Raw genomic sequence first — 56,068 nt, 5'->3', positions numbered from 1 at the left:
CGCCTCGGCCGTGCGCCCCACCGAGAACAGCGAGGAGATCACGGCGGTGACGACGCGGGCCCGTTCCTGACCGGCGGGCCGCCACCCCCGGCGGGGCCAGCGCCGACAGCTCCGGCCACGGCCCCGCCATCAGGTCGCACGCCACGAACACGCCCGGCCCGCCGCGGGCCTGTTCGACCGCCCACTCCGACACGTCGGCCCCGACCACCGAGAACCCCAGCCGCGCCAGCCCGTGCGCATGCCGCCCCACCCCGCACCCGAGATCGAGCACCCGCCCGCCCGCGGGTAGCACCGAGGCCAGGTACGACACCTCGGCGGCGGTCCGGGCGGGCGAGTACTCGGCGGCGGCGAACACCCAGTAGTCGCGTGTGAAGAACGGGTGCTCACGCAAAGTTGAGTTCCCGGCGCGCGAAGAAGTCGCAGACGTCGCACACGTCGGTGGCGTTCTGCATGGCTTCCTGCAGCAGGTAGACGCCGCCGCAGTAGCGGCACTTGGCCTCGACCATCGGGAACATGTACCGCTGCATGTTCTCGAACGCCGAGAACAGGTAGTAGTCCACGCCCGGCCACAGGTCGAACAGGTGGTCGGTGACCGCGTAGGACATCGAGCGCTCGTCGGGGCCGGTGGTGAAGCGGCCCGGTGTGCCCTGCCGGTTCAGCTCGGGTGCGACCAGCTCCAGGTACAGGGTCAGTTCCTTCTTCGTGATGCGGTACAACGGGAACACGTACCGCATGCCGCCGATCTCGCGCGTCGGGATGCCGCCCATGCGGAAGCCGGTCGTGTACCAGGTGACCATGGAGGCGACCAGGTCGTCGGCGTTGAAGCCGAAGGCGACGGTCGTGGCGCCACGGGCCTGGGCGTCCTCCTCCAGCATCCGGCGCAGCACCTGGTGGCCGATCACCATCGTCAGGTGCGCGCCGTCGCCGGCGACGACCTCGTTCATGGCCTCCACGAAGGGTTTGCGCAGGCGGAACACCCGCTCGACGTCCTCCGCGGTCACGATCACCTGCTCGATGCCGAGCCGTTCGCCGGACTCGCGGGCGGCGGCGAAGGTCGCCGGTTCCTCCCAGTCGGGCAGGCCGGTGATCGTCACGGCGGTCATGTCGACGTCGGGCAGGCGGTCGCGGGTGCGTTCGAGCAACGTCAGGTACGCCACGCTGTCCCGTCCGCCGGACAGGCCGATCACGACGCGTTCGCCGGCCGTCAGCACGTAGCTCTGGACGAACGCCTCCTCGACGTACTGGATGAACGAGTCGGCGTCCAGTTGCTCGCACCGGTGTTCCAGCGAACCGTTGGTGTCGAACATGACCTTCTTGGTGTAGACCGGGTTCGGCGTGCCGTAGACCACGGTCTTGGGGCGGCGTGCCACGTCCAGGTCGTAGAAGCGGACCTGCCGCACCTGCACCACGTCGTCGGCGCCGATCACGACGGTGTCCTCGGCGACGATCTCGCCGTTGACCGACGTCAGCACGGCGTTGACCGGAATGCCGTGCCTGCGCAACACATCCAGCAGCGGCTGGCCGGGAGAAGCCGAGAGCTCCTCGGTTGTGCCCAGCTTCGTCAGGAAGTACACCGATGCCATCTCGATCTCCTCGTTCGCCCTGGCACAGGTCGTAGAGTATGGGCGTGCCGAAACCACCTGCGTCAACGTCGTTGCGCGTCGAGTTTTCGCGCTCCATAAGGGAATTCGATGCTGCCGATTGGGATGCGGTGGTGCGGCGGGCCGGTGCGCCGGTGTTCTACGAGCACGCCTACCTCGACGCGTACGAGCAGGCGCCGCTGACGAACATCGACGCTTTCGCCTACCTGGTGGTGAAAAGGGGCGACGAGACGGTCGCCGTCACGCCCGCGTACCTCCAGACGGCGGCGGATCCGCTGGGCTGCCTGTACGCGGCCTATCCGGAGGCACGCGACCAGCCGGCGTTGCTCAGCCACACCTGGCACTGCTACGACGCGCACGTGCCGTCCACGCTCGGCGTCGACGTCGTGCCGACGGTCATCAGCGGCCTGCTGCGCGTCGCGTCGCTCTACCGCGCGCAGTGGTGCGGGTTCGTGAACGTGCGGCGCGGCAGCGAGCTCGGGCAGGAGCTGCGCGCGAACGGCCTGCCGGCGCGGCACCTGGTCGACCGGTGGACGGCCGACCTCACCGGCGTCACCGACTACGAGCACTACCTGGCGCGGCTGGGCGAACGGGCGCGGGCGAACCTGCGGCGCACCGGGCGAAGATCGGGTGAGGCCGGTGTCACGACGGAGGTGCTCCCGGTGTCGGCGGCGGCGCTGGACGAGATCACCGCGTTGTGCGGGCTGACGGCGACCCGCTTCGACAACAACGGTTTCTACCCCGAGGGGACGTTCGCGAAGTTCGTCACCGCGCTCGGCGGCCGGGTGCACGTGATCGAGGTCAGGCAGCGCGGCCGGCTCGTCGCGGCCGGTGTCTGCCTCACCGACGAGACCCGCTTCCACACCTGGACGTGCGGTGTCGACTACGCGGTGGACGGCAACTACAGCCCGTACGCCGTGCTGTTCGCCGAGTCCGTGCGGCTCGCGATCGAGCTGGGCAAGCCGGTGCTGGAGGGTGGCCGCGGCAACACGGTCTTCAAGCAGCGCCACGGTCTGACGCCGCGCCACCTCGACGCCGTGCTGCTGCGCGCATGAGCCTGCTGACCACCCCCGCCTGGCTCGCCGCGATGGGCGGGAAGCTGCCCGCGCCCGTGCCGCTGCGGGCCGACGGCGTCGAGGCGCACGCGTTCGTGCAGCACGAGCCGCGGCCGACCGAGTTCTTCGACCTGTGGCACGTCCTCACGACCACCGCGCCCGCGTTGCCGATCTGCCGCGAGCCGATCGACTCGCCGCCGTGGGTGCCGGCCCTGATGGTGATGGTGCCGGGCTACGAATGCCTGCCGACCGGCCCGCGCGCCGGTGAGCCGGAAGCGTTGCACGCACTGGTCAGCGCCGCGCTGGCGTACGACGTCCCGACCGCCGCGTTCCTCTACACCCGGCCAGGGCCGCTGGAAGCCGTGCTGCACGAGCGTGGGTTCACGTGTGTGCCGCTGTCGATGACGTGGGACCTGCACCTGCCCGGCACGGGGATGGCCGACTACCTCGCCGCGTTCCCTCGCAAGCGCCGCAAGGAGCTCCGCCGCGAGATGCGGTCCGTTGTGGACGTTCACGCCGAGGAGCCCGACCTCGACGAGCTCACGGCCCTGAAGTGCCAGCTCGTCACGAAGTACCGCGGCGGCGCCGACTTCACCGCGGAACGCCGCAAGCTCGCCGCCCTGGCCGCGATGGACTCGCTCACGCTCGTCGCCCGCCCGCAGGACGGCAACGCCGTCGGTTTCGCGATGTTCGCCCGCCACGACGGCGACTGGACGTGCACCGCGGTCGGTTTCGACTACGCCGACGAACGGTCGCGGCTGGCCTACTTCGGCACCGCCTTCTACGCGGCCGCCGAGCACGCCTACGCCGAGCAGGCCCGGACCATCAGCTACGGCCAGGGCGCCTGGGCGGCCAAGCGCGGCCGCGGCTGCACCGGCACGCCGCTCAACGGCTGGGTCCGCACCCGTGACGCGCGGCTAGCCGAGGTCCTGCGGCGCAGCGCCGCCACGACGCGGCGCGAAGTGCTGTGAGGTGGCGAGCACGAGCCGTTCCCACGGGTCGATCCGCACCCCGACCGTGGCCGCCAGCGCCGCCGCGTGCTCCACGTCGAGCTCCGGGGTCAGGAAGTCGTGCTCCAGCACCGCTTCCACGGGATGCCCCGGCTCCTCGTGCCACAGCGCGGCCTCGATCCGCGACCGCAGCCCCACCAGCACGTCGTCGAACCCGCGCGTCTCCGCGACCCCACCGCGCGCCAGCGTCTTGAGCACCGGCCGCGGGTCACCGGTACCGGCGAACCCGCCGGGCCCGAACACCGCGCTCTCGCGCTCCGAATCCGCCGGTGTGTCCGAGCTGTGCATCAGCGCGAGGACGACGTTGATCGTGCCGAGGTCGCCGCGGATCGTGCCCGGCGCCGCCTTCGCGGGATCGCTGGAGCCCTTCAACGCCCGCAGCTCCTCGTGCGATCCGCTGACCTCCAGCGCGAGGAACGGGCCGTGGTCGAACAGCCGGTCGACGAGCCGGTAGAGGTAGCCCTTCCAGTGCTTGTCGATGTTCTCGGCGTGGAAGGCGTCCAGACCGGCCGGTCGGCGGCAGATGAGCTGCCAGCGCACCGGCGTGAACCCGGCGCCCTCCAGCCGGTCGAGGATCGGGACGCCGAGCTGCCGCGCCACCGCGTCGGGTCCGAGCAGCACGAACACCACAGCGTCCCGACCTCCTAGCGCCGCTTCTTGATCTTCGGCTTGACCGCCAGCTTGTGACCGTGCTTCTTGGCCATCTCGAACGCCTCCTACTTCTTCGGGATCTTGGGCTTGCGCGAGTTCACGGACATGCAGCTACACCTCCTCGGACGAACTCCTCGGCGGACGACGGCAGTTCGTCGCCGGGAGTCAGCAGGAACCGGCCGACCGGCGTGTCGACCCACGTGAGGTCGTCGCGCCCACCGACCCGCACGCGGTCGGAGCGCCCGTCCACCGGCAACCCGAAGCAGAGCAGTCCCGCGTCGAGCGCCCACCGGGCACCGACCCGTTCGAAGACCCTGCGCCCGGCCGCCGGCAGCCCGCGCTCCACCATCCGCCGCTGCGTGCGGCGGGCCAGGCCGGCGGCGGACAACGTGCTCCGCACCGCCCGTCCCGCGCGACGCCGACGTGCTCTCGACACGGCGTCACGCGGAACCTCCAGCGACGGACCGATCTCCGCACGTGCCAGCAGGGACGCCAGCTCCGCGTACTCGGGCCACAGGTCGAGCCGGTTCAGCATCCGCTCCACGTCGCGGGGCTGCGCCGACTCGACGAGCAACGCCCCGTCGACCAGGTCACGGGCGCGGAACGGCTGCTCGAAGCGCTCGAACAGCAGCATCATCAGGTTCTTCACCGGCGCCAGGTCCGGCGTCAGCGCGAGCACCGGCGGCACCGCACCGAGGTCGCCGAGGCTCACGTAGCTGCTCAGCTCCACGCCGTACGGGAGCTGGTACCGGTCCGGGTGCGGCAGGCGAAAGCTCAGCATCACCTGCAGCGAATTGTTCACCCTCGTGAACGTGCCGGAGTCGAGCGCCCAGCCACGTTCGACCAATGACGCGGCGACTTCCCACAGCAGCTCGGGTTTGACAACGTGGTAATCCAGGTCGTTCATATATCTGACCCAGCCGTCGGGGTAGAGCCGGCCGACTTCCAGGCCTTTCAGCGGAATGATCTCCGGTGAGTCGAGCGAGGCGGCGAGCACCCGGTAGAACGCCACCCGCTCCCGCTGCGCGGCCAGCTCGAACGCCAGCCCCTCGTTGAGCTCACCCCACGCCGAGCAGAGCGTGGCGAGCAACGAGGGCTGCTTCTTGCGCGCGAGCCACACCGCCTCCGCCGGGTCGGCGGGTTCTTCGCCGCAGCACACCGCCAAGGCGCGGACCAGCGCATCGGCGTTCAGCTCCACGGCGAAGTCCCCTTGCCGCTCAGTAGTTGGGCAGGCAGTCGGTGCAGGTGGTGCGGAACTTGGCCACCTGGACGGCCTGCCGGCGGGCGATCATCGCCTGCACCAGCGACGGCGTGAGCACGACCGGCGCGACCGGCTTGCGAACGCGTACCTGTGCCATCTTCAGTCCTCCAACTCGATTCGACGGAATCGAGCGTAAGAATCAATTTTTCACACCGTCAATCCCAAGGTTTCCCGTACTGCCCATGCAAAATCCGTATACCTCTTGTCAGACCTTGATCGCTTCTGGCAGGGTGGCGCCGGGCGCACGGACACGAAAGGGACTGGACGGTCTCGTGAACCTGTCTCGACGCACTCTCCTGGCGTCTGCCGCGGCCACCCCTCTGCTCGCCACCCCTCTGCAAGCCTCTGCGGGCACCGGCGAGGCTTCCGCGAACCCGGCCCGCCTGCGCGCGGCCCTCGACTACGGCCTGGCCAAACTGCGGGCGGTGGCACCGGGCGTCACCTCGTTCCCGGAGATCACCCGCTTCGAGAAGTGGACCTACGTCACCGACGGCGGCTGGGTCGGCGGCTTCTGGCCCGGCCTGCTCTGGCTCGCCCACCTCGACTCGGGCGACCTGCGGTTCCGCACCCTCGCCGAGTCCGCGAACGACCGCCTCGCCCCACGCCGCCTGGACCCCCGCGACCACGACCTGGGCTTCCTCTTCTCCCCCTCCTGGGTCACCGCACACCGCCTCACCGGCAACCCGGTCTGGCGCGACGGCGCCATCGACGCCGCCACCACCCTGACCCAGCGCTGGAACCCGACCGGCAGGTATCTCCGCGCCTGGGGCCGCCTGGGCACCCCGGGCAACGCGGGCCGCGTCATCATCGACACGATGATGAACCTGGACCTCCTCGCGTTCGCCTCGGAACAAACCGGCGACCGCAGGTTCATCGACATCGCCATCGCCCACGCCCGCACCACCCAGACCCACTTCGTGCGCGCCGACGGCTCCACCCCGCACGTCTTCGACTTCAACCCGGACATCGGCGCCCCGGTGGGCCCCAACACCGTCCAGGGCTACAGCCCCACCTCGTGCTGGTCACGCGGCCAGTCCTGGGGCGTCTACGGTTTCACGACGATGTACCGCCGCACGGGCTTGCGCGAGTTCCGCGACACCGCCCGCAAGATGGCCGACTACGCCCTGTCCGCCCTCACCCCGGACCACGTCCCGGTGTGGGACTACCGCTCCCCCTTGGGCGCCAACGACGTCAAGGACTCCTCGGCAGGCGCGATCCTCGCCTGCGGCCTCCTCGACCTCGCCAAGGTCACCGGCCGGCCCCACTACCACCAGAAGGCCCTCGCGATCCTCGACGGTCTGGTGAGTACCTGCCTGACCACCGAGTCGACCCGGGCAGAGGCGATCCTGGCGCGCGGCACCCGCAACCGCCCGTCCGAGGACGGCATCGAGATCTCCCTGCCGTACGGCGACTACTACCTCTTCGAGGCCATCCTGCGAGTCCTCAAGCCCGCTCAAATCGCCAAGGCCATCGACCTCTGACGTCCTTCCTGGACCCCCACCGCGCACCCGCCGAGCCGAAGGCGAGGCAGGCCTTCGCTCGTGATCGAGCCGAAGGCGAGACGTCAAAGCCTTTCCTCGGGCGGTTCCGCGGTGGGTGGCTTCCCCGTCTAGCGCTCCGACCGTTTGCCGGGCCTGAGGGGTCAGGTCAAGTCGACACGCTTTTCGTCGACTTGACCTGACCCCTCAGGTCTGGCTCGCTCTTGGATCGCTAGGCGGGGCACCGGCAGCCGCCCAACACAAACAGGCGTGCCATCAACCCACTAACCGCGCTGGCCGGCTTCTTTGGGAGTGTCGGGGTCTGGGGCGGAGCCCCAGGAACAGCCGAACAGGAACAGCCCTCACCTCTCCACCACCCGAGCCGTAGGCCCTCCCTCCCAAGTGGCCTCCAACCGCGACAACCCCCCACCCGGTTCCCGAAAATTCACCACCAACGGCCCCCCAGGCTGCTCAACCGACACAGCCCACCCATCGGCGGGTGTGGCCGACATCGCCTGCACCCCGGACGCCCGGTAGCGCACCACCACGTCCCCACCGCGCAGGTGGAACGCGTGCACGTAGGACCCGTCGGCCTGCCACTCCCCGGCGGGGAGTTGAGCCGCGGACACCCGCCCATCCGTAGTACTCGTCGGAACGGTCGGCACCGGAGCGGACGAGCGCAGGGGAGGCCTGGTGGTCGTGGACGTGGCTGCAGGAACACCGGTGGTGACCGGTACGGGGACGCTCAAGGACTGCACGGTCGGCAACGGCAGCACGCCGGGCCCGCCGGTGGCCTCGACGGCGGCGACCGGTGCGGGTTCCATCGCGGACCGGATGCCGAGCCAGGACAGGCCGACGGCCGCGGTGGTCACGACCGCCCAGGCGGCCAGGTACGCGATCGACCGTCTCACCGCGACGTCCCTCCGTTAACGCCATGGCATCGGTACTCCTCGTCGAGGACGACGACGCCGTGCGCGCGGCGATCATGCGCGCTCTCACCGACCAGGGCCACATCGTGCACGGTGTGGCGCTCGCGATCGAGGCGTTGCGCGAAGTTTCCGCGCACACCTACGACGTCGTGGTCCTCGACCTCGGTCTGCCCGACCTGGACGGTGGTGACGCGCTGCGGATGATCCGCGGCGTCACCGACACGCCCGTCGTGGTCGCCACGGCCCGCGACGACGAGCGGGAGATCGTCCGGCTGCTCAACGCGGGTGCCGACGACTACCTGGTCAAGCCGTTCTCCAGCGAGCACCTCGGTGCGCGCGTGCAGGCGGTGCTGCGCAGGGCGAAGGACCACCGGCAGCTGCGGGTCGGTGGGCTGGAGATCGACGTGGACCGCCGCAGGGCCGTTGTGGACGGTCAGGAGCTCTCGTTGACGCACAAGGAGTTCGAGCTGCTGGCGTTCCTCGCGGGCCGGCAGGGCGAGGTCGTGCCGCGCGCGGAGATCCTGCGGCACCTGTGGCCGTCGCACCGCGACGACCAGACGCTGGACGTGCACCTCAGCTGGCTCAGGAGGAAGCTCGGCGAACGGGCCGCCCAGCCGCGTTACCTGCACACCGTGCGCGGCGTCGGCGTGCGTCTGGTCGCGCCGAGGTGAGGCGGTCACTGGTGCTCGTCGCTCTCGCGGCGACGAGCATGGTGGCGCTGGCGTTCCTCATCCCGCTCGCGGTCGTGGTCAAGGGTGCCGCCCACGACCGCGCGCTCAGCGAGGCGCAGAGGCAGGCCAACGCGCTCACGCCCGCGCTGGTGATCACGAAGAAGCCGCAGGAGCTGCGACAGGCGATCGCCAGCACCCGCTACGGCGGTCAGCAGCGGCTGGCCGTGCACTTCAGCGGGCCGGTCACGATCGGCACCTCGCACATCACCGCGAAGGACTTCGCGCAGGCGCAGAAGCAGGCGAGGGCCAGTGTCGCCGAACGGCCGGACGGCGTCGCGTACCTGCAGCCGATCGCCCTGGGCGTCAACGAGATCGCGATCGTCGAGGCGTTCGTGCCGAGGGAGCAGCTCACGCACGGCGTCATGACCACCTGGCTGGCGCTCGCGGGTGTCGCGGTCGGCCTGGTCGCCGGGTCGGTGCTCGTCGCGGACCGGCTGGGCGCGCGGGCGGTCAGGGCCACCAGGGCGCTCGCCGACGGCGCCAAGCGCATGGGGCGGGGCGACCTGTCGGTGCGCGTGCCGGTGAAGGGCCCGCCCGAGCTCAGGGAGGTCGGGCGGGCCTTCAACGCGATGGCCGAACGCGTCCGGCACCTGCTCGCCGCCGAACGCGAGGTGGTCGCCGACCTCTCCCACCGCCTCAGGACACCCCTCACGGCCCTCCTGCTGGACGCGGACACCCTCGGACAGGGGAACGGGGCGGATCGCATCCGTGCGGCCGTGAAAGGGCTTGAGAGAGAGGTCGACGAGATCATCAGGGCGGCCCGCTCCGGTCTTCAGCCGGAGAGCACCGCCGTGGACGCGGCGAGCGTCGTGCGCGACCGGCTGGTGTTCTGGTCCGCGCTCGCCGACGACCAGGACCGGCCGTGGACGGTCAGGGGCGCCGACCACCCCGCGCTCGTGCCGCTCGCCCGCACCGACCTCACGGCGGCGCTGGACGCGTTGCTGGGCAACGTCTTCCGCCACACGCCGGAGGGCACCCGGTTCGGCGTCACACTGGTGCACCAGGCCGACCTCGTGGCCCTCGTGGTCGAGGACGCGGGCCCCGGCATCCAGGACACCGAACGCGCGGTGCGGCGCGGTGCCAGCGGTGGTGGTTCCACCGGGCTGGGGCTCGACATCGCCCGCAGGGTCGCGGAGAGCACGGGTGGTTCTCTCCACGTCGACCGCGGGCCGCTGGGCGGGGCGCGCGTGCAATTGAGGCTCCGGAGGGTCTGAAGGACGAACACCGCCGGCGGCGCGGACCGCAGGACGGGTCCGACGCCGCCGGCGGGCACCGGCCGGCCGCGCCGCACCGCTGCCGCACCACCGGGTTCCGAGCAGGAGGGAGGAACCGGTGAGCGGTGCGCGCCTGCCTTCCCACACCGGTGTTGCGAGGTGGATCAGCCGGGGCTCTCGGCGCCAGGTGTGGGGACCGGCGTATTCAGGTGGTCGGTGGACCGCTTTCCGCGATCTCCACCGAAGTTAGCCGACGGCCGCACGGCACCCATCCACCGTTCAGACGATTAATCGGTTTTAAATGGATTTAAGTTCGCCCGGTCGGAGGTCCGCCCGGAAAGCCTTGTCGCAGTAGTGTTCCCGGCACGTCATTCCCGGATGAAAGGCACCACGTGCCCGGCACGGCGACGGACACCGGCTCGTTCACCTCACCCCAGCCCCCGCATCGGCCGCAGCGCGCCGGCCCGTCCTCGACCGGCAGCCCACCCGGCACCACCGCGGACCAGTTCGCCGCACAACGATGCTGAGCCCAGTTGATCACCATGCGTCACAGCACTCCCCCGTTGTTCTACGGTGTGTGAACACGAGGGGGTTGCGCCGTGACTTGAGCGTGACTTTTGCCGGGCAGGTCAACCAGGTCATTGCTTCCTCCGTATACCCATGTAGATTCCCGCACACCGCGACGGCCGTATGGGTGACTGTCGTCGGCTCGCGCGCCGCACGCGAAATGGAGGCAGCATGCAGGCGAACGCCCAGACCGCCCAGGTCGACGACCTGACACTCATCGCGCTGCCCACCGCGGTGAACTGCGCGGATCTGTTCGTCCGGTTCACGTTGAGCGAGTGGCGGCTGCGCAACATGGTCGGCGAGTGCTCCGCCGTCGCGTGCGCCCTGGTGGAGGCGGCCGTCGAGTCCGCCGACCCGAAGACCTCACGGCTGATCACGCTGCGGCTGCGACTGACCGGCGAGTACCTCGTGGTGGAGCTGGAGGCGGCCAGGTTCACGATGCCGCCCGCCTCCCCCGACCTGCGCACCGGTGAGCTGCAGCTCGACGGCGGCGTGAAGCTCGTCTGGTGCGAGATCCCGCTGCCGACCGGCGTCAACGCGGGTGCCGTGCCGCTGCCCCGCCGCGAACGCCGCCGCTCGCCCGCCGCCGAGGCGCTGGGCGACGAGCCGGACGTCGATCCCGAGCTCATCCAGCGCATCCTGTTCGGACTGGGCGGCTCCACGGGCGGCGGCGCCCACAGGTAGTCCTTTTGCACATGAGAAGGGCGCGTCCACCGGTGGACGCGCCCTTCTCATGTCTCTGGCGCTTATTTCCCGGTATTCCTCTGCTGAATCCGAAAAGATCGCGAGCAGAGCGCTGCCGAATCGTCACTGATAGAGCACTGGATGTGAAAGCCCGTGGAAGAAGTGCGCTGAGCCCATGGGCAGGACGCGGGTCAGATGTTCTGGTTCGCGAAGCCCTTGGTCGCGATCTTCGACAGCATCGACTGCCACACCGAGGAGCTGGTGTGCGGGTCGCCGGTGATGGCGAGCGCGGACTTGAGGCCGTTGAACGCACTGGTCGTGGCGGGACCCCAGATGCCGTCGATCGCCAGCCCCGCGCCGCGGAAGTTGTTGCACACGGCCTGGACGAACTTCGTGTCGGACTCGGAGTCCTTGACCGCGCGGACCGGCATGCCGCCGAAGTCGGAGTGGATGTGGTCGGCGTGGTCGGCGTTGTACCAGCCGTCGAGCACGTAGCGGAACCGGCGGCGGCACACGGCCTCCGTCGCGAGGTAGCGCTTGCGGACCGAGGCGGTGCCCGAGGCGTGGGCCTGGTCGAGCGGCGAGATGGTGTTGCCACCGGACCAGCGGACGTGGTCGAGGTCCATCGCGGTGCCGGCGCCGTGCTGGCCGGGCTTGTCGACGTAGAAGCCGGCCGACACGATGTAGCTGATCGAGCCGTAGCTCGACGACAGCGAGCGCAGGTCGCGGATCCACGCCACGAGCGCGTTGTAGAACGCGTCGGTGCACTGCCAGTTGCGCAGGGTGGTGTTGCCGCGGTTGGAGCGCCAGTAGTACACGGGCGTGCCGTCGATCTTCTGGAACGTCATCAGCGCGGCGGCGCTGACGTCGGAGGCGGCGAACTCCTCCTCGCGGTGCTGGTCGCCGATCTTCGGGTCGGCGGCCGCCAGGCCGGGCGCGATGGTGGACAGGCCGGCGAGACCGGCGACCGCCGCCGCGCCCGTGACGAAGCCGCGCCTGGTGACGTTGTTCTCGAACACCCCAGATCTCCCTCTGTGCTCAGGCCGGCGCCGCCAGGAGGAAGGGCCTGTCCGTGCTACCGGCCTGAGCGAGTCTAGGGATGGCGTTCGACCCGGGGAACGCGCCCTGAGCTGTGCTTTTCCTCCGCCTTTACCGCTGTGACGGGGCGGTGGCGACCGGTCTCAGCCGACCGCGCCGAGCACGCGGATCAGGTTGCGCTCGGTGTCGTTGCGGCCCACGAACCGCAGGCCGTCCTGGTCGTCACCGGTCAGCTCCTACACCAGCTCGGTGTTCACCCCATCGGGTTACCCGCGCTGCGACAGCGCTGACTACGAACCGCTGCCGCGCGGCTGCCGGTCCACGGCCTGGACGGTCTCCAGGATGATCGGCTGCGTCCTGCGGCCGGTGAGCAGGTTCCAGCCCCAGTTGGCGAGCACGGCCGCCCGGTTGCGCCAGCCGACCAGGAACGCGATGTGCACGCCGGCCCACGCGGCCTTGCCGATGAGGCCCTTGAGCCGCAGCTTCTTGATGTCCGCGACGGCGTCACCGGGCGAGATCGTGGCCATCGTGCCGAGGTCGAGGTACTTGAACGGCTTCGCCGCCGTGCCCGCCAACCGGGCCTTGATCACGCGGGCGACGTGGTGGCCCTCCTGCAGCGCGGGCTCGGCGATGCCCGGCAGGTCGTTCAGGTTGGCCATGTCGCCGATCGCGAAGATGTTCGGCGTCACCGAGCAGTCCGCGGGGTTCACGACGACCCGGCCCTTGCGGTCCAGTTCGGCTCCCGTGGCCTCGGCGAGCTTGCGCGACAGCGGCGAGGCCTGCACGCCGGCGGCCCAGATGATCGTGCGCGCCTCGACCCGGTCACCGTCCTTGGTGGTCAGGCCGTGCTCGTCGATCGCCGCCACCATGGCGCCGGTCATGACCGTGACGCCGAGCTGTTCGAGCTTCGCCCGCGCGTGCTTGCGCAGCGGCTCGGAGAACGGCGGCAGCACGTGCGGCACGGCGTCCAGCAGCGTGATGCGCAGGTCGCGCGGGTCGATCCCGCGGAACTGGCCCTTCAACGCCCGCCGCGCGAGGTCCGCGAGCTGCCCGGCCAGCTCCACACCGGTCGGCCCGGCACCGATCACCGCGAACGACAACCACTCCTTCGGGTCACCGGTGACCGCGTGCTCGAACGCCCGCAGCAGCCGCGACCGCAGCGTGACGGCCTGCTCCAGCGTCTTCATCGGCGGCGCGTGCTCGGCCCACTCGTCGTGGCCGAAGTAGCTGTCCCGCGCACCGGCCGCCACGACCAGCGTGTCGTAGGGGACGCGGTGGGCGGTGCCGTCGGCGAGGTCGACGTCCACCAGCTGCTTCTCGGTGTCGAAGCCGGTCACCTCGCCCAGCAGCACGTGGGCGTTGTCCTGCTTGCGCAGGATCGCACGGAACGCGGGCGCGATGTCGCCCGCGGGCAGCAACGCCGTCGCCACCTGGTAGAGCAACGGCTGGAAGAGGTGGTGGTTGGCGCGGTCGATCAGCGTGACGTCGACGTCCGCGCGACGGAGTCCGCGCACGACGCTCAGTCCGCCGAACCCGCCGCCGACGACGACTACCCGTTGCTTGGCCATGCACCCCGCATACCCCGCGACGGCCCCAGGCATGCAGCGACCCGACGCGGGTACTCCGACGGCATGACCACCACCGGCGACCAGTCGCTCTGGCTCTCCGCCCTGCCCGGGCAGTCCCGTCCCCAGCTCACCGGCACCCACACGTTCGACGTCGCGGTCGCCGGCGGCGGCATCACCGGCCTGACCACCGCCCTGCTGCTCAAGCGCCGCGGCCTGCGGGTCGTGGTCCTGGAGGCGGACCGCATCGCGTCCGGTGCGTCCGGCAACAACACCGCCAAGGTCACCGCGTTGCAGTCCACTGTGTACTCCACGCTGGTCTGCACGCACGACGTCGCGACCGCCACCGACTACGCCTCCGCCTCCCGGGCCGCGGTCGACCAGGTCGCCGACCTCGTGCAGCACGAGGAGATCGCCTGCGACCTGCGCCGCGGTGCCGCCGCCACCTACGCCTACACCGAGGACGAGGTGCAGACGGTCGAGGAGGAGTTCCAGCACGCGCGCAAGGCCGGGTTGCCGGTCCGCCTGGACACGGACCTCGACCTGCCGTTCGAGGTGCACGCCGCCGTGCGGCTGGACGACCAGCTGACCCTGCACCCGGTCAAGTACCTGCACGGGCTGGCCGCCGCGATCGACGGTGACGGCAGCAAGGTCTACGAGCACAGCCGCGTGCTGGACGTGACCGGCCACAAACTGACCACCGCCGACGGCGAGGTGCACTTCGACCGGCTCGTGCTCGCCACGCACTACCCGCTGCTCGACCGCGGCCTGTTCTTCCCGCGCCTCAAGACCCCGCGCTCCTACGCCATCGCCGCCCGGCTGGACGGACCGCCGCCGAGCGCGCTCGCGATCAGCGCGGGCAGCCCGTCGTGGTCGATCAGCGCGCACGGCGACCAGCTGATCGTCTGCGGCCAGGGCCACGAGACGGGCAAGCCGGCGCAGGAGCCGTACCGGCGCCTGGAGGAGTTCGCCCGCAGGCACTGGCCCGTCACCGAGGTCACCCACCGGTGGTCGGCGCAGGACCCGACCGCCTACGACCACCTGCCGATGATCGGCAGCTACACGCCGGGCGCGAGCACGATCTTCACCGCCACCGGCTACATGAAGTGGGGCCTGACCTCCGGCACGTTCGCCGCGTCCGTGCTCGCGGACCTCGTGACCGGCAAGCCCAACGAGCTGGCCGAGCGGTTCAGCCCGCACCGGTTGTCGCTCAAGTCGCTGCCGGAGCTGGTGAAGAAGAACGCCGAGGTGGCGGTGGAGATGGTCGGCGACCGGGTCGTGCCCGCCGACGCCACGAACAGCGACCGGCTGCCGCCCGACCACGCGCACGTCATCCGCGACGGGCTGGGCAAGACCGGTGTCTACCGCGACCCGGAGGGTCAGCTGCACGCGGTGTCGATGCGCTGCACGCACCTGGGGTGTTTCGTGCGGTTCAACTCCGCCGAGCGCAGCTGGGACTGCCCGTGCCACGGCTCGCGGTTCGACGTGGACGGCAACGTGCTGGAGGGACCGGCCACCAAGCCGCTGCCCCGGCGCGACCCGAAGTAGGCCCTCGGGCACGGCGGACGGGCCGGCCGCGACACGCGCTGCCGGCCCGTCCGCCGTGTGCTCAGCTCTTGGCGACCAGCGTCAGCACGTCGTAGCGCGCGACCGACTCGCCCTTCTGGTTCGCCACGTCGGCGTCCCAGCGCACCTCGCCGTAGTCCTGGTCCTCGCGCGGCGTGATCTGCTTGACCGTCAACGTCACCGTGAGCTCGTCGCCGGGGAACGTCGGCGTGACGAACCGCAGGTTCTCCAGCCCGTAGTTGGCGAGCACCGGCCCCGGCTCCGGCGACACGAACAGCCCGGCCGCGAACGAGACGACCAGGTAGCCGTGCGCGACCCGGCCGCCGAAGAACGGGTTGGCCGCCGCGGCCTCCTCGTCCATGTGCGCGTAGAACGTGTCGCCGGTGAACTCCGCGAAGTGCTCGATGTCCGCCATCGTCACCGTCCGCGGCCCGGCCACGACCGTGTCACCCAGCCGCAGCTCCGCCAGCGTCTTGCGGAACGGGTGCACCTCGGTCTCGGTCCGCGGCGCACCGGCGACCCACCGGTTCGTCACGGCGGCCAACGCCTTCGGCGAGCCCTGCACGGCGGTGCGCTGCATGTGGTGCAGCACGCCGCGCATGCCGCCCATCTCCTCGCCACCACCGGCACGGCCGGGACCACCGTGCACCAGCATCGGCAGCGGCGACCCGTGCCCGGTCGACTCGCCCGCGTCGTCGCGGTCCAGCACCAGCAGCCGCCCGTGCCACGGCGCCACCCCGATCACGACGTCGCGCACGAAGTCGCTGTCCGCCGAGACGATCGACCCGACCAGCGAGCCGGACCCCCTGGCGGCCAGCGTGACCGCGTCCTCGACGGAGTCGTACGGCATCAGGGTGGACACCGGCCCGAACGCCTCGACCTCGTGCGGCTGCACCGCGTCCGCGGCCGCGCGCAGCAACATCGGCGACATGAACGCACCACGCTCGGCGTCAGCGTCCACAAGGGACAGCGGGCCGTCGCCGTAGACCACGGAAGCGTTCTCCCGCAGTGCCTTCAGCGACCGCCACACCTCCTCGCGCTGCTCCAGCCCGGCGAGCGCGCCCATCTTCACCGACTTGTCGGCCGGGTTGCCGATGACCACCTCGGCGAGCTTCGCGGCCGTCGCCTCGCCCACCGCGTCGATCAGCGACGCCGGCACCAGCGCCCGCCGGATCGCCGTGCACTTCTGCCCGGCCTTGGTCGTCATCTCCGTGACCAGCTGACCGACGAACAGGTCGAACTCCGGCGTCCCCGGAACGGCGTCGGGCCCGAGGATCGAGCAGTTCAGCGAGTCGGCCTCGGCGTTGAACCGCACCGACGACCGGACCACGGCCTGGTGCGTGCGCAGGTGCTGGGCGGTCGAGGCGGACCCGGTGAACCCGACCAGGTCCTGCTCGGTCAGGTGGTCCAGCAGGTCGCCGGCCGACCCGCAGACCAGCTGCAGCGACCCCTCCGGCAGCAGCCCGGACGCGAGCATCAGCTCGACCAGCTTCTCGGTGACGTATGCGGTCTGCGAGGCCGGCTTGATGAGCGTCGGCATCCCGGCGATGAACGCGGGCGCGAACTTCTCGAGCGGCCCCCACATCGGGAAGTTGTAGGCGTTGATCTGCACCGCGACCCCGCGCAACGGCGTGCAGATGTGCTGGCCCACGAACGTGCCGCCACGCCCCAGCGGCTCCACCGGCCCGTCGACGTAGACCTTGTCGTTGGGCAGCTCGCGCTTGGCCTTCGACGCGTACCCGAGCAGCACGCCGAAACCGCCGTCGACGTCGATCCACGAGTCCGACCTCGTCGCACCGCTGCGGGCGGACAACGCGTACAGCTCGGCCTTGTGCTCCTTGAGGTGCAGCCCGAGCGCCTTCAGCAGCTGCGCCCGCTGGTGGAAGGTCAGCTCGCGCAACGCCGGCCCGCCCACGCGGCGGCCGTGGTCGAGCGCGGCCCTCATGTCGATGCCCGCCGACGAGATCCGGGCGATCTCCTCCCCCGTCACGGCGTCGTGCAACGGCGCGCCCTCGGCGTCCGGCGTGTGCCACTTCCCCGACACGTAACTGCGCAGCAAGCTCATCGAGCCAACCCTTCTCCGCGGAGGGCGATGGATCTTCATCGACCCGTCTACCGGGGAAAACTCCCGGTTCTGGGGAGTTTTCACCACGGCTGGCACCGTATCAGCCGACGCCCCTCCGCTGTCGTGCCTCGACCACGGCCCGGTCAGCCCTGCCGCACGGCGAGGCCGAGACGGTGAGAACGCGGTCGGGGTCAACGGTCAGCTCGACCAGGCCCGGCAACGCGCAGGCGATGAGCACGGTTTCGGCTCAACGCAGCCGATGACGTACGAACGAACAGTCATGCGACTGACGCGACGAAGCACAGCACGTCCCTAGGGTCGGCAACGCGATCATCTGCACGAGTGCGTTGGGACGGTAGTGACATGAACGGCGCCGAGTCCGACCGGGCATTGGCGCGGCTGCAGGCCGCCCTCACGGCCCGGTCGGTGGTCATGGGCTGGTCGGAAGGGCTTGAGGTGATCGAGCTCGTCCGCGCGGCGAAGCACGCCGGGTGGCTCGAACGGTTGCGCGACACGATCACGGCCGGTGGCCTCTCCCGTGCGTCGGGGGTGGCGTTGGAACAGGTGACGAACGTGCTGGCGGTGTTCGAAACCGCCGGTGTCGTCCGGTCGGAGGAGGACGTCTTCTGCCTGACCGACGGGTTCGACGCGCTGCTGGCCGGAGCCGGTGGCGTCGAGCTGACGGCCGCGCTCGACCTGGTCGAGACCGCCCGCGCCCAGCACGCGCGGGCGGTGCTGCGGGACGAACGGCGCCAGGGCCTGACCGGCGAGCAGGCGCTCACCGTGGCCCGCTACTGGGGAACGAGGGCCACCTCCGGGTCGTGGGAGTTGTTCGACCTGCTCTACCGGCACCTGCCGGAGTACCGCGAACGGCTCGAAGCCGGCGGTCCCCTGCTCGACGTGGGCAGCGGCGTCGGCGGCGCGCTGCTGACGACGCTGGGACTGTTCGACCGGCTGCGGGCGGTCGGCGTCGAGGTCGTCGCGGAGGTCGCGGACGAGCTGCGGGAGCGTGCGGACGAGGCCGGTGTCGCGGACCGCGTGGAGATCCGCACCTCGGACGCCCGCGCGCTGACCGACGAGTCGGCCTTCGCCGTCTGCCACTGGGCGCAGGCGTTCTTCACCGACGACGCCCGCGCGGACACGCTCGCCGCGATCCTGCGCGCGTTGCGCCCGGACGGTCTGCTCGTGCTGCGGGAGCTGTTCCCGCCGCAGCAGGAGGCCACGGTCCGCGGCGCGCTGGACCGCCTGTTCTACCGCCAGCAGCGGGTGGCGTACGGCCTGTCCGCCGAGGACCTCGCCGCCGAGGGCGAGAAGGCGGGTTTCACCGGTGCCCAGGTCGTCGACAGCCCGCTGGGCCGGCTGGTGCTGCTGCGCAAGCCCCTCGACTGAGGCCGCACGCGGAGGCGCCATCGCGCGGCGGACGTCGTCCCCGCGAGGCCACCGTCCACAGTGAGCTCACGGGCCGAAGAGGGCGGCGCAGTGGTCCGCGAACGCTTGCGCGCGACGGGTCAGCGGCCCGCCCTCGGCCCAGCCCAGCACCACCGGCGTGGTCGGCACGGCGTCGCGCAGCGGCAGGCTGACGACCTCCAGCCCCTCGTAGGACTGCGACACGGCCGGTTGCTGGACGGTCATCGAGTAGCCGATGCCGCGCGCCACCAGCGACCGGGCGAGCTCGAAGCTGCGGGCCCGGTGCGTGACGACCATCTCCAGGCCCGCTGCCGCGAACACCGAGCGGAAGTAGTGCTCGCTCGGCGGGACGTCCAGCAGCACGAACGGGTCACCGGCCAGCTCGCGCAGGTGGACCGCGCGGCGGCGGCGCAAGCGGTGCCCGTGCGGCAGCAGGACCTTCGGCTGCTGGTCGTACAACGTGCGGAACGCGAGCCCCGGCCGCAGGTCCTGGTCGTAGAGGAACGCCACCTCGCACCGGCCGGTGAGCAGGTGCTCCCCGATCTCCGGCAGGCTGCCCTCGACGAACCGCACGGACACCTCGGGGTAGGCCCGCGCGAACGTCGCCATCGCCGCCGGCAGGTGGAACGGCGCGATCGGCGCGTAGCACCCGACGACCAGCGTGCCGCTGACGTGCCGGCTCAGCCCGCGGGCCTCGGCGCCGAGGTCGCCCATCGCGCCGACCACCCGGCGTGCGTCGGCGATGACCCGGCGGCCGGCCGCGGTCAGCGCGGCGCCCCTGCGCGGTGACCGGACCACCAGCTGGAGGTCCAGGACGCGTTCGAGCTCGGTGAGCGCCAACGAGACCGCGGCCTGCGAGACGTGGCAGCGCTCGGCCGCGGCCGTGAGCGAGCCGGTCTCCGCGACCGCGATCAGGTACTCGAGCTGCCGCAGCGTCACGTTGGGCAGATTCATCAGCCCAACTTATAACTCACCTGAGAAACTTCAGCTGGTCTGCGGCGCCGCGAGTCGGCATCGTCCACACCGTGACCCGACCACACCGCCACCCGTTCGTCCCTTACGCACCACCGCGGCTGCCGATCGCGGAGGGCCTCGACCGCGGCCGGGCCTTCCACCGGTTGCTCGACGGGCGCCGTTCGGTGCGCTGGTTCTCGCCCGATCCGGTGCCGGCGGAGGCGATCGAGCTCGCCGTGCAGGCCGCGAACACCGCGCCGAGCGGTGCCCACCAGCAGCCGTGGCGGTTCGTCGCGACGTCGGACCCCGGCCTCAAGCGCCGCGTCCGCGAGGCCGCCGAGAAGGAGGAACGCGCCTTCTACCGGGAACGCGACGTCCCCGCGTGGCACGCCGCACTGGCCCGGCTGGAGACCGACGAGCACAAGGAGTTCCTGGAGGTCGCGCCCTGGCTGGTGGTCGCGTTCGCGCAGAAGCAGCAGAACGGCCAGAAAACCTACTACACCAACGAAAGCGTCGGCATCGCGTGCGGGTTCTTCATCGCGGCGCTGCACTCGATGGGCCTTGCGACGCTGACCCACACGCCGAACCCGATGACGTTCCTGGCCGACCTGCTGGGCCGGCCGTCCGAGCGGCCGTACGTGCTGTTCCCCGTCGGCTACCCCGCCGACGACTGCGAGGTGCCCGACCTGAGCCGCAAACCGCTGACCGAGGCGCTGACGTTCGTCGGCGGGCTTGCCTGATCCTGCGCCGGCGAGGACGATCGGGCAGGTGGACGAGCTGCGCGCGCTGATCGGCAGGCACGCCCGGCCCGACCTGGCCACGCCGATCGAGGACGTCCTGATGTCCCGGATCACGTCGAACCGGGAAGGGCCGGCGATGACCGGCACGATCCTCGCGTTCGTGGCACAGGGCCGCAAACGCGTCGCGCTCGGCGACCGGGTCCACGACTACGGGGCCGGCCAGTACCTGGTGGCCTCGGTCGACCTGCCGATCACCGGCGACTGGGTCGGCGTGAGCCCGGCGAACCCCGCGCTCGGCATCGGCGTCGTCCTGCGGCCCCGGGCCGTGACCGAACTGCTGCTGCGCCACGACCTGCCCGGCACCGGCGGCACCCCGCGGGGCCTGGCCGTCAGCGACACGACACCCGAGCTCCTCGACGCCGTCACGAGGCTCGCCCGGCTCGTGGAACAGCCACGTGACGCCGCGGTGCTCGCGCCGTTGGTCAAGCAGGAGATCCTCTGGCGGGTCATGACCGGCGAGCAGGGCGCCGCCGTGCGGCAGCTGGGCCGCGGCGACTCCAGCCTGAGCCACGTCGCCAGGGCGGTGAGCTGGATCCGCGCGCACCACGCCGAGTCGTTCAAGGTGGCGGACGTCGCGAAGCTCGCGGGCATGAGCGAGTCGGCGTTCTACCGCAACTTCCAGGCCGTCACCGCGATGAGCCCGATCCAGTTCCAGAAGCAGATCCGGTTGCAGGAGGCCAGGTTGCTGCTCGCGACCGGCCGGGACGTCACGCGGATCAGCCACCAGGTCGGCTACGACAGCCCGTCGCAGTTCAGCCGCGAGTACCGCCGCCGGTTCGGCGTGGCACCCAGCCGGGACACCGTGCTCAGTCCCGAACCTGCTTTCTGACGTCGAGGTACACCGCGCGCACCGCGAGCGTGCGCTCGACCCGTTCGAGCACGGAGGCGAAGAACTGCCGCCGGTGCTCGTTGTCGCTCATCGACGTCACCGACAGGTACATGCTGCCGAACGCCGCGAACAGCGTGGCGTTGCGCAGCATCGCCGCGGGCAGCCCGAGGACCGGCGACATCACGGGCGGTGCCCCGATCCACTGCTCGGCCACCGCCGGCGTCACGACGATCAGCCCGAGCAGCACGAAGAACGCGAACAGCGCGAGCCCGATCACCGCAGCCTGCACGAGCTGCCGCGTGGCCAGCATGACCAGCAGGTTCCGCAGCTGCCGGCCGGTGAGCCGCTTGGGCTGCAACGGTTCCGCGACCTCGACGCCGGCCAGCGGCGTGCCCTTGCAGGCCAGCGCCAGCACCTCGGGCCGCAGGTCCTGTTCCACCCGCCCGATCTCGTCGCGCAACCGGGCGGCCGCGGCCAGCACCGTGATCGCCGCGAACAGCAGCACGACCAGGCTCACCCGCTGCCACGACAGCTGGTTCATCGCCTGCCACAGCTCACCGGTGAAGAACAGGAACAGCGTCACGAACAGCATCGGCGGCAACGCCCGCCCCAGCAGGTACACGCTGTTGCGCAGGTCGTGCAGCGTGAACCGGATCGCCGCGCGGACCAGGCCCGCCAGCCCGTACGTCGTGAACACCATCGTCGCCACGAACGCCACGCCGAAGAAGACGGCGAACCCGACCAGCCCGAACAGCTCCTCGCCCGGCGCGGTGATCGTGTCGTCGATGACCAGCTGCAGCAACGGCACCGCCAGCGGCATCGCCGCGTACACGCCGACCAGCAGGAAGGTCGTGCGCCGCGAGAACGTCGGCAGCCGCCGCACGAACACCGAGAGCAGCGCCCACGCGGCGACCATCACGACGACGATGACGCCGAGCAGCACCCACCGCCCGGCCCCGGCCGCCCGCAGCGGCACCAGCCACGCGAGGCTGCCGACCGTGATGAACGCCAGCACCGGCAGCATCCGCGGCAGCACGTGCGTCAGGAACCCGTAGCCCTCGATCATGGTCGGCGCGCCCTGCCGGACGAACCACTGCTCGGTCCGCCGGACCGCCGTCGAGGAACGCATGCGGGAGATCTTCCCCCAACGGCCGGACGAGGACGCCGTCCGCGTCCGGGAACCCGCACCGCCGCAACAAGGAGCCGCCGCGGTCACGTCTGCCGCACGGCCGCCTCACCTGCCCGGCGGCGCACCGGCGCGGTCACCTCATCCGCGTTCGAGCACCTTCGCCAGCAGGCTGAAGTAGTGCGTCGGCGCGATCCTGGCGAGCGCGTCGAACAGGTACGCGTCCGGCCCGACCAGGATCCGCGCCTTGCCCTTCTCGACGCCGCGGTGGATGACCTCCGCCGCCCGGTCCGGTGTGGTCAGCGCGATGGCGTCGAAGTCGGCGGCCATCTGCTCCAGGTCGCGCCCGCGGTTCTCGGGGTCGCGGGGGATGCGGCCGTTGCGGATGATGTTGGTCTTGATCCCGCCGGGGTGCACGGTGACCGCGGAGACGCCGGTGCCGCGCAGCTCCTGCCGCAGCGAGTCGGTGAACCCGCGCACCGCGAACTTGGCCGAGCAGTAGGCGCTGTTGTTCGGCATCCCGACCAGTCCGTAGACGCTGGAGGTGTTCACGACGACGCCGTAGTTCTGCTTCACCAGCACCGGCAGGAACGCCCGCGTCCCGTTCACGACACCCCAGTAGTTGATGTCGAAGAGCCAGGTGTCGTCCTCGGGCACGGAGTTCAGCACGCTCGTCGCCGTCGCCACGCCCGCGTTGTTGAACACGGCGGCCAGCGGCAGGTCCAGCCACTCCCGCGTCTCCTGGGCGAACCGGTGGAAGTCCTCGGCGTCGCGCACGTCGAGCACCCGGCTCAGCACCGGCCCGGACAGCGAGGCCGCTGTCTTCGCGAGCTCCTCGGCGTTGACGTCGGCGATGACCACCGGTGAGCCGTGCCTCGACAGCCGCTGCGCGAGGCTGCGGCCGATGCCCGAGGCGGCACCGGTGATCACGACGGGCCGGCCGGCGATCCTGCGCACCATGGGTGTGCTCCTGTCGTCGTGGGCGGGAGCCGCCCACGTTTCCAGTGATCGCCGGCCGGCACCAGGTCCGGCTCGGGGACGGGTGAAGGCACGACTCACCTGCGCAGCTCGGGGAACTGCTCGTCACGCCACTCCCCCGCGTGGCCGGCGCCCTGCTCCTCGCGGCCGCGCAGGTCGACGCGGCGGATCTTGCCGGACACCGTCTTGGGCAGCTCGGCGAACTCCAGCCGCCGGATCCGCTGGTAGGGCGCCAGGTTCTCGCGGGCGTGCCGCAGGATCTGCAGCGCCGTCTCCCTGGTCGGCTCCCAGCCGGGGCTCAGCGCCACGTACGCCTTGGGCACCGCGAGCCGCAGCGGGTCCGGTGCCGGCACGACCGCGGCCTCGGTGACGGCGGGGTGCTCGATCAGCACGCTCTCCAGCTCGAACGGCGAGATCTTGTAGTCCGACGCCTTGAAGACGTCGTCGGACCGGCCGATGTAGAACAGGTAGCCGTCCTCGTCGCGGGAGGCGATGTCGCCGGTGTGGTAGTAGCCGCCGGCCATCGCCTCGTCGTTGCGCTCGGGGTCGCCGTGGTAGCCGGCCATCAGGCTCATCGGGCGTTCGCGCAGGTCGATGCAGATCTCGCCCTCGTCGGCGGGCTCGCCGGTGATGGGGTCGACCAGCACGACCGGGACGCCGGGCAGCGGCCGTCCCATCGAGCCGAGCTTCACCTCGTCGCCGGGCAGGTTGCCCACCGACAGCGTGGTCTCGGTCTGCCCGAACCCGTCGCGCAGCGTAAGGCCCCACTGCTGCTGGACCTGCTCGACCACCTCCGGGTTGAGCGGTTCGCCCGCGGCCACGACCTCGCGCAGCGCACCCGGTCCGCCGCTCAGGTCGGCCTTGATCAGCATCCGCCACACCGTCGGCGGCGCGCAGAACGTGGTGACGTGCTTGGCGCGGATCTGGCCGAGCAGGGCCTGGGCGTCGAAGCGGGTGTAGTTGTAGACGAAGATCGTCGCCTCGGCGATCCACGGCGCGAAGAAGCAGCTCCACGCGTGCTTGGCCCAGCCGGGCGAGCTGATGTTGAGGTGCACGTCGCCGGGCCGGATGCCGATCCAGCGCATGGTCGTGACGTGGCCGACCGGGTAGGACGCCTGGGTGTGCTCGACCAGCTTGGGGCGGCTGGTCGTGCCGGAGGTGAAGTACAGCAGCAGCCGGTCGTCGGCACGGGTCTGCGGGTGCGGCAGCGGGTCGTCCGGTGACTCGCCGGCCTGCGCGAAGTCGTGCCAGCCGGCCGGCGCGCCGCCGACGGCCATCAGCACCGCACCGGCTTCCCCGGCCACGCCCTCGAACTTGCCCGCGTCCTCGGCGCGTGCGACGACGTGGCGGACGTTGCCGCGGCGCAGGCGGTCGGCGAGGTCGGCGGTGCCGAGCGCGGTGGTGGTCGGCATGATCACCGCGCCGAGCTTCATCACCGCGAGCATCGACTCCCACAGCTCGACCTGGTTGCCGAGCATGATCATGACGCTGTCGCCCTTGCCGACACCGTGCCCCGCGAGCCAGTGCGCGACCTGGTTGGAGCGGCGGCGCAGCTCGTCGAACGAGTACGCGCGCTCCCGCCCGTCCTCCTCCACGATGTGCAACGCGGTGGCGGAGTTGTCCCCGGCGATGACGTCGAACCAGTCGTGCGCCCAGTTGAAGGCGTCCGGGAAGCTCGGCCAGCGGAACGACTCCGGGTCGGTGAGCATGAGGTCGCGCGCCGCGCGGTAGGTGTCGTGACTGGCCATCGGTTGGCTCCCTTCGCTGGCTGACGAGGGTCCGTGGCCCCCAGGCCGTTCCGGTACCCCCGTCCGGGGGTGCACTCCTTTTCGGGGGTGCCGCTGTCGGGAAGACTGCCGCACGTGCTGCCGGACCGCTTCCCCGCGCTGCTGCCGCAACGCCTGGACATGCTCCGCCGCGCCACTGGACTGCCGGTGGTGTTCGGCGGTGCCGTCACGCCGGCGAACCAGCTGGTGCTCTCGCACTTCCACGGCACGCGCGGCACGTCGTTGCACGGCCTGCGGGTCGGCACCGGGCGTGGCCTGGGCGGCACGGCGGTCGCGATGGGCACCCCGGTGCGCGTCACCGACTACGCCTCCACCCGCGCGATCACCCACGAGTTCGACCGCATGGTGGTCGGCGAGGAACGGCTGACCTCCGTGTTCGCCTACCCGGTCGCGGTGCGCGGCACCGTGCACGGCGTGCTCTACGGCGCCGTGCGCGGCAACGCCACCGTCGGCGACCGGGCGATCCGACTGGCCGGGGCGATCGCGCACGGCTTCGCACAGGACCTGGACATGCCATCACCGCACACCCAAGCGGCACTGCGCGAACTGGCGGAGGTCGCCCGGCTCGTCGGCGACCCGGCCCTGCGCGAGCGGCTCCGCAAGGTGCACCGGGACCTCGGCGGCGAGCCGGTGCCCGCGACCGTTGCCACCCCGCTGACCCCACGGGAGCTCGACGTCCTGCGGCTGGCCGCGGTCGGCGGGTCGAACCGCGAGATCGCCGCGGAGCTCGGGCTGAGCGCCGAGACCGTGAAGGCGTACCTGAAGGGCGCGATGCGCAAGCTCGGAGTCCACAACCGCACGGCCGCGGTGCACGCGGCGCGATCTTCGGGGGTGCTGTGATGGCGGTGGCCCGCTGGCTCGGCGAGCAGACGTGGCTGGCGCGCCTGCGCCCGGTCGTCATGGCGTTCGACCGCGCCCTCTACAGGATCAGCGGCGGGCGGGTGATGACGACGACGTTCAGCGGGCAGAAGGGCCTGACGCTGATCTCGACCGGCGCGAAGAGCGGCCTGCGCAGGGAGACGCCGATGCAGTACGTGCCGGACGGTGACAGCGTGCTGGTCGCCGGCACCAACTGGGGTCAGCCGAACCACCCCGCCTGGACCGCGAACCTGCTGAGGCACCCGGACGCGCAGGCGAACATCGGCGGCACGGTCCGCCCCGTCCACGCGCGGCTGCTCGAAGGCGCCGAACGGGACGAGGCGTGGGGCAAGATGCTCGCGGTGTGGCCGGCGTTCGACGGGTACGTCACGCGGTCCGGACGTCAGCCACGGGTGTTCCGGCTGGTGCCCGCGTCCGGCTGAGCTCCCAGGCCAGCCACCCGCAGCCCACGAGCAGCAGCACGCCGTGCGCGATCCGGACGGCGGGCGGGGTGAAGAACTGCGGCAGGAACAACGCGAACCCGGCCGCGAACAGCCACGCCGGCACCGTCCCGCGCCGCACCGCGACCAGGACCGCACCGACGCCCATGGCGACCAGCCCGGCGGCGAAGGTCGCCATGGCGACCGGGTTGTAGCGCACGGCCTCGACCAGTTCGAGGAGGTTCGGCTGCCCGGCCAGCTCGTGCAGGCCGAAGTCCTCGGCGCCGTAGTACGGCAGCGTCAGCCCGGCACCCACCCAGAACGTGATCGCGGCCGTGCGGTGGACCTCCAGCAGCGCGATCGGCACGAGGATGAACCCGATCATGGCGAACAGGTGCGCCGCGACCCAGGCACCGGAGCCCATCGCGGCGGCGGCACCGGCCACCGTGCTCTCGTCCTCCCACGGTCTGACCGCCGGGTAGAGCAGGAACAGCACACCGGCCGCGGCGAGCGCGATCCTCATCGTTTCCCCCTGAGACTGTCCAGGTACATCCGGACGAGCTGGTCGTAGGTGTCGTCGAGCCCCTCCGGCAGGCCGAACCCGCCACTGGACTCGATGTGCGCGAACCCGTGCACGACCACCCGCAGCCTGCGCGTCGCGTGGACCGCCTCGGAGCCTTCGAGGCCGTGCCCGCGCAACGTCGCGAACAGGACCTCCATCAGCTTCGCCCCGGCGTCCTTGAGCACCGGGTCGTGCAACGGGTCCATCGGCATGGCCGCGTACCGCCTCGGGTGCTCGCGGACGTAGGCGCGGTACTCGTGCATCAACGTCTCGACGGCGTCGTCACCCGACCTGCCGAGCACCGCCGTGGTGAACCGGCCGGTCATGTCCTCCAGCACCCGGACGCCCACGAGTGCCTTGAGCTCGGCGAGGCTTGCGACGTGCTTGTAGAGCGAGGGCGTGGCGACACCGGTGCGTGCGGCGACGGCGGCGAGCGTGAGCCCGTCGGCGCCGTGCTCGTCGAGCAACGCCAGCGCGGCGTCGACGACGGAGGCGGTGGTGAGACGTCGGCGAACGGTCATAGCTTAAAAGCTAATCCTATTAGCCATCCTCGTCAAGCCGGACGGCTGCTTCCTGACGGCGAAGGTGTGGCGCCCGCGCGACTCCTGCCGCCAGCAGCATCCACCGACCCGGCACGGCGAGCGCGGAGACGAGGTTCACCGGGTCGGAGCCGTGCCGCAGCGCCACGGTCCGAACCTGCCTCCCACCCCTGCGAGCCGCAAGTTCCACTCGAAGGCACCCAAACGTGCTGATCAGACGCGGGATCCCCTGAGAGCGCTCTCATCTGACAAGAACCTGAAAACCTTTACACGTTGACCGAGAGTCACGGCATGACAACACTTCCGAACCACTGGGCGCACAACTAAACACCCGGAAAGGTCGGTTCGATGCATCGACGCATCGGGACGGCCCTCGCTGCCGCCGCTTTGGTCGCCGCGGGGTTCACCGTCGCCACCACCAGCCAAGCTCCCCCTGCCAACGCGGCGGTGACCTGGGCCGACGAGTTCAACGCACCCGCCGGCACCGGTGTCGACGGGAGCAAGTGGCAGATGGAAGTCGGCAACAACAACGGCAACAACAAGGAACACCAGTGGTACCAGGCGGGTACCTCGAACGCGGCGCACGACGGCCAGGGCAACCTGGTGATCACCGCCAAGCGCGAGAACCCCGGCAACTACAACTGCTGGTACGGCAGGTGTCAGTACACCTCGGCCCGCATCAACACCGCGGGCAAGTTCACCCAGACCTACGGCCGCTTCGAAGCGCGCATGAAGATGCCGCGCGGCAAGGGCATCTGGCCGGCGTTCTGGATGCTGGGTGCCGACATCAACAGCGGCAACCCGTGGCCGGGCTCCGGTGAGATCGACGTCATGGAGTTCCTGGGACACCAGACGAACACCGTGTACGGCACCATCCACGGCCCCGGCTACAGCGGCGCCGGCGGCAAGTCCCACGCCTACAACGGCCCGAACTTCTCCGACGGCTTCCACAACTTCGCCGTCGACTGGAAGCCGGGCGAGATCACGTGGTCGGTGGACGGCAACGTCTACGCCCGCAACACCCCGACGGACGTCAACGGCAACCCGTGGGTGTTCAACAAGCCGTTCTTCATCATCATCAACCTCGCGGTCGGTGGTGAGTGGCCCGGCTACCCCGACGCCAGCACGACGTTCCCGCAGCAGCTCGTGATCGACTGGGTCCGCGTCTCCAACGACACCCCGCCCAGCGGCGGTGGCTCGGAGATCCGCGGCATCGGCGGCAAGTGCCTCGACGTGCCCTGGGCCAACACGGCCAACGGCACGCCCATCCAGGTCGTCGGCTGCAACGGCAACGCGGCCCAGAAGTGGAGCCGTCCCGGTGACGGCACGATCCGCGCGCTGGGCAAGTGCCTCGACGTCAACGGCGGCGGCACCGCGAACGGCACGGTGGTCCAGCTCTGGGACTGCAACGGGTCCGCGGCTCAGAAGTGGACCGTCAGCGGGGCACAGGACATCGTGAACCCGCAGGCCAACAAGTGCCTGGACACCGTGGGAGGGTCCTCGGCGGACGGCACGAGAACGCACATCTGGCAGTGTCTCGGCGTGGCCAGCCAGAAGTGGCAGGTCTGACCTAGAAGCCTCCGCGCGCGCCACACCGGCCCGTGCGGAGAACAGCTGGACGCGAACCCCCGTGGCGGAAGGGTTCGCGTCCAGCTCTCGTCAGGCCATCAGCCGTGCGACCGCCCAGTCCTGCACCGCCACCCCGACCGACTTGAACACCGTGCGCCCCTGCCGCAGCGGCGGGTTCCCCAGCGCCGCACCGAGCTCCACGAGCGACTCGAGCCGCAGCACCCCGGACCGCACCGCCCGGATGATCTCGCCGGCCTCGCTCAGCGCCGCCTCGACCTGGTCCACCACCACGACCCCGGCGGTGGCCAGCAACTCCTCAGGCAGCTCCCTCATCACCGGCCGGTAGGACCCGATCGCGTTGACGTGCACCCGCTCCTTGAGCGCCCCCATCCGGAACAACGGCACCGTCGCCGCCGTCGCGCAGCACACGACGTCCGCCCCCGACACCGCCTCGTCCGCGTCCACGGCGACGTCCACGACGGTGTCCGGCAGCTCGTCCCTGAGGCTCTCCACCAACGCCTCCGCCCGCGTGACGTTCCGGTTGAACACCACGAGCTTCTTGAGCGGCCGCACCGCGTGCACCGCCCGCACCTGGTCGGCGGCCTGCGCTCCGGCCCCCAGGAGCGCCAGCTGCGCCGCGTCCTCGTCCGCCAGCAGATCCGTGGCCACCCCGACCACCGCACCGGTCCGCAGCGTCGTCAACGGCACCGCGTCGGCCGTGAACTGCCCCTCCGGGTGCGAGAACACCACGGTCCCGGCGATCACCGGGTCCCGCTCGACCTCGATGCTGACCACCTTCACGGCGGTCGACGCCGTCGGCCGGTGGTGCACCGCCATGACGAGCGACCGGCTGTCCCCGAACGCCTGCCGCGGCGGCAGGTCGAACTCCCCCGCGGTGAGCCCGATGAACGCTTGCCGGACGGCTTCGATCGCTGCGGGCATGGTCATGGTTCGGATGGTAACGACCTGCGCCCGCACGCCTCCGCCGCGCCCGTCCTCCTCCAATTCCTTGCTTCCAAGGCAATTCGAAAGCCCTATGGAAACACCGCGTTCCATAGGGCTCCGGGAACGCCACCCGTCGTTACTGTTTCGAAACGATACATCCCCGGCTCAACCCAAAAGAGGCCCAGCGTGGAATTTTTCCAAGCGGCAGAATAGGTCGTGAAGTACCGCCGGTGCGACGAGAGCGAGGGGGATCCTGCCGTGGCCGCGGAAGTCCTGACCGAAGACCTGCTGCGCATGTCGTTGTCCCGCCTCTCCCGCGAGGTGGTGAAGACCCATCCGGAGTTCGGCGACCTGCTGGCGCGCCACATGCTGCTGACGTGCGGGCTCGTCCCGGACCTCGAACGGGCGGCGCACTACCACGAGCTCGGCACGTTGCTGGTCGACCTCGGGCGGCTGTACCTGGCGGAGTCGGACGAGCTGCGGACGATTCCCGAGGAGCGCTCGTCCGCCTAGCGTGAATGGCCGCGCATTCCGCTCTCACCGCCCACGGGAAACAGCCTCCGGGTGCCGAGATACCGCGAACGGTCCCGCTCGGCCCTTTCCGCACGGGCATCATCATCAGCGGGTTCGCCCCGGCCGCCGAGGAACACCCACGCCGCGCCCGTGACTGAGCCCGGCCCTCTGCGCCTCGCGGAGACCGTCCACCGCTGAAGTCCACCCGAAAACGACGACCGACAGGCCACGCGAGTCGGGCATTTCTCCGCCGCACCGGTCTAGGTTCACCACCTGTGACGAGACGCGCACTTGTGGTGGTCATCGCCGCGGCCGTACTGACGCCCGTTCCGACCGCTCACGCCGACATCGGCAGACGCATCGAGACGGAGCGGACCACCAGCAGGGTCGCTCCGGGCGTCACGCTGAGCTCCTTCGACTGGTACGAGCCGGGCGGGTCCGGCGGCTGGATCCGCGGCGACGCCATGACGGTCGACCTCACCGCGGGCACGAGGGCCGGGTACGTGGACGCGGGTGCGGTGACGAGGGCGAAGCCGTTGAGCGAGCAGGTGCCGGGGGCGGTCGCGGCGGTCAACGGCGACTTCTTCGACATCGACAACTCCAGCGCGCCGGAGGGGGTCGGGGTCCGGGACGGGCGGCTGGTGAAGTCGGGGCAGGGGCGCGCGGTCGGCATCGACGCGGCCGGGGTCGGGAGCGTCATGGAGACGTTCTTCGAGGGCACGTTGAACGGCGTCCACCGGATCACGCAGCTCAACAGCGCGAAGATCGACGTGGGTGGCATCGGCGTGTTCAACCCGTTGTGGGGCAGCTACTCCAGGGCGCGGGCGGTGCAGGGGGCGGCGGCCACGGCCGAGGTGCTGGTGCGCGACGACGTGGTCGAGTCCGTGGGCGAGCCCGGCGACCGGCCGATCACCGGGTACGCGCTGGTGGGACGGGACCAGGGGGCCGACGTGCTCCGGCAGCTCAAGCCGGGTGACCGGGTGTCGGTCACCTACGCGAGCCGGACCAGCGACGGCAGCCGGCCGGTCACGGCGATCGGCGGGCGGCAGCTGCTGGTGCGGGACGGGCGCAACGTCGCTCCGGCGGACCCGCTGCACCCGCGGACCGCGGTCGGGTTCTCGCGAGACGGTAGGAAGATGGTCGTGCTGACCGTCGACGGGCGGCAGGGCGCGTACCTGCTCGGCCTGAACCTCAGGGACCTGGCCGACATGATGATCGAGCTGGGTGCGCACAACGCCCTCAACCTCGACGGCGGCGGGTCGTCGACCATGCTCGCGCGGGAGCCGGGAACCACCGGGCTGAAGGTGGTCAACACGCCGTCGGACGGTGCCGAGCGGCCGGTCCCCAACGGGCTCGCGCTCTACGCGCCGCCGGGCAGCGGCAGGCTCACCGGGTTCCACGTCCGGGCCGCCGACCAGCGGGTCTTCCCCGGCATGACGCGCAGGATCACCGTCCACGGCCACGACGAGACGTTCGGCCCCGCCGCGACCGGCCACCTCACGAGTGCGACCGGCGGCTGGGCGGTCGGCGACACCTTCCACGCCGGACCGCGCGCGGGGAGGGCGTCGTTCACGGCGTTCCAGGGCGCGGTCAGCGCGACGACCGGCCTCACCGTGCTCGGCGAGCTCGCCCGGCTCGCCCCGGCGACGCCCAGGACCAGCGTCGGCGTGGACGAGCGGCGGCCGTTGCGGATCGACGGGTTCGACCAGGCCGGGTACAGCGCGCCGATCGAGCGCGCCGACCTCGACCTGAGCTACGACCGGTCGATCATCGACGTCACGCCGGACCTGCGGGTCGTCGGCAAGCGGGCCGGTGCGACGACGATCAGGGTCAGGGCGCAGGGCAGGGAGACGCAGGCGGCGGTCACGGTCGGGGCGCAGGACGAGCTGCTCGCCACGTTCGACGACGCTCCACAGTGGACCTTCGGGTCGGCGCGCGGCGCCGGTTCGGTCGCACCGGAACCGGACGGCCACACCGGCGCGGGCCTCCGGCTGAGCTACGACTTCACGCGGTCGACCGGCACGCGCACGGCGTACGCGGTGCCACCGAAACCGTTGCGGGTCAACGGGCAACCGCTGGAACTCAGCGCGTGGGTGCGGGCCGGCGGCAACGGCGAGTGGACGGCGTTCACCGTCACGGACGCGAACGGCTGGTCACGTGCGCTCTACGGCCCGCACCTCACCTGGACCGGGTGGCGGCAGCTCTCCGTCCCGGTGCCGGACGAGCTCCAGTTCCCCATCACGGTCAACCGCTTCTCCACGATCGAGACGAAGGCCGACCGCTCGTACGAGGGCGACGTCGTCGTCGACGACATCGCCGCTCGGGTCCCTCCCGCTGTCGCGCTGCCGCCGGTCACAGAGCCGCGCGAGGAGGTCGTCGGGACCGCCACCGGCTGGAAGTTCGCGGTCATGTCGGACGCGCAGTTCGTGGCACGGGCACCCGACAGCGAGCTCGTGCGGTCGGCGCGCAGGACCATGCGCGAGATCAGGGCGTCCGGCGCCGAGTTCGTCGTGGTCAACGGCGACCTGGTGGACGAGGCCTCGCCCGCCGACCTCGCGCTGGCCCGCAGGGTGCTGACCGAGGAGCTCGGCGACCTCCCCTGGTACTACGTGCCGGGCAACCACGAGGTCATGGGGCCGGGCACGATCGACAACTTCCGCCGCGAGTTCGGGGCGACCACCCGCTCGTTCGACCACCGGGGCACCCGGTTCGTGCTGCTCGACTCGTCGACCGGAACGCTCAGGGGCGGCGGTGTCGAGCAGCTGGAGGTGCTCAAACGCTCACTCGACACCGCACCCGGTCACACGGTCGTGCTGATGCACCACCCGCCGCGCGACCCCACGCCGGCGCGCACCAGCCAGCTGTCCGACCGGATGGAGGCGCGGTACTTCGAACGCCTGCTGTCGGAGAACGGGAGGGCCACGTTCATCGGCGGCCACGTGGGCGGGTTCTTCGCGTCCGAAGTGGACGGCGTGCACTACGTGGTCAACGGCAACTCCGGCAAGGCACCGGCCGAGGCCGGCGGTTTCACCGGCTGGACGCTCGTCGGCGTCAGCGGCGACGACCTGAAGGCCGAGATCCGGCCGCACGTGGACTCGTTGGCGCTCAACGCACCGGAGACCGTGCACGGCCAGGCGAAGATCGAGGCCGTCATCGGCCAGGGTGCCAGGACCGTGCGGCTCGACTACCCGATGGCCGCCACCTGGAGCGGTTCGCGCACCCTGCACATCGGCCGGCCGCAGGAGCTGCGGCCGTGGCACGTGGCGTGGTTCGACCCGCGGACCGGTGTCCTGACCGCCGTCCGGTCAGGACAGGTCGAGATCACGGTCACAGTCAACGGTGTCACGGCGCGAGCAGAGGTGACGACAGCGCGTCGATGACCGGAAAGGCGCCCCGAGCCCGGAAAACAGGCCTGCACGGGCTCGGGGGCGATTCTCTCACCCCGCGGTTGCGCACCGACCGGCGGACCTAGTCGGGTGAGACAACCGCCGGTAAGGGAAGATGTGCGCCATGACCACCGCCGACAACGGTTTCGCCGACCTGGGGCTGCGGCCCGACATCCTCAACGCGCTCACCACGCTGGGCTACGAGGAGCCGACGCCGATCCAGAGCGAAGCGATCCCGCCACTCCTCGCGGGCAACGACCTGCTGGGCCAGGCGGCCACGGGCACGGGCAAGACGGCGGCGTTCGCGCTGCCGCTGCTCGAGCGCATCGCCGACCGGATCGGCAAGGCCGAGAAGCCGCTGGCTCTCGTGCTCGCCCCGACCCGTGAGCTGGCCGTGCAGGTGTCCGAGGCGGTCCACCGCTACGGCCGGCACATGGGCGCGCGGGTGCTGCCGATCTACGGCGGCCAGCCGATCGGCCGCCAGCTGCGCGAGCTCTCCCGCGGCGTCGACGTGGTGGTCGCGACCCCGGGCCGCGCGATCGACCACCTCCAGCGCGGCACGCTGCAGCTCGGCGACCTGCGGGTCGTCGTGCTCGACGAGGCCGACGAGATGCTCGACATGGGCTTCGCGGAGGACATCGACGCGATCCTCGCCGAGGCACCGGCCGAGCGGCAGACCGTGCTGTTCTCGGCCACGATGCCGCCGCGCATCGACCGCATGGCCAAGAGCCACCTGCGCCAGCCGGTGCTGATCCAGATCGAGCGCGAGAAGACCGAGCCGGGCGAGGCCCCGCGCGTCCGGCAGACCGCGTACCTGGTGCGCCGCGAGCACAAGCCCGCCGCCCTCGGCCGGGTGCTCGACGTCGAGTCGCCGACCGCCGCCGTCGTCTTCTGCCGCACGCGTGACGAGGTCGACCAGCTCACCGAGACGCTGAACGGCCGCGGCTACCGCGCCGAGTCGCTGCACGGCGGCATCAGCCAGGAGCAGCGCGACCGGGTCATGTCCCGGCTGCGCTCCGGCACCGCCGACCTGCTCGTGGCGACGGACGTGGCCGCCCGCGGTCTCGACATCGAGCAGCTCACGCACGTCGTGAACTACAACGTGCCGTCCGCTCCCGAGGCCTACACGCACCGCATCGGCCGCGTCGGCCGCGCCGGCCGCGAGGGCGTCGCGATCACGCTGGTCGAGCCGCGGGAGAACTCGCTGCTCAAGACGATCGAGCGGGTCACCAAGACCAAGATCCCGATGGAGAAGGTGCCGACGGTCGCCGACCTGCGCGCCCGCCAGCTGGAGCTGACGCGCTCGTCGCTGCAGGAGTCGTTGATGGAGGACGACCTGTCGCGGTTCCGGGTCGTGGTCGAGACGCTGGCCGACGAGTTCGACGTGATGGACATCGCGCTCGCCGCCGTGAAGCTCGCGCACGAGGCCTCCGGTGCCGCCGCCGACGAGGAGGAGATCCCGGAGGTCCGCCCGCGCGAGGACCGTCCGCGCCGCGACGGTGCCCCGGCCGGCCCGCGCCGCGAGCGCCGTGGCCCGTCCGAGGGCATGACCCGCCTGTTCCTGGGCGCGGGCCGTTCGTCGGGCATCCGCCCGCAGGACATCGTGGGCGCGATCACCGGCGAGACCGGCCTCAAGGGCCGCGAGATCGGCGCGATCGAGATCGCGGACCGGTTCTCGCTGGTCGAGGTGCCCGGCCCGGCCGCGAACGACGTGATCGACCAGCTGCGCGACGCGACCATCAAGGGCAAGCGGGTCACCGTGCGCCGCGAGCGCCAGCCGCGCTAGTCACGGCCGGGTTTGCGCGCCTCGATCAGGAACCGGGTCGAGGTGCACGCGAACTCACCGTGCCGCTGGATGTGCTCGTGCATGGCCCTGAGGCGGTCCCGGTACCCCTCGACGGTGAAGCCGGGCACCGTCCAGAGCACCTTGCGCAGGAAGTGCACGACGGCACCGACGTCGAGGAAGGTCACCCGCAACGCCACCGGTTCGAGGCGGGTGACCTCCAGCCCCGCGGCTTCGGCCTCGGCACGCGCGCGCCCGGTGCCGCGGGCGTCGCTGACCGGCTGCGGTCCCATCATGAAGTCGGTGAGCTCGCGGTTGGAGCCGGCGCCGATCTGCTGGGACAGGTAGGTGCCACCGGGCTCGAGCACCCGCGCGACCTCGGTCCACGGCGTCACGACCGGGTGCCGGCTGATGACGAGGTCGAACGCCCCGTCGTGAAACGGCAACGGCCCCTCGTCGGGCGCCCGCACCACGACCGCCTCCGGCAGGTTCCGGCGCGCCACGGCGGCGTTGGGCGGCCACGACTCGGTGGCCGCCAGCAACGGCGGCTTGACCGGCGCGGACGCGGTCACCTCTCCCCCGCCGGTCTGCAGGTCCAGCGCCGCCCGAGCCCGCGCCAGCCGCTCGGCGATCAGCGTGGCGTAGCCCCACGGCGGACGTTGTTCGGTGGCACGGCCGTCGAACCAGGAGAAGTCCCAGCCCTCCAGCGGTACCGCCGCCCCCTCGGCCACCAGCTCCTCGAACCCCATGGCCGGTCATGCCACCACACCCGGCCGGGCCGGGCTACTCGAATACGGTGCCGTGTGGACACCTTCGACCTCCGCCGGCTGACCGACCACGACTTCGAACTGGTCTGCGGCGACCTCCTGTCCGACGTGCTGGGGCTGCCGTTGGAGGTCTTCCCCGCGGGCCGCGACGGCGGCGTCGACCTCCGGCACGACGCGGTGGTGGTCCAGTGCAAGCACTGGGTGCACAGCAGGCCTTCTGCGTTGATCAGGCACCTCGTGAAGGTGGAGCTGCCGAAGGTCCGCGCGCTCGGTGTGAAGCGGTACGCGATCGCCACGAGCGCCTCGTTGACGGTCGCCGACAAGGACAGGCTGGTCGAGGCCTTCCACCCGTTCCTCCGCGGCACCGGCGACGTCTTCGGTGCGGAGCAGCTCGTCGCGCTGCTGGCAGCACGGCCCGAGGTCGTGCGGCGGCACTTCCGGCTGTGGCTGAGCAGCACGGCGGTGTTGCGGACGTTGCTGTCCCAGGAGATCGTCCGCCGGTCCGCCTGGCTCGCGGCCGATCTCGCGGAGACGGCGAAGACGTTCGTGCCGCACGCCGGGTTCGAGAGCGCGCGCGAAACGCTGGCGGCGACCAGCGTCTGCGTGATCACCGGCATCCCCGGCATCGGCAAGACGACGATCGCGAAAATGCTGGCACTATGGCTCGCCGACGACGGGTACGAGATCGTCGAAATCTCGCAGGACGCCGCGGAGATCGCCGAGCTCTGGGACGCGTCGGCCCGCCAGGTGTTCGTCTACGACGACTTCCTCGGCAGCACCACGCTGGAGAGCCTGGGCAAGAACGAGGACCACCGGCTGCTGAAGGCGATGCGGCAGATCAGCACCGCTCCCGGCAAGGCACTGGTCATGACGACCCGCGGGTACGTACTGGAGCAGGCCCGGCAACGGCACCGGGTGCTCGGTGAAGCGGACCTGGACCCGATGACGAGCGTTGTGGAGCTCTCCGACCTCACGCCCGAGATACGCGCGCACATCCTCTACAACCACGTGCACAACTCGACGTTGCCCGTCGAGGAGAAGCGCAGGTTCGCCGATCCCGACCTGTGGCGGCCGATCGTGCGGCACCCGAACTTCAACCCGCGACTGGTCGAACGCACACTCGCGCTGTCCGAGCCCGGCGAGATGATCGCGAACCTCGACCACCCGCGCAGGATCTGGGAGTCGATCTTGGAGGACGAACTGCCCGACGCGGCCGTCCACCTCCTCGAGGTGGTCTTCACGCTCGAGTCCACCGTCGAGGGCGTGCGGGAGGCGTGGACGTCCTACCGGCAGGCGCTGTCCTTCCGAGTGACAGCAGGACCTTCCGGCAGGCACTGCGCCTCCTCGACGGCACGATGGTCGTGGTCGAGCCCGCCGTCGTGAAACTGCACAACCCGTCCGTCATGGACTACCTGCGGTACCACCTGGCCTGCGGGCGCGCGGACCTGCGGGCGTTGGTCACGAGTTTCACCGATGAGCTCCAGATCGTGAGGATCACCGACGCGGCCATGGGCGACGACGGCCATGGGCTTCTCGAAGCGCTCCGGTCGGTGCGGGAGGTCGTCATCACCGCGGTGCTCGGCCGCGCCGCCGAAGAGAGCGAACCCGACCTGGTGAGGTGGCTGGTCGAGATCGGGGACGAGCTCCGATCCGACGAGGTGTTCACCCGCGCGGCCGAGCTGGTCGAGCGGGACTCGCCGCTGTGGAACGAGCAGCTTGGGGAGGAGCACCTGGTCGACCTGGCGATGCTGCTGCAGACGACGTCCAGGTTCCCGCGGCACGCCGCCACCGCATTCTCCGAACAGCTCGCCCGACGCACCGTCGCCGATCTCATGACCTGGAGGACGAAAGACTGGACGGACCTGTACGACAGGTTGACGTTCATCTGGGACGCCCTGTCCGACGTGCCGTTCGAGATCTGGGAGGAGGCGCTGGAGCGGGTGTTGTCGGTCGCGGAGGAGAACCTCCTGGCACTGGCCGCTACCGAGATCACGACCGTGGCGAAGCCGGATGCCGTGCGGTTGCTCCGGTTCCTGGACCACCACGACCGCGGGCCCGGCGACGCGTTCGAGGTCGTCTCGAAGAAGGTCGAGAACCTGGACGACCCCGCCCCCTGGTTCCCGGACCAGCGCGCCTGGCAACGAGCTCTCCGGCGAATGCGGCGACAGCTGCACTCAGGCGAGCGGCAGATCGGTGCTCTGCTGGCCAGGCTCGCCGACCTGCGCTGACGGCGGCACCTGCCCTTCCGCGAGACGCCCGCGTCCTCATCGTCTCGCGGACTGCCCCGGACAGGTGCCGCAGCCATCTACAACGACCGAACCACCCCGCGGTTACGCCTTAAGGCGGTACGCCCGCAGGACCGTTTGGTCGACCGAGTTGCCCTCGGTGTCGGCGGCGACCACGCGCAGCGACACGAACCCGCCCGCCGGACCGGCCGGCACGAGCGACTTCACCGGCGCCCAGGTGGTGCCGTCGTCGAACGACGCGTAGGCCTTCAGCTCACGGATCGCGGCCTGGCCCGCTCCTGCCTGCCGTGCCGCCGTGAACCGCGCCGGCATCGGCACGCCGGCCTGCCAGCTGTTGCGCAGGTCGACCGGCAACGCGTAGTCGACCTCCAGCAGCGGCAGCCTGCCGTCGGTGGCGGCCGAGAACTTCCAGTTCGTGCGCACCCGCGTCGACAGTTCGGCGTTGTGCCGCACCGCGTCCAGCACCAGCTCGTAGGTGCCGGTCCGCTCGGGTGCGGTGAACTGGCCCTGGCGGATGTCCGCCCAGCCCACCGCCACGCCGTCGCGCAGGAGGTCGACCGTGCCGTAGCCGCTGAGCTTCCAGTTCTCCACCCAGCCGGTGCCGCCGAACGGCGACATCCGCATGGTGATCGTGTCACCGGCGCGGTCGACGCCACCGCCCTGCGACCAGCTCACCACCGACGGGCGGCCGAACCGCGGGCTGTGGACGGCTTTCTGGTGGGAGCGCTCGTACCTGCGGCCGGGGGCGTAGACGACCGGCTCCAGGGCGGCCCACGACGTGCCGGCTCCGAAGCCTTCCTGGAACCAGCCGATGCCGTTGCCCGCCGAGTAGTACTCGGTGCGTTCGACCGGCGCGGCCACCCGTTCGTCCAGCGTGCCGAAGTTGAACGGGACGACCCCGTTCACGGACGGGTAGTTGCGGGCGGTCACGAAGCCGTCCGCTCCCGCGGAGTGGTAGCGCGCCTTGACCTCGGCGAGCTCAGAATGCCTGACCTGCCACGTGCCGGCGGGCAGCGCGCCCTTGTCCTGCTTGAACAGGTTGTAGGCGACCGGGGAGCTCGCGACCACGCGCAGCGCCAGCCGTGCCGGGGTGACCGCCACGTGGTGCTCGGGCACGGCGATCACCGGGATTGCGGTGGGCTCGCCGGAGCCGAACGGCACCGGTCCCGCCCACAGCACGGCGACCGCGCCCTCGGTCTGCATGGCACGGGCTACGTCGAGCGGCACCTCCCCGGCCTGGCGCACCAGGGCCAGCTTGCCGCGCACGTCGGCACCGCGCTCGGCGACGTCGTACGTGTGCTCGCCGGCCGGAAGCGGGCCGCTGTCCTCGAAGTAGTTCAGCGGGAACCCCTCGGCGACCGACACCCGCGGCTGTCCGCCCTGCAGCGCGCTGCTGTAGGTCAGCTCCGGCAACGGCGCACCGACCGGCAGGCTGTAGAGCGGCGTGCGGCCGTCGATCCTGCCGGTGACGGAGGTGGTCCGGCCCGCCCGCACCGGCACTTTCAGCTCGGTGTCGCGGTTCCACACGACGTTGCGGCCGGGCAGCCCGACGGTGACCTCCCTGCCCTGCCTGGCGTCGATGTCGAGCGCCACGTCGGAGGCCAGCGAGACGCGGCCGGCCACCTCGGTCGCGGAGACCGGTGTGTACCAGGCGTAGTTCGTGGTGTGCTGGGAGATCCGGGCCAGCACCGCGTAGTCGGCCACGGGCAGTCGTGCCGAGCCCCTGCCGTCCGCGTCCGGGAAGAGCAGGGACGACTCCTGCGTGGTCATGTTGACGAGCACCACGGGGTCGTTGTCCGGCTTGCCGTCGCGGCCGGTGACCCGCACCAAGAGCGTGTGGCGCTCCTCCTGCACGTACGCGCCGACCGCGGTGGTCAGCGCGACGCCGGTGCCGGTCGCCCTGATGTGCCCGAAGAACGTGCCGAGGCCCTTGCGCGGGTCCAGGACCACCTCGACCGGCGCACTGCCGCGCGCCGGTACCACCACCGACGCGGGGACGGTGAAGTCCGCGCCCAGGTCGTGGTGCAGCGCAAGGGAAACCGGCTCGTCACCCGCGTTGTGGTAGGTGATCGTCCTCGTGAGCGTCCCGGTGTGCGGGAACGCCACCAGGCCGAACGAGAGGCTGCCGGTGTCGGCGCGCACGGGCTGCTTGACCGCGCGGTCCACGTCGAGCAGGCCGGTGCCCACGTTCGCCGGGGTGTCGTCGACCGGTTTCACCGTCGCCATCAGGTGGGCCTTCAGCTCGGCCGCGGTCCAGGTGGGGTTGCGCTGGGCCAGGATCGCGGCGGCACCGGCGACGTGCGGGGACGCCATGGAGGTGCCGGTCAGCCGGGCGTGCAGGCCGTCCACGGTGTTGCCGGGCAACGTGCCGGCGGCGCGGGCGGCCACGATGTCCGTGCCCGGTGCCGCGATGTCCGGCTTCACCGCGAAGTCGTCCTGCCGAGGGCCGCGCGACGACGTCTCGTTGACGACGCCGGACTTGGTCAGGTTCGCCACCGCGAGCGCGGCGTCCGCGGCGGCCGGTGCGCTGACCTTGCGGCGGTCACCGTTGTTGCCCGCCGCCACGACGAAGAGCGCGCCGGTCTCGGCCGTGAGCTCGTTCACCTTCTGCGACAACGGGTCCGTGCCGTCGGTGGCGGCGCCGCCGAGGCTCAGGTTGACGACCTTCGCCCTGACCTCGCGCGCGGCCCACTCCATGCCGGCGATGATCGCGCTGTCCTGGCAGTACTCGGTCGCGCAGACGCGGCCGATGGCGAGCTTCGCCCCGCGTGCCACACCGCTGTACTTCGCGCTGCGCCCGGCGACCGTGGCGGCCACGTGCGTGCCGTGGCCGACGTCGTCCTGGATGCCGGACGGGGTGAAGTCCTTCGCCACCGCCACGGCGTCCTTGAGCTCCGGGTGCTGCTGGTCGTAGCCGGAGTCGAGGACGGCGACCGTGACACCGGTGCCGTCGAACCCGGCCTGCCACGCGCCCGGCGCACCGACCATCGGCACGCTCTGGTCGAGCGCGAGCTTCGACTTGCCGTCCAGCCACAGCTTTCCGGCGTCACGGGCGGCGGCCCGCTGCCCCCAGCGCACGGCGGCGTCCTCCTTGGACACCGCGGTCGCCGCACGCAGACCCTGACCCAGCACCGGGATGCTGTCGGCGCGGTCGTCGGTGTAGCCGAACTCGTGCAGTGCCGTCACGTCGAAGAAGCGCTGGTCGACGCGGTTCTGCCGCAGTGCGTCGGCCGCGTCCGCCGGCACCACGTACTGGTGGTCGTCCTTCACGTACCGGGCGAACGACATGCCCGGCCGGCCGTCGACGCGGACGAGCGCGCCCCGGTCGTCCACGACCACCCTGTCACCGGTGATCAGCGTGATCGTGCTGGTGTGCTGCGGTGCCGCGGTGCCCTCCGGTTCCGCGTGTGCGGCCGTCGCCGGGCCGAGCAGCCCGGCGACGAGCAAGGTGGTCACAAAACAGTGTGCTCTTCGCACCTGTCCTCCCCTGGATGTGAACCTCTCCACACCAGGAGACTCCGCGCGGCGCGAGAAGGTTGCGCGGACCGCTCAAGCACCGCGGTAGGTGCCGAAGCTCCAGCGGTTGCCCTCGGGATCGGCCACGGTGAACCCGCGCGACCCGTAGTCCTCGTCGCGCAACGGGCGCACCTCCGTGGCGCCCTGTTCGAGGCACCGCCGGTGGATCTCGTCCGGCCGGTCGGTCACCACGTACACGGACGCCGCACCGGCCGCGGTCGCCCCAGTCTCGCCGGCGGAACGCTGCGCGGAGCCCAGCATCACGCCGCCGCCCTCCGGCCAGACCATCTCGCAGTGCACGACCTCGCCGTCGGCTCGGCCGGGGACGACGAGGTGCTCCTGGAAGCCGAACCCCTCCACCAGGAACCGGATCGCGGCGGGCGCGTCGCGGTAGGTGAGCGTGGGCCAGCAGGTGGGTGCGGGTGTTGTCATGGCACTACCTTGCGACGGCGGGCCCCCCGCTGCCTTGTACGAATGGAAGCTCCGCCGTGATCCACTCGGTCGGCGTCGCCCCGCACAGCGCCCGCCAGTCCCGGTTGAGGTGCGCCTGGTCGGTGTAGCCGCAGGCCGCGGCCACCTCGGTCAGCGTCGGCCGGCGTTCACCGCGCAGCATCCGGTTCGCCCGCTCGAACCGCATCACCCGTGCGACGACCTTCGGCGTGAGCCCGTACTCGGCGGCGAACCGCGCGCTGAGGTGCTGGCGGCTCCACCCGACCTCGGCGGCGATCTCGCCGACGCCCGCGCCGTCCGCGAGCCGGCGCCACGCCCACGCCACCTCGACCTGCTGCCGGACCGGCTTCAGCAGCCCGCCCAGCACCCGGTCCAGGTGCGCGAACCGGTCCAGCCACGTCGTCGCGCCCTGCAGCCGTTCCCGCAGCTCACCGGCCGGCGCGTCGAGCACGTCCAGCCCGACCGTCGTCCCGGCCAGCTCGCCCGCGGGCAGGCCGAAGAACGCCCGCGCGCCCAGCGGCGTGAGGTCGCACTGCACGCCGTGCTGGAACCCGCCGTGGCTGATGATCACCGGTTCGTCGTGCAGGCCGCCGCACAGTGTGGCGAACCGGCCCTCCGGCAGGTCGACCGTGCCGTCCACGGTGACGACGAGCGTGAGCGACCGCGACGGCAGGCCGCGGTGCAGGCCGGGTGCGGTCCGCAGCCGGTAGCCGGAGTACCGCGTCACGAACGGCCGCAGCCGCGGGTGCGGCAGGCCGACGACGTGCTCGACGTCCACGCCACCGATGGTAGTGCGTCACGCGACGCACGCGGGTGGTCCGCGGAGTCCTACCGGAACAGTTCGCCGAGCACCAGCAGCCCGGCGCCGACGGGCACCAGGTCCGGCCCGTGCGTCGAGACGCTCACGGCCACGTCCGGCATCGCCCGCAGGTACAGCTCCGGCGACTCCAGCACCCGCCGTCCACTGAGGACGATCTGGTCGAGGTCCAGCAGCTGCACCAGGTTCGCCACCGCCGCGCCGAGCACCCGTGCGGCCTCCACACCGGACCCCGCCGCCGCGTGCACCGCCTCCACGCACCCACGCCGCCCGCACACGCACAGCGGCCCGTCGAGCTGGATCGTCGTGTGGCCGAACTCGCCGGCACCCGACCGGGCGCCCCGGTGCAGCTCGCCGTCCAGCAGCAGGCCCACGCCCAGGCCCGTGCCGGCGAACACCAGTGCCGCGTCCCGCAACGGCCGCGCCCACGCCTCGGCGAGCACCGCCGCGTTCGTGTCCTTGTCCACCACGACCGGCAGCCCGAGCCGTTGTTCGGCCAGTGCCCGCAACGGCACCGCCGACCAGCCCGGCAGGCCGTTCGGGGAGACCACGCCGTCGCGGAAGTCGAGCGGGCCCGCGATGGCGATGCCGAGCCCGAGCACGTTCTCCCCCGGTTGTACCAGCGGCGCCAGTGCGTCCAGCACGTCGGCGGGCGCGAACATGGGGGCGAGGGGCACGACCGACGACGACACCTGCGTGCCGGCCAGGTCGAGCCGGACCACCCGCAGCTCGTCGCGGTCGACGTACGCGCCGTACGCGCACGCCCCGTCGCCGCGCAGCTGGAGCGCCATGCGGGGTTTGCCGCGTCCGCCACCGCGGACCGCGCCGGTCTCCTCCAGCAGTCCGGCCGACAGCAGCCGCGCCACGATCTTCGACACCGCCTGCGGGGTGAGCCCGGCTTCGGCGGCGATGTCCGCCCTGCTCAGCGCCCCTGCGCGGACGAGCCTGAGCACGGTCCTGTCGTTGTGCGAGCGCACTGACGCGAGGTCCATGTGGCAATTATGCAACAGCGTTGCTTTAATCGGGAGCATGACACGTGTGGGACTGCTGGGCTACGGCATCGCGGGGCGGGTCTTCCACGCCCCGCTCATCAGCTCGACCGAGGGCATGGAGCTCGTCGCGATCGTGACGGCGAACCCGGAGCGGCAGGCGCAGGCCCGCGCGGCCCACCCGGAGGCGAAGATCGTCACCGCGGACGAGCTGTTCGAGCTGGACCTCGACCTGGTCGTCGTCGGCACGCCGAACCGCACGCACGTCGAGTACGCGCGGCGCGCGATCGACAAGGGCGTCGCGGTCGTGGTCGACAAGCCGTTCGCGCCGACGAGCGCGCAGGCGCAGGAGCTCGTGGCGCTGGCCGAGGCCAAGGGCGTGCCGCTGACGGTGTTCCAGAACCGCCGCTGGGACAGCGACTTCCTGACCGTGCGCGAGGTCCTCGGCCGCCTGGGCGACGTCCGCAGGTTCGAGTCCCGCTACGAGCGCTGGGTGCCGCAGGTGTGGGACAACTGGCGTGAGCTGGGCGCACCGGAGGAGGCCGGCGGGCTGCTCTACGACCTCGGCGCCCACCTGGTCGACCAGGCGCTGCAGCTGTTCGGCCCGGTGCGGCACGTCTACGCCGAGCTGGACCTGCGCCGCCCCGGCGTGCAGGTCGACGACGACGTGTTCGTGGCGCTGACGCACGAGAACGGCGTCCGCTCGCACCTGTGGGCCAACGCGCACGCCGCGCACCACGGGCCGAGGTTCCGCGTCCTGGGCAGCGAGGGCGCGTTCGTCGTGGACGGCCTGGACGAGCAGGAGGACGCGCTCGACGCCGGCCGCCGCCCGACCGACGCCGGCTGGGGCGCCGAGACCCGCACCGGCCGCCTCGGCGTCGTGGACGAGACCACCGAGGTTCCCGTCGAACGGGGCGCCTACCAGCACTTCTACGCCGAGCTTCAGGCCGGGCGCATCCCGGTCGACCCGGCAGGGGCCGTGCACGCGCTGCGGGTCATCGAGGCCGCTTTCACGTCCGCGCACGAGAACCGGGTGGTGACCCTGTGACCCCCACCAGCGACGAGCTGCTCGCCCAGGAGGAGCGGCTGCAGTTCGGCACGTTCGACAACGACACGGCCATCGACCTCGGCCTGCACCTGCTCCAGGCCGCGCGCGAGCAGGGGCTGCCGGTCGCGATCTCGGTGCGGCGCAACGGACACCGGCTCTTCCACGCCGCGCTGCCCGGCACCGCGCCGAACAACGACCGGTGGCTGGAGCGCAAGGCCCGCGTGGTCGACCTCTTCGGCCACAGCTCGTTCCAGGTGGGCACGTCGTTCCGCGAGAAGGGCACGACGTTCGAGGCGGAGTCGCGGCTGGACCCCGACCGCTACGCGGCGCACGGCGGCGTCTTCCCGGTGATCGTCCGCGGCACCGGGCCGGTCGGCACGGTCGGCGTGTCCGGGCTGCCGCAGGCCGAGGACCACGCGTTCGTCGTCAGCGCGCTGGAAACGTTCCTGAACGCTCGCGGAGCGTTTTAGCACGAATAGCCGTGGGTACAAAATCATCACTTGTACCGACCACCACCCCCGGCGACACCACGGCATATTGAAGAACACCACTTCGGGTGGTTTTCAACCCACTCGCAGTGGTGTTCCATAGCAGTGGAACGCCTTGTGCAATGCACACAAAAGGGTGGTCCTACTGGGCCAAACGAGCGGTCGATTCCACGTCGGTGCGAATAGCGCCTGCTCACCCACCCTGGTGCCACCCCTGTGGTCAGGCGTGTCAAGAGTTGCACGCTGCGTAACACTTTCAGGCCTAATCCACCCACCCGAATGTCGCCTTCTTGGCCGCTTCACAGCGCACAATCGCGCGAACTAACGTCCCTTCCGGCTTAGTCGGATTGGTCCATTAGCGCGTCGAGATGGGTGGGTGCAGTTGTGACTGTGACGGATTCTGACCTCAATGAGGGCCGTCAGCAGCTGAGTTTGGGCACGGCCGCCGCTCGTAATCTGGCCACGACCACCAAGTCCGTTCCGCAGATGCAGGGGATCACCTCCCGCTGGCTGCTCAAGGTGCTGCCCTGGGTGCAGGCGGCGGGTGGTGCGTACCGGGTCAACCGCCGTCTCACCTACACGCTCGGCGATGGACGTGTCTCGTTCACCAACACCGGCGCCGACATCCGCGTCATCCCGATGGAGCTCACCGAGCTGTCGCTGCTGCGCGGGTTCGACGACGACGCCGTGCTGGCCGCGCTGGCCGGCCGCTTCCAGCAGCGCGAGTACCGCGTCGGCGACGTCATCGTCGAGAAGGGCCGTCCGCAGGACCAGGTCGTGCTGATCGCGCACGGCAAGGTCGACAAGATCGGCACCGGCGAGTACGGCGGCGAGACCGTGCTCGGCAACATGGCCGACGGCGAGTACTTCGGCGAGACCGTGCTCGCCGGCCCGCAGGGCGAGTGGGAGTACTCGGTCAAGGCCGTCACCCCCGTCACCGTGCTCACGTTGTCCTGGGAGGACTTCCAGGCCCTCAACGGCGAGGCCGGCGGCCTGCGCGCACACATCCAGCAGATGTTCAACAACCGCAGCAAGCCGCAGGACGAGTACGGCGAGGCCGCCATCGACCTGGCCTCCGGTCACGAGGGCGAGCCGGTGCTGCCCGGCACGTTCGTCGACTACGAGCTCTCGCCGCGCGAGTACGAGCTCAGCGTCGCGCAGACCGTGCTGCAGGTGCACACCCGCGTCGCGGACCTCTACAACCACCCGATGGACCAGGTCGAGCAGCAGCTGCGGCTCACGATCGAGGCCCTGCGCGAACGCCAGGAGCACGAGATCATCAACAACAGGTCGTTCGGCCTGCTGCACAACGCCGACCTCAAGCAGCGCATCCACACCCGCTCCGGCCCGCCGACCCCGGACGACTTTGACGAGCTGATCTCGCTGGTGTGGAAGGAACCCCACTACTTCCTGGCGCACCCGCGCACGATCGCGGCGTTCGGCCGCGAGCTCAACAAGCGCGGCGTCTACCCGCAGCACATCGACTTCAACGGCCAGCAGGTGCCCGCCTGGCGCGGCATCCCGCTGCTGCCGTGCAACAAGATCCCGATCTCGGACACCCGCACGTCCTCGGTCGTGCTCATGCGCGTCGGCGAGCAGAACCAGGGCGTCATCGGCCTGCACCAGACCGGCATCCCCGACGAGTACCAGCCGGGCCTGTCGGTGCGGTTCATGGGCATCAACGACCAGGCGATCATCAACTACCTGGTCAGCGCCTACTACTCGGCGGCCATCATGGTGCCGGACGCGATCGGTGTGCTGGAGCACGTCGAGCTCGGCCGCGAGGGCTAGGCGTTGGCCTCCTTCACCATGCCGGAGTTCTACGTGCCGCACCCGGCACGGATGAGCCCGCACCTCGAACGGGCCCGCGTCCACTCCACCCGGTGGGCGCGGGACATGGGCATGCTCGACACCGGCGTGTGGACCGAGGAGGTCCTCGCGGGCGACGACTACGGGTTCATGTGCGCGTGGACCCACCCCGACGCCCCCGCGGAGGTCCTCGACCTCATCACCGACTGGTACGTCTGGGTCTTCTACTTCGACGACGAGTTCTTCGCGGAGTTCAAGCAGTCCAAGGACGTGACGGGGGCGAAGGCGTACCTGGACCGGCTGCCGGCGTTCATGCCGATCAACGGCACGGACCCGGCGCCGGAGCCGCGCAACCCCACCGAACGCGGGCTCGTCGACCTGTGGCAGCGCACGATTCCGCTGATGTCGCAGGACTGGCGGCGCCGGTTCACCACGAGCACCCACAACCTGCTGCTCGAATGCATGTGGGAGATCAAGAACATCGAGAGCGGCACGGTCGCCAACCCGATCGAGTACATCGAGATGCGCCGCAAGGTCGGCGGCGCACCGTGGTCGGCGAACCTGGTGGAGGTCTCCGAAGCCGCCGAGGTGCCCGCGTCCATCGCGGGCACCCGCCCGCTGCGGGTGCTGTCCGACACGTTCTCCGACGCGATCCACCTGCGCAACGACATCTTCTCCTACGAACGCGAGGTGCTGCGCGAGGGCGAGAACTCCAACGGGGTGCTCGTCTTCGAGAAGTTCTTCGGCCACGACACGCAGACCGCCGTGGAGGCGGTGAACAACCTGCTGACCTCCCGGCTGCACCAGTTCGAGAACACCGTGTTCACCGAGCTGCCGGCGTTGTTCGCCGAGCACGGGACCGACCCGCTGGAACAGGCGCGCGTGCTCAAGTACGTGAAAGGCCTGCAGGACTGGCAGTCCGGCGGGCACGAGTGGCACCTGCACGCCGGCCGGTACACCAAGGCCGAGGACGGCGGCGCGGGCAACAGCGCGTTCTTCCGCACGATCCTGCGCGGGCCGACCGGCCTGGGCACGTCCGGCGCGTGGCTGGGAGTGGCCCGTGGTTGAGGTGCCGACGTTCGACATGCCTTACGCGGCCCGGCTTTCGCCGCACGTGGACCGCGTGCGGCAGCGCAGCAGGACGTGGGCGCGGAACATGGGCATGTTCACCGGGATCCCGTGGACCGAGGCGTTCTACGACACGGCGGACTACGGCGGCTTCATGCCGCTGACGTTCCCGGCACTGGCCCAGGACGAGCTGCAGTACGTCAACGACTGGGGCGTCTGGGGCTTCTACGTCGACGACGCGTTCCTCGACGGGTTCCTGCGGACCCGTGACCTCGTGGGCGGCAAGGCGTTCGTGGCCCGGCTGAAGGCGGTGCTCACGAACCCGTCGGCGACACCGCTGCACCCCGCCGAGAGGGGGCTCGCGGACCTGCTCTCGCGCGGCACGCCGGACGAGGCCGACCGCACGTTGCTGCTCGACCACCTCGACGCGTTGCTGTGGGAGCTGCACAACACCGTCCAGGGCCGGGTGCCCGATCCCATCGACCTGGTGGAGATGCGCCGCAAGTCGGTCATGGGCGAGCTGTCGGCACGGCTGGTGCGCAAGGCGGCGCGGGCCGACCTGCCCGAGGAGCTGCTGCGCAACTCCACGATGAGGGCGCTGGTCGACTCGTTCGGCGACGTGCCCGCGCTGCGCACGGACATCTACAACTTCGACCGCGTCCACGCGACCGGCGGCAGCACGGCGAGCGCGGTGCTGGCGGTGCGGCAGTTCTTCGACTGCGAGCTGCAGCAGGCCGTGGGCGTCGTCGGCGACCTGATCTCGGCCAGGCTGCGGCAGATCGGCGCGATCATGGCGGAGCTGCCGGCACTCGCGGCCGAGTACGACCTCGACGCGCAAGCCAAGGCCGGGCTGTCCCGGTACGCCGAGGCGATGCGGTCGTGGCTGGCCGGCGAGCTGCTGTGGACGCAGCGCTCCGGCCGGTACCGCTCCTCCCCCACCCCCACCCGACGGTCTTTCCACGCACCGTCCGGACTCGGCACCGCCGCTGTCCTCGTTCGCTGAGTTCCCTTCGCTCACCACAGATTGGCAGGACTTGCAGTGACTGTTATCGATCCGGGTCTTGGGGTCGAGGACCAGCAGCGGAGCCTGTCGCGGGCCGCTGCGCGCAACCTCGCGACGACCACCAAGTCCGCACCGCAGATGCAGGGGATCTCGCCCCGGTGGCTGCTGCGCCTGCTGCCGTGGGTCGAGGCCAAGGGTGGTGCTTTCCGGGTCAACCGGCGGCTCACGTTCGCGATCGGCGACGGCCGGGTCACGTTCACCAGCGTCGGCTCCGAGGTCCGCCCGGTGCCGCAGGAGCTGGCCGAGTTCCCGCTGCTGTGCGGGTTCGACGACGAGGACGCGCTCACCGCGCTCGCGAGCCGGTTCGAGCAGCGCGAGTACCAGCCGGGCGACGTGATCGCCGAACGCGACACCCCGGCCGACACCATCGTGGTCATCGCGCACGGCAAGGTCGCCAAGACCGGCCGCGGCAAGTACGGCGACGACGTGGCGCTGGGCACGATGGCCGACGGCGAGCACTTCGGTGACAACGAGGTGCTGTCCGGTGCCGAGGTGTCGTGGGGGTTCACCGCGCGCGCGTTGACGCACACGACCGTCGTGGAGCTGCCGCGTTCGGTGTTCAACCAGCTCAGCGCCCAGATCGAGCCGTTGCGCGGCCACATCGCGGAGCAGCTGGCGCACCCGTCGGCCCCGCAGAACAAGCACGGCGAGGCGGAGATCGAGATCGCCTCCGGTCACGTCGGCGAGCCGGTGCTGCCCGGCACGTTCGTGGACTACGAGCTGCGCCCGCGCGAGTACGAGCTGTCGGTGGCGCAGACGGTCCTGCGCGTCCACACCCGCGTCGCCGACCTCTACAGCCAGCCGATGGACCAGGTCGAGCACCAGCTGCGGCTCACCATCGAGGCCCTGCGCGAACGCCAGGAGCACGAGATCATCAACAACAGGTCGTTCGGCCTGCTGCACAACGCCGACCTCAAGCAGCGGATCAGCACGAGGTCCGGCCCGGTCACGCCGGACGACATGGACGAGCTGATCTCGCGGCGCCGCAACACCCGGCTGATCCTCGCCCATCCCAAGGCGATCGCGGCGTTCGGGCGGCAGCTGTCCGCACGCGGCCTGTACGCGCCGCCCACCGAGGTGGAGGGCAGGCCGCTGCAGACGTGGCGGGGCGTGCCGATCGCGCCGTGCGACAAGATCCCGGTCAACAGGAACGGCACCACGTCGATCATCGCGATGCGGCTCGGCGAGGAGAAGCAGGGCGTCATCGGCCTGCGCCAGACCGGCATCCCCGACGAGTACGAGCCCGGCCTGAACGTGCGGTTCATGGGCATCGACGAGCACGCGATGCTCAAGTACCTCGTGTCGACCTACTACTCGGCCGCGGTGCTGGTGCCGGACGCGCTGGGCGTGCTGGAGAACGTGGAGATCGGTCTCTGATCATGACAGCGGAGATCTCCTCCGGGAGGACAGAACGGCTCGCCGCGGGACGCCCCGCGGCCGAGGTGCTCGCGTGGAGCCGGAGCATGGTCGCTCCGGCTCTGCGCAGGGCCGTCACCCAGCTGCCCGAGTCGATGCGCGTGATCGCCGAGTACCACTTCGGGTGGCGCGACGAGCACGGCAACCCGGTGCTGGAGAACGGCGGCAAGGCGATCCGGCCCGCGATGGTGCTGCTGGCGGCCGAGGCCGTCGGCGGCAAGGCGGCGGCGGCGATCCCGGCGGCGGTGGCGGTGGAGCTGATCCACAACTTCTCGCTGCTGCACGACGACGTGATGGACGGCGACGAGACGCGCCGGCACCGGGCCACGGCGTGGACGGTGTTCGGGGTGAACGCGGCGATCCTGGCCGGTGACGCGTTGCAGGCGCTGGCCGTGGACGTGCTCGCGGCGTCCGGGCACCCGCGGGCGCTGGAGGCGATCCGGACGCTGGGTGACGCGGTGCTGGCGTTGCTCGACGGGCAGGCCCACGACCTCGACTTCGAGACGCGCACCGACGTGGCCGTGACCGAGGTGGTCACGATGGCACTGGGCAAGACCGGCGCGCTGCTGGGTGCCTCGACGGCGCTGGGCGCGCTGTACGGCGGCGGGTCCGACGAGCAGGTCGAGTCGATGCGCGGGTACGGCACCCAGCTCGGGCTGGCGTTCCAGCACGTGGACGACCTGCTCGGCATCTGGGGCGACCCGGCGGTGACGGGCAAGGCCGCGCACACCGACTTGCACAGCCGCAAGAAGTCGCTGCCGGTGGTGCGGGCGTTGACGGCGGACACGGCCGCGTCGGCCGAGCTGGCCTCGCTGTACTTCCGCTCCGGTGAGCTGTCGGCGGACGAGCTGGCCGCGGCGGCGGCGCTGGTGGACTCCGCCGGCGGGCGCGCGTGGAGCCAGGACCAGGCCGACGAGCTGCACACGGAGGCGTTGCGGCACCTCGGCGAGGCCTCGCCGACCGCGCGTGCGGCCGTGGAGCTCGGCACGCTCGCCCAACTGGTCACCCACCGAGACCACTGACCCCCGTGGAAGGCGCCTGATGACCCAACACCCGCCGCGCTCGGTGCTGCTCGCATCGCCCCGGTCGTTCTGCGCCGGGGTGGAGCGGGCGATCGAGATCGTGGAACGGCTGCTCGACCAGCGCGGCGGCCCCGTCTACGTGCGCAAGCAGATCGTGCACAACGTCCACGTGGTGCGCGGGCTGGAGGCCCGTGGCGCCGTGTTCGTGGAGGAGCTGTCCGAGGTGCCGCCCGGTGCCACGGTCGTCTTCTCCGCGCACGGCGTCTCCCCCGCGGTGCGCGCCGAGGCCGTCGAACGGTCGCTGGACGTGCTGGACGCGACCTGCCCGCTGGTGGCCAAGGTGCACGCGGAGGCGCGGCGGTTCGCCGACCGCGGCGACACGATCGTCCTCATCGGGCACGCGGGCCACGAGGAGGTCGAGGGCACGCTGGGAGAGGCGCCCGAGCGGATGGTGCTCGTGGAGACCGTCGCGGACGTCGAGGCGCTGGAGGTGACCGGGCCGGTGTCGTACCTGACGCAGACGACGCTGGCCGTGGACGAGACGGCCGAGGTGGTCGCGGCGCTGGAGCGGAAGTTCCCGCACGTGCGCGGGCCGGGTTCCGACGACATCTGCTACGCCACCACGAACCGGCAGATCGCGATCAGGGAGGTGGCCGCGCAGTCGGACCTGGTGCTGGTCGTGGGCTCGAAGAACTCCTCGAACTCGGTGCGGATGGTGGAGCTGGCGGCCCGCACCGGCACACCCGCGCACCTGGTCGACGACGCCTCCGAGATCGACCCGGCGTGGCTGGCCGGCGTGTCGGCGGTGGGGCTCTCGGCGGGAGCGTCGGCGCCACCCGAGCTGGTCGACGAGGTGGTGGCCACGTTGCGGGCGCTGGGTGCGGTGTCGGTGTCCACGCACACGACGGCGACCGAGACCATCTCGTTCACACTGCCGCCGGCGGTGCGCGGTGCTGGCTGACATCACCTCGCCCGCGGACGTGCGCGCACTGGCCTCCGCCGACCTCGCGGAGCTGGCCGCGGAGGTCCGGTCGTTCCTGATCGGCAAGGTGTGCCGCACCGGTGGGCACCTCGGTCCGAACCTGGGCGCGGTGGAGCTGACCATCGCGCTGCACCGGGTGTTCTCGTCGCCGGTGGACGTGGTGCTGTTCGACACCGGGCACCAGTCGTACGTGCACAAGATGCTCACCGGCCGGTGCCCGGACTTCGACTCGTTGCGGCAGGCCGGTGGCCTGTCCGGCTATCCGTCGGCGGCGGAGTCGGCGCACGATGTGATCGAGAACTCGCACGCCTCCACGGCTCTGTCCTATGCGGACGGTCTGGCCAAGGCGTTCGAGCTCGGCGACGCGGACCGGCGGGTGGTCGCGGTCGTCGGCGACGGAGCGCTGACCGGCGGCATGTGCTGGGAGGCGCTGAACAACATCGGCGGCTCGTCGCGGCCGGTCGTGGTGCTGCTCAACGACAACGGCCGCTCCTACGACCCGACCGCCGGCGGGTTCGCGGCGTCGCTGCTCGACGGCTCGGCCCGCGGGCTGTTCGAGGCGCTGGGCCTCTCGTACATCGGCGAGGTCGACGGCCACGACGTGCACGCCGTCGAGAACGCCCTGTGGGAGGCCAAGTCCCTCAACCGGCCGGTGGTCGTGCACTGCAAGACGGTGAAGGGCAAGGGCTACGAGGCCGCGGAGACCGACGAGACCGACCGCATGCACGCGGTCGGCGCGTCCGGTGCCGTGCCAGCGCGCACGTGGACCGACGTGTTCGCCGAGGAGATCGTGACGATCGGCGCCGACCGCCCCGACGTGGTGTGCCTGACCGCCGCGATGCTCGAACCCGTCGGCCTGCGCCCGTTCTCCGTGCGCTACCCGGACCGGGTCTTCGACGTCGGCATCGCCGAGCAGCACGCCGTCACGTCGGCGGCGGGCATGGCGATGGGCGGCCTGCACCCGGTCGTGGCCATCTACGCGACGTTCCTCTCGCGCGCCTTCGACCAGCTGCTGATGGACGTGGCGCTGCACCGCCTGCCGGTGACGTTCGTGCTCGACCGGGCCGGCGTCACGGGCCCGGACGGCGCCTCGCACCACGGCATGTGGGACGCCTCGATCCTCCCGGTGGTACCGGGCCTGCGCCTGGCCGCACCCCGCGACCCGGCATCGCTGGCCGCGCTGCTGCGCGAGGCCGTCGAGGTCTCGGACGGCCCCACGGTCGTGCGCTACCCGAAGGCCGCCGCCGGCCCGGACGTCCCGGCACTGCGCCGCGTGAGCCACTTCGACGTGCTGCACGAGACCCCCGGCGCCGACGTGCTGCTGATCGCGGTCGGCCCGCTCGCCGGCCCCTGCCTGGCCGCGGCGCGGGAACTGGCGGCACACGACGTGCGCGTCACCGTCGTCGACCCGCGCTGGACCGCACCGCTCGACCCGCACCTCGTCCGCTACAGCGGCGGCTTCCGCCTGGTCCTCGCCGTGGAGGACACGACGTCGACCGGCGCGCTGGGCGCCCGGCTGGGCCAGGCGCTGACCGGCGGCCCGACGTGCGTGGCGACCTTCGCACTGCCACCCCGCTTCCTGCCGCACGACTCACGGGCCCGCATCTTGCGCGCCCACGGCCTGGACGCGGCCGGGATCACGACGAGCGTGCTGAAACGCCTCGGCGTGCGGTGACCCACCGGCCGACGGCGATCGCTGCCACCGCTGGGACGTGACGCCAGCTGGCGTGTGGGCCGATGGCCGGGTGTGGAACGGGCCTGGCGTGGGCGGGATGGTGCGGAACGGCGGCGCGAGGCGCCGAGCGGAGCGGCGGCGCAAGGCTTGCGGCGCGGCGAGGTACCGCGAGGCGAGGCGGCGCAAGGCGCCGAGCGGTGGCGCGAGCCGCGGCGAGGTGTCGCGAGGTGCGAGGTGCCGCGAGGTGGCGAGGCGAGGTGCTGCGAGCCCAGGGCGAGGTGGCGAGGCGAGGCGGTGCAGAGCACGGCGGTGCGTGGTGGAACGCGGCACGGTACGGCGGGGCGCTGGGCAGCGGAGCGCTGGACACTGAGCAGCGACACGAGACGTGGCAAACGAGACGAACTGGCAGTGCGGAGCCCCACGGCGGCGCGTTGCGGCGTTGCGGCGCGGCCGTGCGAGGCGGCCGCGCGAGGCGGCCGCGCGAGGCGGCCGCGCGAGGCGGCCGCGCGAGGCGGGTCTGGGCGCTGGGCGTCGGTGCGCTGGGCGCTGGGCGCTGGGCGTCGGTGCGCTGGGCGTCGGTGCGCTGGGCACTGGGCGGCGACGCGCGGCGTGGCAAGCGAGACGAACCTCGGCAGTGCAGAGCCCGCGGGGCGGCGTTGCGCGGCGGGGCGGCGTTGCGCGGCGGGGCGGCGTTGCGCGGCGGGGCGGCGTTGCGCGGCGGCGGCGCTGGATGCGTCGGCTTGGGAAGCGTCGGCGCGGGAAGCGGAGCGGTGCGGAGGCAACCCCGCCGCCGACGCTTCCCAAGCCGAACCACCCCAGGC

Annotated in this window: 48 protein-coding genes and 1 pseudogene; 28 read left to right on the top strand and 21 right to left on the bottom strand. The window is 71.3% G+C overall.

Going from position 1 to position 56,068, the window contains the following annotated elements:
* Together ADL03_RS36155 and ADL03_RS36150 are read right to left on the bottom strand one after the other, a co-directional pair.
* Window positions 1-391: bifunctional 2-polyprenyl-6-hydroxyphenol methylase/3-demethylubiquinol 3-O-methyltransferase UbiG (locus ADL03_RS36155; RefSeq protein WP_157529603.1), on the bottom strand; the 391-nt coding region annotated here is incomplete at its 3' end.
* Window positions 384-1,583 carry a hypothetical protein gene (locus ADL03_RS36150; RefSeq protein ID WP_053738123.1) on the bottom strand — a complete coding sequence of 400 codons (1,200 nt, stop codon included), beginning with the start codon at window positions 1,581-1,583 and terminating at the stop codon, window positions 384-386. The genes ADL03_RS36155 and ADL03_RS36150, both read right to left, overlap by 8 nt.
* Window positions 1,584-1,714: 131 nt before the next feature.
* Between ADL03_RS36150 and ADL03_RS36145 the strand changes: the two genes are divergently transcribed.
* Together ADL03_RS36145 and ADL03_RS36140 are read left to right on the top strand one after the other, a co-directional pair.
* Window positions 1,715-2,656: a GNAT family N-acetyltransferase gene (locus ADL03_RS36145; RefSeq protein WP_197288945.1), complete on the top strand. Its 942-nt coding sequence runs from the start codon at window positions 1,715-1,717 to the stop codon at window positions 2,654-2,656.
* Entirely contained in the window at window positions 2,653-3,627 is a 975-nt protein-coding gene (locus tag ADL03_RS36140) for a GNAT family N-acetyltransferase (protein ID WP_053738121.1), read from the top strand. The genes ADL03_RS36145 and ADL03_RS36140 overlap by 4 nt, the downstream gene beginning before the upstream one ends.
* Here ADL03_RS36140 and ADL03_RS36135 read toward each other — a convergent pair.
* From ADL03_RS36135 to ADL03_RS47655, 3 genes are all read right to left on the bottom strand, one after another.
* Window positions 3,574-4,296, bottom strand: coding sequence for a nucleoside-diphosphate kinase (locus ADL03_RS36135; protein ID WP_053738120.1), 723 nt, complete (start codon window positions 4,294-4,296; stop codon window positions 3,574-3,576). The two genes, ADL03_RS36140 and ADL03_RS36135, sit on opposite strands and share 54 nt — an antisense overlap.
* A gap of 118 nt (window positions 4,297-4,414) precedes the next feature.
* The gene (locus tag ADL03_RS36130) at window positions 4,415-5,515 is read right to left on the bottom strand and encodes a hypothetical protein (protein WP_053738119.1); all 1,101 of its coding nucleotides are present in this window, start codon (window positions 5,513-5,515) and stop codon (window positions 4,415-4,417) included.
* 19 nt (window positions 5,516-5,534) lie between these two features.
* On the bottom strand, window positions 5,535-5,675 hold the full coding sequence (locus ADL03_RS47655) for a hypothetical protein (protein WP_154697563.1): 141 nt from the start codon (window positions 5,673-5,675) through the stop codon (window positions 5,535-5,537).
* A gap of 175 nt (window positions 5,676-5,850) precedes the next feature.
* Between ADL03_RS47655 and ADL03_RS36125 the strand changes: the two genes are divergently transcribed.
* The 5 genes from ADL03_RS36125 (at window position 5,851) to ADL03_RS36100 (ending at window position 11,181) form a co-directional block, all read left to right on the top strand.
* Window positions 5,851-7,059, top strand: coding sequence for a glycoside hydrolase family 88 protein (locus ADL03_RS36125; protein WP_053738118.1), 1,209 nt, complete (start codon window positions 5,851-5,853; stop codon window positions 7,057-7,059).
* A gap of 702 nt (window positions 7,060-7,761) precedes the next feature.
* The gene (locus ADL03_RS36115) at window positions 7,762-7,986 is read left to right on the top strand and encodes a hypothetical protein (protein WP_157529602.1); all 225 of its coding nucleotides are present in this window, start codon (window positions 7,762-7,764) and stop codon (window positions 7,984-7,986) included.
* A 4-nt stretch (window positions 7,987-7,990) separates the two neighbouring features.
* A complete protein-coding gene (locus ADL03_RS36110) occupies window positions 7,991-8,656 on the top strand; it encodes a response regulator transcription factor (protein WP_053738115.1) in 666 nt (221 codons plus the stop codon).
* Window positions 8,653-9,930 (top strand): HAMP domain-containing sensor histidine kinase, encoded by a 1,278-nt coding sequence (locus tag ADL03_RS36105; RefSeq protein WP_053738114.1) that lies wholly within the window; start codon window positions 8,653-8,655, stop codon window positions 9,928-9,930. Before ADL03_RS36110 ends, ADL03_RS36105 begins: the two co-directional genes overlap by 4 nt.
* A gap of 738 nt (window positions 9,931-10,668) precedes the next feature.
* Window positions 10,669-11,181 carry a hypothetical protein gene (locus ADL03_RS36100; protein WP_053738113.1) on the top strand — a complete coding sequence of 171 codons (513 nt, stop codon included), beginning with the start codon at window positions 10,669-10,671 and terminating at the stop codon, window positions 11,179-11,181.
* A gap of 191 nt (window positions 11,182-11,372) precedes the next feature.
* Here ADL03_RS36100 and ADL03_RS36095 read toward each other — a convergent pair whose 3' ends face one another.
* Together ADL03_RS36095 and ADL03_RS36090 are read right to left on the bottom strand one after the other, a co-directional pair.
* Window positions 11,373-12,200 (bottom strand): extensin family protein, encoded by an 828-nt coding sequence (locus ADL03_RS36095; protein ID WP_053738112.1) that lies wholly within the window; start codon window positions 12,198-12,200, stop codon window positions 11,373-11,375.
* A gap of 309 nt (window positions 12,201-12,509) precedes the next feature.
* Entirely contained in the window at window positions 12,510-13,787 is a 1,278-nt protein-coding gene (locus ADL03_RS36090) for an NAD(P)/FAD-dependent oxidoreductase (protein WP_053738111.1), read from the bottom strand.
* Window positions 13,788-13,850: 63 nt separating this feature from the next.
* Here ADL03_RS36090 and ADL03_RS36085 point away from each other — a divergent pair, with 63 nt between their 5' ends.
* On the top strand, window positions 13,851-15,332 hold the full coding sequence (locus tag ADL03_RS36085) for an FAD-dependent oxidoreductase (RefSeq protein ID WP_053738110.1): 1,482 nt from the start codon (window positions 13,851-13,853) through the stop codon (window positions 15,330-15,332).
* A gap of 61 nt (window positions 15,333-15,393) precedes the next feature.
* Here ADL03_RS36085 and paaZ read toward each other — a convergent pair whose 3' ends face one another.
* Entirely contained in the window at window positions 15,394-17,415 is a 2,022-nt protein-coding gene (gene paaZ, locus ADL03_RS36080; protein ID WP_053738109.1) for a phenylacetic acid degradation bifunctional protein PaaZ, read from the bottom strand.
* A 100-nt stretch (window positions 17,416-17,515) separates the two neighbouring features.
* Window positions 17,516-17,653: a hypothetical protein gene (locus ADL03_RS47650; RefSeq protein WP_157529601.1), complete on the bottom strand. Its 138-nt coding sequence runs from the start codon at window positions 17,651-17,653 to the stop codon at window positions 17,516-17,518.
* Window positions 17,654-17,778: 125 nt separating this feature from the next.
* Between ADL03_RS47650 and ADL03_RS36075 the strand changes: the two genes are divergently transcribed.
* The gene (locus tag ADL03_RS36075; protein ID WP_053738108.1) at window positions 17,779-18,804 is read left to right on the top strand and encodes a cyclopropane-fatty-acyl-phospholipid synthase family protein; all 1,026 of its coding nucleotides are present in this window, start codon (window positions 17,779-17,781) and stop codon (window positions 18,802-18,804) included.
* A gap of 66 nt (window positions 18,805-18,870) precedes the next feature.
* Here the strand turns inward: ADL03_RS36075 and ADL03_RS36070 are convergent, their stop codons facing one another.
* A complete protein-coding gene (locus ADL03_RS36070; protein ID WP_053738107.1) occupies window positions 18,871-19,776 on the bottom strand; it encodes a LysR family transcriptional regulator in 906 nt (301 codons plus the stop codon).
* A 71-nt stretch (window positions 19,777-19,847) separates the two neighbouring features.
* Here ADL03_RS36070 and ADL03_RS36065 point away from each other — a divergent pair, with 71 nt between their 5' ends.
* On the top strand, window positions 19,848-20,516 hold the full coding sequence (locus ADL03_RS36065) for a nitroreductase family protein (protein ID WP_053738106.1): 669 nt from the start codon (window positions 19,848-19,850) through the stop codon (window positions 20,514-20,516).
* Between the two features lie 28 nt (window positions 20,517-20,544).
* Window positions 20,545-21,405: an AraC family transcriptional regulator gene (locus ADL03_RS36060; protein WP_053738105.1), complete on the top strand. Its 861-nt coding sequence runs from the start codon at window positions 20,545-20,547 to the stop codon at window positions 21,403-21,405.
* On the opposite strand, the gene ADL03_RS36055 is transcribed toward ADL03_RS36060, so the two are convergent.
* From ADL03_RS36055 to ADL03_RS36045, 3 genes are all read right to left on the bottom strand, one after another.
* Window positions 21,383-22,534 (bottom strand): hypothetical protein, encoded by a 1,152-nt coding sequence (locus ADL03_RS36055; RefSeq protein ID WP_053738104.1) that lies wholly within the window; start codon window positions 22,532-22,534, stop codon window positions 21,383-21,385. The genes ADL03_RS36060 and ADL03_RS36055 overlap by 23 nt on opposite strands.
* 138 nt (window positions 22,535-22,672) lie before the next feature.
* On the bottom strand, window positions 22,673-23,491 hold the full coding sequence (locus ADL03_RS36050) for an SDR family oxidoreductase (protein WP_053738103.1): 819 nt from the start codon (window positions 23,489-23,491) through the stop codon (window positions 22,673-22,675).
* A 95-nt stretch (window positions 23,492-23,586) separates the two neighbouring features.
* A complete protein-coding gene (locus tag ADL03_RS36045) occupies window positions 23,587-25,257 on the bottom strand; it encodes an AMP-binding protein (RefSeq protein WP_053738102.1) in 1,671 nt (556 codons plus the stop codon).
* 33 nt (window positions 25,258-25,290) lie between these two features.
* On the opposite strand from ADL03_RS36045, the gene ADL03_RS36040 reads away from it, so the two are divergent.
* Both ADL03_RS36040 and ADL03_RS36035 read left to right on the top strand, forming a co-directional pair.
* Window positions 25,291-26,136: a LuxR C-terminal-related transcriptional regulator gene (locus ADL03_RS36040; RefSeq protein WP_231642707.1), complete on the top strand. Its 846-nt coding sequence runs from the start codon at window positions 25,291-25,293 to the stop codon at window positions 26,134-26,136.
* On the top strand, window positions 26,136-26,597 hold the full coding sequence (locus ADL03_RS36035) for a nitroreductase family deazaflavin-dependent oxidoreductase (RefSeq protein WP_053738100.1): 462 nt from the start codon (window positions 26,136-26,138) through the stop codon (window positions 26,595-26,597). Before ADL03_RS36040 ends, ADL03_RS36035 begins: the two co-directional genes overlap by 1 nt.
* Here the strand turns inward: ADL03_RS36035 and ADL03_RS36030 are convergent.
* A complete protein-coding gene (locus ADL03_RS36030; protein WP_053738099.1) occupies window positions 26,542-27,117 on the bottom strand; it encodes a hypothetical protein in 576 nt (191 codons plus the stop codon). The two genes, ADL03_RS36035 and ADL03_RS36030, sit on opposite strands and share 56 nt — an antisense overlap.
* A complete protein-coding gene (locus ADL03_RS36025) occupies window positions 27,114-27,677 on the bottom strand; it encodes a TetR/AcrR family transcriptional regulator (RefSeq protein WP_053738098.1) in 564 nt (187 codons plus the stop codon). Before ADL03_RS36025 ends, ADL03_RS36030 begins: the two co-directional genes overlap by 4 nt.
* 366 nt (window positions 27,678-28,043) lie before the next feature.
* Between ADL03_RS36025 and ADL03_RS36020 the strand changes: the two genes are divergently transcribed.
* Window positions 28,044-29,264, top strand: coding sequence for a glycoside hydrolase family 16 protein (locus ADL03_RS36020; protein WP_053738097.1), 1,221 nt, complete (start codon window positions 28,044-28,046; stop codon window positions 29,262-29,264).
* 90 nt (window positions 29,265-29,354) lie between these two features.
* On the opposite strand, the gene ADL03_RS36015 is transcribed toward ADL03_RS36020, so the two are convergent.
* The gene (locus ADL03_RS36015) at window positions 29,355-30,212 is read right to left on the bottom strand and encodes an ornithine cyclodeaminase family protein (protein WP_053738124.1); all 858 of its coding nucleotides are present in this window, start codon (window positions 30,210-30,212) and stop codon (window positions 29,355-29,357) included.
* A 255-nt stretch (window positions 30,213-30,467) separates the two neighbouring features.
* Here ADL03_RS36015 and ADL03_RS36010 point away from each other — a divergent pair, with 255 nt between their 5' ends.
* The 3 genes from ADL03_RS36010 (at window position 30,468) to ADL03_RS36000 (ending at window position 35,894) form a co-directional block, all read left to right on the top strand.
* Entirely contained in the window at window positions 30,468-30,722 is a 255-nt protein-coding gene (locus ADL03_RS36010) for a hypothetical protein (protein ID WP_157529600.1), read from the top strand.
* Window positions 30,723-30,997: 275 nt separating this feature from the next.
* On the top strand, window positions 30,998-34,102 hold the full coding sequence (locus ADL03_RS36005) for a phosphodiester glycosidase family protein (protein ID WP_063798824.1): 3,105 nt from the start codon (window positions 30,998-31,000) through the stop codon (window positions 34,100-34,102).
* Between the two features lie 130 nt (window positions 34,103-34,232).
* Window positions 34,233-35,894 carry a DEAD/DEAH box helicase gene (locus ADL03_RS36000; RefSeq protein WP_053738094.1) on the top strand — a complete coding sequence of 554 codons (1,662 nt, stop codon included), beginning with the start codon at window positions 34,233-34,235 and terminating at the stop codon, window positions 35,892-35,894.
* On the opposite strand, the gene ADL03_RS35995 is transcribed toward ADL03_RS36000, so the two are convergent.
* On the bottom strand, window positions 35,891-36,640 hold the full coding sequence (locus ADL03_RS35995; RefSeq protein ID WP_053738093.1) for a methyltransferase domain-containing protein: 750 nt from the start codon (window positions 36,638-36,640) through the stop codon (window positions 35,891-35,893). The two genes, ADL03_RS36000 and ADL03_RS35995, sit on opposite strands and share 4 nt — an antisense overlap.
* Window positions 36,641-36,694: 54 nt before the next feature.
* Between ADL03_RS35995 and ADL03_RS35990 the strand changes: the two genes are divergently transcribed.
* Both ADL03_RS35990 and ADL03_RS35985 read left to right on the top strand, forming a co-directional pair.
* The gene (locus tag ADL03_RS35990) at window positions 36,695-38,041 is read left to right on the top strand and encodes a restriction endonuclease (protein ID WP_053738092.1); all 1,347 of its coding nucleotides are present in this window, start codon (window positions 36,695-36,697) and stop codon (window positions 38,039-38,041) included.
* Complete coding sequence (locus tag ADL03_RS35985) at window positions 38,020-38,886, top strand: hypothetical protein (RefSeq protein ID WP_157529598.1); 867 nt, start codon at window positions 38,020-38,022, stop codon at window positions 38,884-38,886. Before ADL03_RS35990 ends, ADL03_RS35985 begins: the two co-directional genes overlap by 22 nt.
* 102 nt (window positions 38,887-38,988) lie before the next feature.
* On the opposite strand, the gene ADL03_RS35980 is transcribed toward ADL03_RS35985, so the two are convergent.
* From ADL03_RS35980 to ADL03_RS35965, 4 genes are all read right to left on the bottom strand, one after another.
* Complete coding sequence (locus tag ADL03_RS35980; protein WP_053738090.1) at window positions 38,989-42,360, bottom strand: S8 family serine peptidase; 3,372 nt, start codon at window positions 42,358-42,360, stop codon at window positions 38,989-38,991.
* 93 nt (window positions 42,361-42,453) lie between these two features.
* A complete protein-coding gene (locus tag ADL03_RS35975) occupies window positions 42,454-42,852 on the bottom strand; it encodes a VOC family protein (RefSeq protein ID WP_053738089.1) in 399 nt (132 codons plus the stop codon).
* Between the two features lie 4 nt (window positions 42,853-42,856).
* The gene (locus tag ADL03_RS35970; protein ID WP_053738088.1) at window positions 42,857-43,648 is read right to left on the bottom strand and encodes an AraC family transcriptional regulator; all 792 of its coding nucleotides are present in this window, start codon (window positions 43,646-43,648) and stop codon (window positions 42,857-42,859) included.
* A 50-nt stretch (window positions 43,649-43,698) separates the two neighbouring features.
* Entirely contained in the window at window positions 43,699-44,679 is a 981-nt protein-coding gene (locus tag ADL03_RS35965) for an ROK family transcriptional regulator (RefSeq protein WP_053738087.1), read from the bottom strand.
* A gap of 37 nt (window positions 44,680-44,716) precedes the next feature.
* Between ADL03_RS35965 and ADL03_RS35960 the strand changes: the two genes are divergently transcribed.
* From ADL03_RS35960 to ADL03_RS35920, 9 genes and pseudogenes are all read left to right on the top strand, one after another.
* A complete protein-coding gene (locus tag ADL03_RS35960) occupies window positions 44,717-45,724 on the top strand; it encodes a Gfo/Idh/MocA family oxidoreductase (RefSeq protein ID WP_053738086.1) in 1,008 nt (335 codons plus the stop codon).
* Window positions 45,721-46,194 (top strand): heme-degrading domain-containing protein, encoded by a 474-nt coding sequence (locus ADL03_RS35955; protein WP_053738085.1) that lies wholly within the window; start codon window positions 45,721-45,723, stop codon window positions 46,192-46,194. Before ADL03_RS35960 ends, ADL03_RS35955 begins: the two co-directional genes overlap by 4 nt.
* A 408-nt stretch (window positions 46,195-46,602) precedes the next feature.
* On the top strand, window positions 46,603-48,003 hold the full coding sequence (locus tag ADL03_RS35950; RefSeq protein WP_231642699.1) for a family 2B encapsulin nanocompartment shell protein: 1,401 nt from the start codon (window positions 46,603-46,605) through the stop codon (window positions 48,001-48,003).
* 3 nt (window positions 48,004-48,006) lie between these two features.
* The gene (locus ADL03_RS47645) at window positions 48,007-49,089 is read left to right on the top strand and encodes a hypothetical protein (RefSeq protein ID WP_053738083.1); all 1,083 of its coding nucleotides are present in this window, start codon (window positions 48,007-48,009) and stop codon (window positions 49,087-49,089) included.
* Complete coding sequence (locus ADL03_RS47640) at window positions 49,082-50,092, top strand: hypothetical protein (RefSeq protein ID WP_157529597.1); 1,011 nt, start codon at window positions 49,082-49,084, stop codon at window positions 50,090-50,092. Before ADL03_RS47645 ends, ADL03_RS47640 begins: the two co-directional genes overlap by 8 nt.
* 36 nt (window positions 50,093-50,128) lie before the next feature.
* A complete protein-coding gene (locus ADL03_RS35935; RefSeq protein WP_053738081.1) occupies window positions 50,129-51,529 on the top strand; it encodes a family 2B encapsulin nanocompartment shell protein in 1,401 nt (466 codons plus the stop codon).
* Window positions 51,530-51,615: 86 nt separating this feature from the next.
* Window positions 51,616-52,590, top strand: coding sequence for a family 2 encapsulin nanocompartment cargo protein polyprenyl transferase (locus ADL03_RS35930; RefSeq protein WP_197288942.1), 975 nt, complete (start codon window positions 51,616-51,618; stop codon window positions 52,588-52,590).
* Window positions 52,591-52,609: 19 nt separating this feature from the next.
* On the top strand, window positions 52,610-53,551 hold the full coding sequence (ispH, locus tag ADL03_RS35925) for a 4-hydroxy-3-methylbut-2-enyl diphosphate reductase (protein WP_053738079.1): 942 nt from the start codon (window positions 52,610-52,612) through the stop codon (window positions 53,549-53,551).
* A pseudogene (locus ADL03_RS35920) lies at window positions 53,541-55,266 on the top strand (1-deoxy-D-xylulose-5-phosphate synthase); the annotation flags it as partial. The gene ispH and the pseudogene ADL03_RS35920, both read left to right, overlap by 11 nt.
* Between the last annotated feature and the right edge of the window lie 802 nt (window positions 55,267-56,068).

The sequence above is a fragment of the Nocardia sp. NRRL S-836 genome, from assembly GCF_001279525.1.
Classification (GTDB): Bacteria; Actinomycetota; Actinomycetes; order Mycobacteriales; family Pseudonocardiaceae; genus Lentzea.
This window is presented reverse-complemented; position numbering and strand designations above follow the sequence as displayed.

What these genes read in the sequence shown, in the direction of transcription:
- ADL03_RS36150 (WP_053738123.1), bottom strand. Translation starts at nt 1,583, where the DNA reads ATGGCATCGGTGTACTTCCTGACGAAGCTGGGCACAACCGAGGAGCTC.
- ADL03_RS36140 (WP_053738121.1), top strand. Translation starts at nt 2,653, where the DNA reads ATGAGCCTGCTGACCACCCCCGCCTGGCTCGCCGCGATGGGCGGGAAG.
- ADL03_RS47655 (WP_154697563.1), bottom strand. Translation starts at nt 5,675, where the DNA reads ATGGCACAGGTACGCGTTCGCAAGCCGGTCGCGCCGGTCGTGCTCACG.
- ADL03_RS36110 (WP_053738115.1), top strand. Translation starts at nt 7,991, where the DNA reads ATGGCATCGGTACTCCTCGTCGAGGACGACGACGCCGTGCGCGCGGCG.
- ADL03_RS36100 (WP_053738113.1), top strand. Translation starts at nt 10,669, where the DNA reads ATGCAGGCGAACGCCCAGACCGCCCAGGTCGACGACCTGACACTCATC.
- ADL03_RS36090 (WP_053738111.1), bottom strand. Translation starts at nt 13,787, where the DNA reads ATGGCCAAGCAACGGGTAGTCGTCGTCGGCGGCGGGTTCGGCGGACTG.
- ADL03_RS36085 (WP_053738110.1), top strand. Translation starts at nt 13,851, where the DNA reads ATGACCACCACCGGCGACCAGTCGCTCTGGCTCTCCGCCCTGCCCGGG.
- paaZ (WP_053738109.1), bottom strand. Translation starts at nt 17,415, where the DNA reads ATGAGCTTGCTGCGCAGTTACGTGTCGGGGAAGTGGCACACGCCGGAC.
- ADL03_RS36075 (WP_053738108.1), top strand. Translation starts at nt 17,779, where the DNA reads ATGAACGGCGCCGAGTCCGACCGGGCATTGGCGCGGCTGCAGGCCGCC.
- ADL03_RS36070 (WP_053738107.1), bottom strand. Translation starts at nt 19,776, where the DNA reads ATGAATCTGCCCAACGTGACGCTGCGGCAGCTCGAGTACCTGATCGCG.
- ADL03_RS36055 (WP_053738104.1), bottom strand. Translation starts at nt 22,534, where the DNA reads ATGCGTTCCTCGACGGCGGTCCGGCGGACCGAGCAGTGGTTCGTCCGG.
- ADL03_RS36050 (WP_053738103.1), bottom strand. Translation starts at nt 23,491, where the DNA reads ATGGTGCGCAGGATCGCCGGCCGGCCCGTCGTGATCACCGGTGCCGCC.
- ADL03_RS36045 (WP_053738102.1), bottom strand. Translation starts at nt 25,257, where the DNA reads ATGGCCAGTCACGACACCTACCGCGCGGCGCGCGACCTCATGCTCACC.
- ADL03_RS36035 (WP_053738100.1), top strand. Translation starts at nt 26,136, where the DNA reads ATGGCGGTGGCCCGCTGGCTCGGCGAGCAGACGTGGCTGGCGCGCCTG.
- ADL03_RS36030 (WP_053738099.1), bottom strand. Translation starts at nt 27,117, where the DNA reads ATGAGGATCGCGCTCGCCGCGGCCGGTGTGCTGTTCCTGCTCTACCCG.
- ADL03_RS36025 (WP_053738098.1), bottom strand. Translation starts at nt 27,677, where the DNA reads ATGACCGTTCGCCGACGTCTCACCACCGCCTCCGTCGTCGACGCCGCG.
- ADL03_RS36020 (WP_053738097.1), top strand. Translation starts at nt 28,044, where the DNA reads ATGCATCGACGCATCGGGACGGCCCTCGCTGCCGCCGCTTTGGTCGCC.
- ADL03_RS36015 (WP_053738124.1), bottom strand. Translation starts at nt 30,212, where the DNA reads ATGACCATGCCCGCAGCGATCGAAGCCGTCCGGCAAGCGTTCATCGGG.
- ADL03_RS36000 (WP_053738094.1), top strand. Translation starts at nt 34,233, where the DNA reads ATGACCACCGCCGACAACGGTTTCGCCGACCTGGGGCTGCGGCCCGAC.
- ADL03_RS35995 (WP_053738093.1), bottom strand. Translation starts at nt 36,640, where the DNA reads ATGGGGTTCGAGGAGCTGGTGGCCGAGGGGGCGGCGGTACCGCTGGAG.
- ADL03_RS35975 (WP_053738089.1), bottom strand. Translation starts at nt 42,852, where the DNA reads ATGACAACACCCGCACCCACCTGCTGGCCCACGCTCACCTACCGCGAC.
- ADL03_RS35965 (WP_053738087.1), bottom strand. Translation starts at nt 44,679, where the DNA reads ATGGACCTCGCGTCAGTGCGCTCGCACAACGACAGGACCGTGCTCAGG.
- ADL03_RS35960 (WP_053738086.1), top strand. Translation starts at nt 44,717, where the DNA reads ATGACACGTGTGGGACTGCTGGGCTACGGCATCGCGGGGCGGGTCTTC.
- ADL03_RS35930 (WP_197288942.1), top strand. Translation starts at nt 51,616, where the DNA reads ATGGTCGCTCCGGCTCTGCGCAGGGCCGTCACCCAGCTGCCCGAGTCG.
- ispH (WP_053738079.1), top strand. Translation starts at nt 52,610, where the DNA reads ATGACCCAACACCCGCCGCGCTCGGTGCTGCTCGCATCGCCCCGGTCG.